Source organism: Hongsoonwoonella zoysiae (genome assembly GCF_013266695.1).
Lineage (GTDB): Bacteria > Pseudomonadota > Alphaproteobacteria > Rhizobiales > Stappiaceae > Hongsoonwoonella > Hongsoonwoonella zoysiae.
This window is the reverse complement of record NZ_JABRXF010000001.1, coordinates 671,108-727,591: the sequence shown is the minus strand read 5'-3', so window position 1 is coordinate 727,591 and position 56,484 is coordinate 671,108. Positions and strand designations below refer to the sequence as shown.

General features: G+C 61.7%; 54 protein-coding genes (1 of these 54 running past the window's edge). 35 read left to right on the top strand and 19 right to left on the bottom strand.

The genetic code is table 11. The annotated features are described in order from the left end of the window. The 7 genes from HPQ64_RS03360 to HPQ64_RS03330 form a co-directional block, all read left to right on the top strand. Positions 1-710, top strand: partial view of a sulfatase-like hydrolase/transferase gene (locus HPQ64_RS03360; protein ID WP_172886959.1) — the final stretch only. Its footprint begins 973 nt before the window's first position; the window shows 710 of its 1,683 coding nt (coding positions 974-1,683); its start codon lies beyond the left edge, outside the window; its stop codon occupies positions 708-710. Positions 711-818: 108 nt separating this feature from the next. Next, positions 819-1,415, top strand: coding sequence for a TetR/AcrR family transcriptional regulator (locus tag HPQ64_RS03355; RefSeq protein ID WP_172886958.1), 597 nt, complete (start codon positions 819-821; stop codon positions 1,413-1,415). A gap of 123 nt (positions 1,416-1,538) precedes the next feature. Then, the gene (locus HPQ64_RS03350) at positions 1,539-1,826 is read left to right on the top strand and encodes a YciI family protein (protein ID WP_172886957.1); all 288 of its coding nucleotides are present in this window, start codon (positions 1,539-1,541) and stop codon (positions 1,824-1,826) included. Between the two features lie 123 nt (positions 1,827-1,949). Then, positions 1,950-2,939, top strand: coding sequence for a cyclase family protein (locus tag HPQ64_RS03345; RefSeq protein WP_246270255.1), 990 nt, complete (start codon positions 1,950-1,952; stop codon positions 2,937-2,939). A gap of 78 nt (positions 2,940-3,017) precedes the next feature. Next, a complete protein-coding gene (locus tag HPQ64_RS03340) occupies positions 3,018-3,629 on the top strand; it encodes a DNA-3-methyladenine glycosylase I (protein ID WP_172886956.1) in 612 nt (203 codons plus the stop codon). A 202-nt stretch (positions 3,630-3,831) separates the two neighbouring features. Then, positions 3,832-4,335: a TRAP transporter small permease gene (locus HPQ64_RS03335; RefSeq protein WP_172886955.1), complete on the top strand. Its 504-nt coding sequence runs from the start codon at positions 3,832-3,834 to the stop codon at positions 4,333-4,335. Positions 4,336-4,338: 3 nt separating this feature from the next. Beyond that, positions 4,339-5,661 (top strand): TRAP transporter large permease subunit, encoded by a 1,323-nt coding sequence (locus HPQ64_RS03330; protein ID WP_172886954.1) that lies wholly within the window; start codon positions 4,339-4,341, stop codon positions 5,659-5,661. Between the two features lie 21 nt (positions 5,662-5,682). Here the strand turns inward: HPQ64_RS03330 and HPQ64_RS03325 are convergent, their stop codons facing one another. Next, positions 5,683-6,489 (bottom strand): polysaccharide pyruvyl transferase family protein, encoded by an 807-nt coding sequence (locus HPQ64_RS03325; protein WP_172886953.1) that lies wholly within the window; start codon positions 6,487-6,489, stop codon positions 5,683-5,685. Between the two features lie 169 nt (positions 6,490-6,658). On the opposite strand from HPQ64_RS03325, the gene HPQ64_RS03320 reads away from it, so the two are divergent. Further along, the gene (locus HPQ64_RS03320) at positions 6,659-7,402 is read left to right on the top strand and encodes a glutamine amidotransferase-related protein (RefSeq protein WP_172886952.1); all 744 of its coding nucleotides are present in this window, start codon (positions 6,659-6,661) and stop codon (positions 7,400-7,402) included. Positions 7,403-7,475: 73 nt separating this feature from the next. Here HPQ64_RS03320 and HPQ64_RS03315 read toward each other — a convergent pair whose 3' ends face one another. Then, a complete protein-coding gene (locus tag HPQ64_RS03315) occupies positions 7,476-8,348 on the bottom strand; it encodes an N-formylglutamate amidohydrolase (protein WP_172886951.1) in 873 nt (290 codons plus the stop codon). Then, the gene (locus tag HPQ64_RS03310) at positions 8,345-9,202 is read right to left on the bottom strand and encodes a MurR/RpiR family transcriptional regulator (RefSeq protein ID WP_172886950.1); all 858 of its coding nucleotides are present in this window, start codon (positions 9,200-9,202) and stop codon (positions 8,345-8,347) included. Before HPQ64_RS03310 ends, HPQ64_RS03315 begins: the two co-directional genes overlap by 4 nt. A 171-nt stretch (positions 9,203-9,373) precedes the next feature. Between HPQ64_RS03310 and HPQ64_RS03305 the strand changes: the two genes are divergently transcribed. The 7 genes from HPQ64_RS03305 to HPQ64_RS03275 all read left to right on the top strand — a co-directional run bounded on the left by HPQ64_RS03305 (position 9,374) and on the right by HPQ64_RS03275 (position 17,530). Then, on the top strand, positions 9,374-10,174 hold the full coding sequence (locus tag HPQ64_RS03305; RefSeq protein ID WP_172886949.1) for an N-formylglutamate amidohydrolase: 801 nt from the start codon (positions 9,374-9,376) through the stop codon (positions 10,172-10,174). A gap of 63 nt (positions 10,175-10,237) precedes the next feature. After that, complete coding sequence (locus HPQ64_RS03300; RefSeq protein ID WP_172886948.1) at positions 10,238-10,747, top strand: TRAP transporter small permease subunit; 510 nt, start codon at positions 10,238-10,240, stop codon at positions 10,745-10,747. After that, on the top strand, positions 10,744-12,069 hold the full coding sequence (locus HPQ64_RS03295; protein WP_172886947.1) for a TRAP transporter large permease: 1,326 nt from the start codon (positions 10,744-10,746) through the stop codon (positions 12,067-12,069). Before HPQ64_RS03300 ends, HPQ64_RS03295 begins: the two co-directional genes overlap by 4 nt. A gap of 145 nt (positions 12,070-12,214) precedes the next feature. Next, a complete protein-coding gene (locus HPQ64_RS03290; protein ID WP_172886946.1) occupies positions 12,215-13,264 on the top strand; it encodes a TRAP transporter substrate-binding protein in 1,050 nt (349 codons plus the stop codon). Between the two features lie 174 nt (positions 13,265-13,438). Beyond that, positions 13,439-14,806, top strand: coding sequence for a glutamine synthetase family protein (locus HPQ64_RS03285; protein WP_172888483.1), 1,368 nt, complete (start codon positions 13,439-13,441; stop codon positions 14,804-14,806). 94 nt (positions 14,807-14,900) lie between these two features. Further along, positions 14,901-16,289 (top strand): aldehyde dehydrogenase family protein, encoded by a 1,389-nt coding sequence (locus HPQ64_RS03280; RefSeq protein ID WP_172886945.1) that lies wholly within the window; start codon positions 14,901-14,903, stop codon positions 16,287-16,289. A 77-nt stretch (positions 16,290-16,366) separates the two neighbouring features. Continuing rightward, positions 16,367-17,530, top strand: coding sequence for an iron-containing alcohol dehydrogenase (locus tag HPQ64_RS03275; protein WP_172886944.1), 1,164 nt, complete (start codon positions 16,367-16,369; stop codon positions 17,528-17,530). A 220-nt stretch (positions 17,531-17,750) separates the two neighbouring features. Here HPQ64_RS03275 and HPQ64_RS03270 read toward each other — a convergent pair whose 3' ends face one another. Beyond that, entirely contained in the window at positions 17,751-19,151 is a 1,401-nt protein-coding gene (locus HPQ64_RS03270; protein ID WP_172886943.1) for a sensor histidine kinase, read from the bottom strand. A gap of 10 nt (positions 19,152-19,161) precedes the next feature. Beyond that, positions 19,162-19,827, bottom strand: a complete 666-nt coding sequence (locus HPQ64_RS03265) for a response regulator transcription factor (RefSeq protein WP_172886942.1) — start codon at positions 19,825-19,827, stop codon at positions 19,162-19,164. 108 nt (positions 19,828-19,935) lie between these two features. Between HPQ64_RS03265 and HPQ64_RS03260 the strand changes: the two genes are divergently transcribed. Then, the gene (locus tag HPQ64_RS03260; protein WP_172888482.1) at positions 19,936-21,036 is read left to right on the top strand and encodes an ABC transporter substrate-binding protein; all 1,101 of its coding nucleotides are present in this window, start codon (positions 19,936-19,938) and stop codon (positions 21,034-21,036) included. A gap of 149 nt (positions 21,037-21,185) precedes the next feature. On the opposite strand, the gene coaA is transcribed toward HPQ64_RS03260, so the two are convergent. From coaA to hisF, 3 genes are read right to left on the bottom strand one after another with little or no spacing between them, the layout of a single operon-like run. Continuing rightward, positions 21,186-22,181 (bottom strand): type I pantothenate kinase, encoded by a 996-nt coding sequence (gene coaA / locus HPQ64_RS03255; protein WP_172886941.1) that lies wholly within the window; start codon positions 22,179-22,181, stop codon positions 21,186-21,188. A gap of 27 nt (positions 22,182-22,208) precedes the next feature. Continuing rightward, positions 22,209-22,532, bottom strand: coding sequence for a phosphoribosyl-ATP diphosphatase (locus HPQ64_RS03250; RefSeq protein ID WP_172886940.1), 324 nt, complete (start codon positions 22,530-22,532; stop codon positions 22,209-22,211). A gap of 21 nt (positions 22,533-22,553) precedes the next feature. Next, positions 22,554-23,333, bottom strand: a complete 780-nt coding sequence (hisF, locus tag HPQ64_RS03245) for an imidazole glycerol phosphate synthase subunit HisF (protein WP_172886939.1) — start codon at positions 23,331-23,333, stop codon at positions 22,554-22,556. Between the two features lie 215 nt (positions 23,334-23,548). Between hisF and HPQ64_RS03240 the strand changes: the two genes are divergently transcribed. From HPQ64_RS03240 to HPQ64_RS03225, 4 genes are all read left to right on the top strand, one after another. Then, the gene (locus tag HPQ64_RS03240) at positions 23,549-23,977 is read left to right on the top strand and encodes a YeeE/YedE family protein (RefSeq protein WP_172886938.1); all 429 of its coding nucleotides are present in this window, start codon (positions 23,549-23,551) and stop codon (positions 23,975-23,977) included. A 17-nt stretch (positions 23,978-23,994) separates the two neighbouring features. Next, a complete protein-coding gene (locus HPQ64_RS03235) occupies positions 23,995-24,429 on the top strand; it encodes a DUF6691 family protein (RefSeq protein ID WP_172886937.1) in 435 nt (144 codons plus the stop codon). Between the two features lie 124 nt (positions 24,430-24,553). Next, positions 24,554-24,982, top strand: a complete 429-nt coding sequence (locus HPQ64_RS03230; RefSeq protein WP_172886936.1) for a protein tyrosine phosphatase family protein — start codon at positions 24,554-24,556, stop codon at positions 24,980-24,982. Positions 24,983-25,305: 323 nt separating this feature from the next. Further along, positions 25,306-26,682 carry a DEAD/DEAH box helicase gene (locus HPQ64_RS03225; RefSeq protein WP_172886935.1) on the top strand — a complete coding sequence of 459 codons (1,377 nt, stop codon included), beginning with the start codon at positions 25,306-25,308 and terminating at the stop codon, positions 26,680-26,682. 72 nt (positions 26,683-26,754) lie between these two features. Here HPQ64_RS03225 and HPQ64_RS20540 read toward each other — a convergent pair whose 3' ends face one another. Together HPQ64_RS20540 and HPQ64_RS03215 are read right to left on the bottom strand one after the other, a co-directional pair. Beyond that, positions 26,755-28,449 (bottom strand): methyl-accepting chemotaxis protein, encoded by a 1,695-nt coding sequence (locus HPQ64_RS20540; RefSeq protein WP_172886934.1) that lies wholly within the window; start codon positions 28,447-28,449, stop codon positions 26,755-26,757. Between the two features lie 465 nt (positions 28,450-28,914). Continuing rightward, entirely contained in the window at positions 28,915-30,825 is a 1,911-nt protein-coding gene (locus HPQ64_RS03215; protein WP_172886933.1) for an MliC family protein, read from the bottom strand. Positions 30,826-31,036: 211 nt separating this feature from the next. On the opposite strand from HPQ64_RS03215, the gene HPQ64_RS03210 reads away from it, so the two are divergent. Then, on the top strand, positions 31,037-31,948 hold the full coding sequence (locus tag HPQ64_RS03210) for a methylated-DNA--[protein]-cysteine S-methyltransferase (RefSeq protein WP_172886932.1): 912 nt from the start codon (positions 31,037-31,039) through the stop codon (positions 31,946-31,948). On the opposite strand, the gene HPQ64_RS03205 is transcribed toward HPQ64_RS03210, so the two are convergent. After that, complete coding sequence (locus HPQ64_RS03205) at positions 31,945-32,550, bottom strand: 2OG-Fe(II) oxygenase (protein WP_172886931.1); 606 nt, start codon at positions 32,548-32,550, stop codon at positions 31,945-31,947. The two genes, HPQ64_RS03210 and HPQ64_RS03205, sit on opposite strands and share 4 nt — an antisense overlap. A gap of 311 nt (positions 32,551-32,861) precedes the next feature. On the opposite strand from HPQ64_RS03205, the gene HPQ64_RS03200 reads away from it, so the two are divergent. Further along, positions 32,862-33,233, top strand: a complete 372-nt coding sequence (locus HPQ64_RS03200; protein WP_172886930.1) for a septal ring lytic transglycosylase RlpA family protein — start codon at positions 32,862-32,864, stop codon at positions 33,231-33,233. 380 nt (positions 33,234-33,613) lie between these two features. Here HPQ64_RS03200 and HPQ64_RS03195 read toward each other — a convergent pair whose 3' ends face one another. Continuing rightward, positions 33,614-34,000, bottom strand: a complete 387-nt coding sequence (locus HPQ64_RS03195) for a hypothetical protein (RefSeq protein ID WP_172886929.1) — start codon at positions 33,998-34,000, stop codon at positions 33,614-33,616. After that, complete coding sequence (locus tag HPQ64_RS03190; RefSeq protein WP_172886928.1) at positions 33,997-34,914, bottom strand: LysR substrate-binding domain-containing protein; 918 nt, start codon at positions 34,912-34,914, stop codon at positions 33,997-33,999. Before HPQ64_RS03190 ends, HPQ64_RS03195 begins: the two co-directional genes overlap by 4 nt. 219 nt (positions 34,915-35,133) lie before the next feature. Here HPQ64_RS03190 and HPQ64_RS03185 point away from each other — a divergent pair, with 219 nt between their 5' ends. Further along, on the top strand, positions 35,134-36,342 hold the full coding sequence (locus HPQ64_RS03185) for an acyl-CoA dehydrogenase (protein ID WP_172886927.1): 1,209 nt from the start codon (positions 35,134-35,136) through the stop codon (positions 36,340-36,342). Positions 36,343-36,567: 225 nt separating this feature from the next. Here HPQ64_RS03185 and HPQ64_RS03180 read toward each other — a convergent pair whose 3' ends face one another. Both HPQ64_RS03180 and argE read right to left on the bottom strand, forming a co-directional pair. Beyond that, complete coding sequence (locus tag HPQ64_RS03180; protein WP_172886926.1) at positions 36,568-38,442, bottom strand: tetratricopeptide repeat protein; 1,875 nt, start codon at positions 38,440-38,442, stop codon at positions 36,568-36,570. A 419-nt stretch (positions 38,443-38,861) separates the two neighbouring features. Next, a complete protein-coding gene (argE, locus tag HPQ64_RS03175; protein WP_172886925.1) occupies positions 38,862-40,034 on the bottom strand; it encodes an acetylornithine deacetylase in 1,173 nt (390 codons plus the stop codon). Positions 40,035-40,302: 268 nt separating this feature from the next. On the opposite strand from argE, the gene HPQ64_RS03170 reads away from it, so the two are divergent. From HPQ64_RS03170 to HPQ64_RS03150, 5 genes are all read left to right on the top strand, one after another. Next, positions 40,303-41,895, top strand: a complete 1,593-nt coding sequence (locus tag HPQ64_RS03170) for an ABC transporter substrate-binding protein (protein WP_172886924.1) — start codon at positions 40,303-40,305, stop codon at positions 41,893-41,895. Positions 41,896-42,158: 263 nt separating this feature from the next. Continuing rightward, on the top strand, positions 42,159-43,136 hold the full coding sequence (locus HPQ64_RS03165) for an ABC transporter permease (protein ID WP_172886923.1): 978 nt from the start codon (positions 42,159-42,161) through the stop codon (positions 43,134-43,136). A gap of 3 nt (positions 43,137-43,139) precedes the next feature. Beyond that, on the top strand, positions 43,140-44,078 hold the full coding sequence (locus HPQ64_RS03160; protein ID WP_172886922.1) for an ABC transporter permease: 939 nt from the start codon (positions 43,140-43,142) through the stop codon (positions 44,076-44,078). Between the two features lie 11 nt (positions 44,079-44,089). Continuing rightward, entirely contained in the window at positions 44,090-45,100 is a 1,011-nt protein-coding gene (locus tag HPQ64_RS03155; RefSeq protein WP_172886921.1) for an ABC transporter ATP-binding protein, read from the top strand. Continuing rightward, positions 45,093-46,094, top strand: coding sequence for an ABC transporter ATP-binding protein (locus HPQ64_RS03150; RefSeq protein ID WP_172886920.1), 1,002 nt, complete (start codon positions 45,093-45,095; stop codon positions 46,092-46,094). Before HPQ64_RS03155 ends, HPQ64_RS03150 begins: the two co-directional genes overlap by 8 nt. 240 nt (positions 46,095-46,334) lie before the next feature. On the opposite strand, the gene pcaQ is transcribed toward HPQ64_RS03150, so the two are convergent. After that, positions 46,335-47,291, bottom strand: a complete 957-nt coding sequence (pcaQ, locus tag HPQ64_RS03145) for a pca operon transcription factor PcaQ (RefSeq protein ID WP_172886919.1) — start codon at positions 47,289-47,291, stop codon at positions 46,335-46,337. Between the two features lie 110 nt (positions 47,292-47,401). On the opposite strand from pcaQ, the gene pcaD reads away from it, so the two are divergent. The 6 genes from pcaD to HPQ64_RS03115 are packed head-to-tail and all read left to right on the top strand — an operon-like array spanning position 47,402 to position 52,095. Then, the gene (gene pcaD / locus HPQ64_RS03140; protein WP_172886918.1) at positions 47,402-48,193 is read left to right on the top strand and encodes a 3-oxoadipate enol-lactonase; all 792 of its coding nucleotides are present in this window, start codon (positions 47,402-47,404) and stop codon (positions 48,191-48,193) included. Next, complete coding sequence (gene pcaC, locus HPQ64_RS03135; protein WP_172886917.1) at positions 48,190-48,579, top strand: 4-carboxymuconolactone decarboxylase; 390 nt, start codon at positions 48,190-48,192, stop codon at positions 48,577-48,579. The genes pcaD and pcaC overlap by 4 nt, the downstream gene beginning before the upstream one ends. A 34-nt stretch (positions 48,580-48,613) precedes the next feature. After that, positions 48,614-49,336 carry a protocatechuate 3,4-dioxygenase subunit beta gene (gene pcaH, locus HPQ64_RS03130; protein WP_172886916.1) on the top strand — a complete coding sequence of 241 codons (723 nt, stop codon included), beginning with the start codon at positions 48,614-48,616 and terminating at the stop codon, positions 49,334-49,336. Beyond that, the gene (gene pcaG / locus HPQ64_RS03125) at positions 49,336-49,911 is read left to right on the top strand and encodes a protocatechuate 3,4-dioxygenase subunit alpha (protein WP_210260068.1); all 576 of its coding nucleotides are present in this window, start codon (positions 49,336-49,338) and stop codon (positions 49,909-49,911) included. The genes pcaH and pcaG overlap by 1 nt, the downstream gene beginning before the upstream one ends. 9 nt (positions 49,912-49,920) lie before the next feature. Next, entirely contained in the window at positions 49,921-50,751 is an 831-nt protein-coding gene (locus tag HPQ64_RS03120; RefSeq protein WP_172886915.1) for a 3-oxoadipate:acetyl-CoA acetyltransferase, read from the top strand. 3 nt (positions 50,752-50,754) lie between these two features. Continuing rightward, positions 50,755-52,095 (top strand): lyase family protein, encoded by a 1,341-nt coding sequence (locus HPQ64_RS03115; protein WP_172886914.1) that lies wholly within the window; start codon positions 50,755-50,757, stop codon positions 52,093-52,095. A gap of 49 nt (positions 52,096-52,144) precedes the next feature. Here the strand turns inward: HPQ64_RS03115 and HPQ64_RS03110 are convergent, their stop codons facing one another. After that, entirely contained in the window at positions 52,145-52,600 is a 456-nt protein-coding gene (locus HPQ64_RS03110) for a nucleotidyltransferase domain-containing protein (protein WP_172886913.1), read from the bottom strand. Between the two features lie 137 nt (positions 52,601-52,737). Next, complete coding sequence (gene pobA / locus HPQ64_RS03105) at positions 52,738-53,910, bottom strand: 4-hydroxybenzoate 3-monooxygenase (RefSeq protein WP_172886912.1); 1,173 nt, start codon at positions 53,908-53,910, stop codon at positions 52,738-52,740. Between the two features lie 100 nt (positions 53,911-54,010). Between pobA and HPQ64_RS03100 the strand changes: the two genes are divergently transcribed. Further along, complete coding sequence (locus HPQ64_RS03100; protein ID WP_172886911.1) at positions 54,011-54,886, top strand: helix-turn-helix domain-containing protein; 876 nt, start codon at positions 54,011-54,013, stop codon at positions 54,884-54,886. Positions 54,887-54,893: 7 nt separating this feature from the next. Here HPQ64_RS03100 and pap read toward each other — a convergent pair whose 3' ends face one another. After that, positions 54,894-56,363 carry a polyphosphate:AMP phosphotransferase gene (gene pap, locus HPQ64_RS03095; protein ID WP_172886910.1) on the bottom strand — a complete coding sequence of 490 codons (1,470 nt, stop codon included), beginning with the start codon at positions 56,361-56,363 and terminating at the stop codon, positions 54,894-54,896. Between the last annotated feature and the right edge of the window lie 121 nt (positions 56,364-56,484).

Below are 56,484 nucleotides of genomic sequence, written 5' to 3'. Positions count from 1 at the left end.
ATACGATGATCGTCGTAACCTCCGACCACGGCGATTATCTCGGCGATCACTGGCTTGGCGAGAAGGATCTCTTCCACGACCCGTCCGTCAAGGTGCCGCTTATCGTCTATGACCCCTCTCGGGAAGCGGATGCGGCACGCGGTACGATCTGCGATGAGCTTGTCGAGACGATCGACCTTGCCGCCACCTTCATCGAGGCGGCGGGGGGAGAAGTGCCCCGGCATATCGTCGAGGGGCGCTCGCTTCTGCCGTTCCTGCGCGGGCGAAAGCCGGAAGACTGGCGGAACTTCGCCGTCAGTGAATACGATTATTCGCCAACGCCAATGGCAAGCGAACTCGGCGTCGAACCGAAGGACGCAAGGCTTTTCATGATCGTCGACAGGCGGTGGAAGTTCGTCCATGCCGAAGGCGGTTTTCCGCCCATGCTTTTCGACCTTGAAAACGACCCGCAGGAGTTTGCCGATCTCGGGCGAAGCGGGGCGCATGCGGACGTCATCGAGCTGATGTACGGGCGTCTGTCGCGCTGGGCCCGTCGGCTTTCGCAGCGCACGACTGTTTCCGACGCCGAAGCCATCGCAAGGCGCAACAACCCCTATGCGACCGGCATCCTCATCGGCGTCTATGACGAAAACGAAATCGAACCGCGCTGGAGTGCGAAATATAGCGGGCCAGCGAAGCAGCGGTTCCTGCTCGAGCCCGAGAGCGATTGAACAGCCGGCTGAAAATTCCCTGTTGACGAATTGGGACGCTTGTCCTAAAAACAAATTAGGACATGCGACCTAATTTGTGGAACCGTGCCGGCGTAAAAGAGGAAGGCCATGAGCAAGAAGGCGACGCGTGACGAGATAATCGCGGCGGCGGACGATCTGTTCTATCGGCGGGGCTTCGAAAAGACGTCCTTCGCCGATATTGCGGGCGTCGTGAAAATTTCGCGCGGCAATTTCTATCACCACTTCAAGACCAAGGACGAGATCCTGGACGCGGTGATCGAAAAACGGCTCGCCGACCGACAGGCCATGCTCGACAAGTGGGAGATCGACGGACAAACGCCGGAAGATCGTATCCGCAGCTTCATCGACATCCTGATCGTCAACGGTGAGAAGATAAAACGCTACGGCTGCCCGATCGGCACGCTAACAAGCGAACTTGCGAAGCTGAACCATGCGGCGCAAGGCGAGGCGAACAAGCTTTTCACCGTGTTCCGCACCTGGTTGAAGCGGCAGTTTGAAGTGTTGGGCCGCAAGGACGACGCGGACGAACTGGCGATGCATCTGCTGGCCCGCAGCCAGGGGGCGGCAACGCTTGCCAATGCCTATCAGGATGACGCCTTCATCGCCCGTGAGCTTGAGAGCATGTACGCCTGGCTGAGGGACTGTGCGGCGGGCGTAAACAAGCGGCAGAGGGCGGAAATGTAACCCTCCGCCCCGACTTCGTCGGAAACACCAAATCGGCATCAGCCGCTTTCGACGTGCCGCCCCTGCGGCGGCGCGAAAGGTGGCGGCATGCCTGCAAACAGCCTGGAGATAAGGAAAAGACGGATGTTCATCGTGTTGCTGAAATTTTCGGAGAACAAGGCCCGAGCGGGCGAGTTCATGGACGACCACAAGGCGTGGATCCAGCGCGGTTTCGAGAACGGAACCTTCGTGTTGATGGGCAGCCTCCAGCCCAACCTTGGCGGTGCGCTTCTCGCTCACGACACGACGCTTTCAGACCTTGAAAGCTTCGTCGGCGAAGACCCTTTCGTCGTCGAGAAAATCGTGACGCCGGAAATCCTTGAGATCACCGCGTCGAGAGCCGATGAGCGGCTGAGCTTCCTGATCGGCTAACCACAAACTTCCCAGAACATTCCCGGCCGCCGCAACGCCGAAGGCACCGCCTTCAGCGAAGGGCGCCGCTTGTCCGGAGCACGGCGCCGGGGTGTGCTTCCACCCAGTAAAGGAAAATCACGCATGAAAGATTTGTTGATGCAGACGGCTAGGTTCGGCGCGGCCGCAGCCCTTGCCGCGCTTGTCGCAGCCGCCCCGGCCTCGGCGGAGGAGGGCAAGGCCGGCAAGAGCCCCTGGGGGCCGAAGGACGAGATCGGCACCCTCAACATGATGACCGACGCCTCAAGGCAGGAAATCCTGCAGCGGATCGATACGGGCAAGGTCTATGACCTCGGTGTCGATCTTTTCGTCGGCATGCCGGATTGCTGCAGCGCCGCTTTCGGCGACCCGACCTATCAGATGTATATGATCCACACACCGGCGCGCGGCGACGGCAGCGGGGAGTTGCTCTCGCATTCCAGCGAGGCGATCTCGATGAACACCCATACGGGCACGCATATCGACACGCTCAGCCACTTCGGCCTGCACGGCAAGCTCTTCAACGGCGCCAGCGCCGATGAGGCGCTCGGCGTGCGTGGCTGGGCAAAATCGGGTGCCGAAAAGTACCCGCCGATCGTCGCGCGCGGCGTCATGATCGACGTGGCCAAGGCCAAGGGCGTGGACGTGTTGCCGGCCTCCTACGCCATCACGGTCGACGACCTGAAGGATGCGCTCGCCAAACAGGGTACGGCGCTTGCCGAAGGCGACGTGGTGCTGGTGCGCACCGGGCAGATGGGCCTTTGGCCGGACAAATCCAAACTCTCGCTCTTTACCCAGTCGGGCCTGAGCCTGGAAGCGGCGAAGTGGCTGGCGGAGGAAAAGAAGTCGATGGTGCTCGGCGCCGACAATCTGGGTCTTGAAAGCTTCCCCTCCACCAACCCGCAAAACTTCGCGCCGGTGCATTCCTATCTTCTGGCGGAAAAGGGCGTTTCCTTCATCGAGCTTCTCTGGCTGGAAGAGCTTTCGAAGGATGAGGTTTACGAGTTCGCCTTCATCACCTCGCCGCTGAAGCTCAGCGGCGCGACCGGCTCGCCGATCCGTCCCGTGGCGATCCCGGTGAAGAACGGCGGTTGATCGGGACGTCCGGTTCAATGACATTGACCCCGCTCCCGGCATGCCCGGGGGCGGACAAACGGGCAGGAGTGATCGCGTATGACGAGGATAATCGAAGGCCCGGACGGAAAGCCGCGTTGCCGCTGGTGCGGAGCGGCGCCGGAGTTTCTGGATTATCACGACAAGGAATGGGGCTTCCCGGTTGCCGACGATCGGCGGCTCTTCGAAAAGCTGTGCCTTGAAAGTTTTCAGTCCGGCCTGAGCTGGAGAACGATCCTCGCCAAGCGTGAAGGTTTCCGGAAGGCCTTTCACGGGTTCGATTTCGACCGGATCGCCCTCTTCACGCAAAGCGATGTGGAGCGCCTGCTGGGCGATGAGGGGATCGTGCGTCACCGCGGCAAGATCGAGGCGGTCGTCAACAATGCGAGGCGGGCGCAGGAACTCGTTAAGCGCGAGGGTTCGCTGGCGGCCTATATCTGGCGTTTCGAGCCTGATGAAAGCGCGCTCGGCGAACCGCAAACGGCGTCGACTTCGCCTGCATCCGTCGCATTGTCGAAGGATCTGAAGAAGCGTGGGTGGAAATTCGTCGGGCCGACGACGGTCTATGCATTCATGCAGGCCATGGGATTGATCAACGACCATGTCGAGGGTTGTTCGATCAGGGAGGATGTTTCGCGGGCAAGGCGGGACTTCATCCGGCCGGGAGGCTGAGCGGCTCTCGCGCGTGCTTAACGAAGGGGCATTCTCAAAAGTTATGAAAATGCCCTTTTTTCTCATTTTACATTACCAAAACGATTGATCATTGTGGCGACCGGTTCCGGCCTGTAACGTTCAGCCGGGTGGCGAATGAAAATTCGCTTCGGGAGGAATCCAGTCACAAGGGGTCGCCGTGTATCAGCGGGTCGATCGATTCATGAACGGTTTGAGCGCATGGCTCGCCCTGGTCGGCGGTGCGGTGCTCGTCGGGCTTACCGTCATGACGGTGGCGAGCATCACCGGGCGAACGTTCAACCGTTTCGGCCTGGGCCCCGTGCCCGGCGATTTCGAAATCATCGAAATGGGCGCGGCCTTCGCCATATTCGCCTTCCTGCCCTGGTGCCAGTACCGTCGCGGCCACGTGACGGTGGACATTTTCATGGCGCGCTTCGGGGAGAAGGTGAATTTTGCCATCGATGTCGTCGCGAACCTCCTGATGACGCTGGCGGCGGCCATCATGCTCTGGCGGTTGACGCTCGGCATGCTCGACAAGCACTCCTATCACGAAACCTCCTTCATCCTGCAGTTCCCGATCTGGTGGGGATATGCGGCGTCGATGGTCGGTGCGGTCGGCTTTCTGCTCGTTTCCGCCTTCACGGTCTGGCGCAGCTTTCGCGAGCTGGCGCGGGCCGGCGGCTCAGTCAACGCACATGAGGGCTAACGCGTGAGTTCGCTTGAAATCGGCCTCTGGTCGATCCCCGTCCTACTCCTGCTCATCTTCGTGCGCATGCCGATCGGCCTTGCGATGTTCCTGACCGGGATTGTCGGAACGCGGCTCGTCACGGGCACGTGGATCCCGATCATGGCGCAGCTCAAGTCGGTGATCTACGACACTTTCTCCAGCTATTCCCTGTCGATCGTGCCTCTCTTCCTGCTCATGGGCCAGTTCGCAACGCGCGGCGGCATGTCACGCGCCCTCTTTCGGGCGGCGGAAACGATGGTGGGTCACCGGCGCGGCGGGGTGGCGATGGCGGCGGTCGCCGCCTGCGGCGGGTTCGGCGCAATCTGCGGGTCGTCCCTGGCGACGGCCGCCACCATGGGCCAGGTCGCCCTGCCGGAGTTGAAACGCTGCGGCTATTCCGGTTCACTTTCCACCGCGTGCCTTGCCGCCGGCGGCACGCTTGGCATCCTCATTCCCCCATCCGTCGTGCTGGTCATCTACGCGATCCTGACGGAACAGAATATCGCCAAGCTCTTCCTCGCCGCCTTCGTTCCGGGCTTTCTCGCCGCACTTGGCTATATGCTCACCGTCTCGCTCTACGTTCGTTTCGACCCTAAGTCGGCGGGCGCGCAGGAAAAGGCGAGCTGGGCGGAAAGGCGCGAGGCGCTTGTCGCCGTCTGGCCCGTCCTCGTCATCTTCCTGCTCGTGATCGGCGGCATATACGCCGGCATCTTCACGCCAACGGAAGGCGCGGCCGTGGGTGCGGCCGGCACCGGGCTCGTGGCGCTCTTCAACGGCGGGCTCGACTGGAAGGGCTTTCGCGAATCGATCCTGTCGACCGCTTCCTCCACGGGCATGATCTTCTTCATCGTGCTGGGCGCCAGCGTGTTCAATTCCTTTCTCGCGTTTTCCCAGCTTCCCCAGCAGTCGGCGCAATATGTCGCCGGGCTCGGGTGGAGCCCGTGGCTTGTCCTCGTCCTCATTCTCGTCTGCTACCTGATCTTCGGCTGCATCATGGATTCGCTTTCCATGATCCTTCTGACGATCCCGATCTTCTTCCCGATCGTTTCCGCGCTCGACTATGGCCTGCCGCTGGAAGAATTCGCGATCTGGTTCGGCATTATCGTGCTGATCGTCGTGGAGGTGGGGCTGATAACGCCGCCGGTCGGCATGAACCTTTTCGTGATCAACTCGATGGCGCGCCAAGTACCGCTCGGGCAGACCTTTCGCGGCGTCGCTCCCTTCATCGCCAGCGACATCGTGCGCGTGGCGATCCTCGTGATGTTTCCTTCGATCACGCTGTTTTTGATCCGCTGGCTTTATTGATTTTTTATTATTTTATATTGCCTAAAATGGCAGTTTCCATTTCGGGAGTTCGTCGACCCATTCAAAGAATTCATCATATGCGGATTTATTTTTTTTTGCCCAATTGGCGACAGTGAGCAATTCTCGAGGATTGTGAGCGACACGAATATTAATTCCGGAAGTCTTAATAAACCCCTCTATTTTGTGTGTGTTGCCAGCGAGAGCTGCAAAGGGAGTTTTTGCTTTACATGCCGCCATTACGCCATGATGCCGCCCTGTAATTAGTAAAGATGATGTTCTAAGTGTTTTGACTAGAGTGGACCATGGAAGCAGCTTCATATCTAAAAATGGAAAATCACTAAATATCCCTTCCGTAATACGTACAAACCCAAACCCTTGAGCCAAGAAATCATTTGTAGTTGGATGGCCTTTGACATCTGCATGCTCAGCTGAATCATCGATTTCTAATTGCAGAGACAGGTCTGGAAACACAGTAGATTCTATTCCATGACGTAGATATAGATTTTGTTGGCTTAAAATTTCCCTGGTAGTTATGCCATCAATGTTTTTAAGTATTTCATCGTATTCTGAATTGTTATCTTGCCATACAGTATTAACAAGAAATACTTTACGATCAAGTTCTATTGCTTCTTTTATTTTATTCATTTTTGCTTTATGGTGAGGTGTATCGTGATGCATACTTCCTTCGCCATTTACAATAAGGATATCATAATTGTTATCTGAGACAATTTTATTATTCTCTGTAATCATATTTTTTATTACTTCAATCACTGCCCAGCTGCCGCAGTGATATTGTGAGTGGTCGCCAAAAAGTTGAACATTTACCATTTATATGGCCTCCATTACATGAACTCGGATATATAAGATTCGCATTTTTTAGTCCAATCTCACCTCACAAACCTTTCGTATCGGCAAAGGTAGAAATCACGTTGGGCTTGACCGGACAGGGTTGGCGCGCCACAACCGTGGCCTGTGAACATCGCAACGGATTTCCTAAATGACCGCATCTTCGAGCCGGCCGATCACCATCGGAATTCTGGAGACCGGACATCTCCCGGAACAATTGGCGGACAGGTATCCGGACTATCCGAATATGTTCGAGGAGCTTCTTTCCGGCAGCGGCGCGAAGTTCAGGACCTACGCTATCCTTGACGACGAGTTCCCGAAGGCCCCCCGGGAATGCGACGCATGGCTGATCACCGGGTCCCGCTTCGGCGTCTACGACGGGTACGACTGGATCGAGAAGCTGAAAAGCTTCGTCAGGCGCGCTTACGAGGCGAAAAGCCCTGTCGTGGGCATCTGCTTCGGCCATCAGCTTATCGCCGAAGCACTCGGTGGCAGGGCGGAGAAATCCGATCGCGGCTGGGGCGTCGGTCTGCACGAATATGACGTTGGCGAACGAGCGGACTGGATGGAGGGCGAGAGGAAAAGTTTCGCGCTTCAGGTATCCCATCAGGACCAGGTGACGAAAGTGCCCGAGGGCGGCAAGGTGCTGGCCAGCTCCGACTTCTGCCCCAACGCGCTGATCGCCTATGACGACTGGGCCATCACCTTCCAGGGCCATCCGGAATTCGGGCCGGATTTCAGCGCGGACCTGATCAGGATGCGGCGTGGAACCGCGCTGCCTGAGGATTTCGCCGACGAGGCGTTGTCTCGCGTCAATTCCGGGCAGGATTCGGAGCTTGTCGCGCGCTGGATCGCGGCTTTCCTGCAAAAGGCGCTCCACCGGGAAGCTGTCTAGCGGAAATTCGGCGCAGCATCCGGATGGGCGGCGATGGGCACGGGCTTCACGCTTTGTCCGGGCTTTCGGGCGATCATGGCTGGCGGGAGACCCAATTTCCGAGCCGCCGGGCAAACTCGGTCAGCTTGGCCTTGGTATCCTCATATTGCGGCAGCCGCTCGTAGGTCTCTTCGTTCATGTAGAGGCCCCGGTTGATCTCAAGCTGCAGCGAATGGCACCCCGCTTCCGGCCTGCCCGAGACGCGTACGATCTCCGCTCCCTTGAACGGGGCGTTGAGCTTCACCATGAAGCCGAGGTCTTCCAGGACTTCCTGCGCGGCCCGGGTGAATTCCCGCCGGCAGGTGGTTCCGTCGCGGTCGGAGACGACCATGTCGGGCCGTCTTGAACCGAGCTTGTCCTGATGCATCGGGTTCGCGACTGTTTGCATGGAATGCAGGTTTACGTGATAAACGCGCCCCGCCTGCAGCCTCACCGCGTCAAGCAGCCTTGCCAGAGCGGCGTGATACGGGTGCCAATAGTTTTCGATCCTGCGACGCACTTCGTGCGCCGCCAGGCGCCTGTCGTAGAGCGGCGCGCCGTCCGGCGGCGTCTTCATCCAGATCGTGCCCTTGCCGAGAGCCGCCTTGTCGGTCGGCGACAGGGCCAGTTCATCGCCACCTTCCACGGTTTCGGGCGCGATATCGTCTAACGCCCGGTTCGCATCGCAGTAGATGCGCGGAAAGAGGCATGCAAGCAGCGGAAAGCCAAGGCAGGGCGCGTCGGCGAACAGATCGTCGACATACATGTCCTCTGCCCGGCGGAAGCGGCGTTCCGGCTGGCAGGGCGTGAAATCCGGCGGATAAAGCGTGCCGGAATGCGGGCTGTCGAAAACGAGCGGCGCCGAAATTCGATCCGGCAGGCGGACGTCGAAAAGGTCCGGGATGCCTTGCGGAAAGCCTGTCGTCACGGCGCGCCCTTTCGCTGCGGGTCTTCCTCGTCGCGAAGGCGCTCCAGCTCGCTCATACGGGTCTGGCTGCGCTCGCTTTCGGCCCGCGTAACGCCTGCGATCAGCGTCTCGGCGATGGTCATGAGTGCGGTCAGCGAATCCCACGGCGAAGGCACTGATACCCGTGCCGGCAGAACGTGGGCGGCAACGCTTGCGACCGGCGACAGCCAGGTGTCGGTGATCAGGACGATCTGCACCCCGCGCGCGGCCGCGGCCTGCGCAAGGCGGATGACATCGCCCTGGTAGCGGCGGATATCGAAGATGACGAGCACGTCCCGCTTGCGCATGTCGATCAGGAAATCGCGCCAGTTCCCTTCCTGCCCGGCCAGATGCACCACCTTGCCTCTCAGGATCCTCAAGTGGGCGGCCATGTGCCGGGCAAGCGCGTCGGAGAAACGGCCGCCAAGCAGATAGACGGAGCGTCGTTCATCCGCGATCAGCTCGATCGCCGCCTTGATTTCGGCGGCGGGCAGGTGCTGGAAGGTTTCGCGGATATTGTCGATCGTCGCCGACCAGACCTCGCCCGAAGCTTCAGGCGAAGCGCCGGGATCCTGTGCGCGGGCGAGGGGAGATTTCAATTGGTCTTCCAGCTCGTCGCGCAGCCGGCGTTGAAACTCGGCATAGGTGGAATAGCCGAGGCGGGCCGCGAACCTGAGGATCGACGGCGAACTCACCCCCGCAACCCGGGCGAATTCCGCCACCGTTCCTAGCCCAAGCATCGGATAATTGCCCAGAAGCGCCAGCGCCGCCCGCCGCTCCGTCACGGTAAAGGTATCGAGCCGATCGCGGATATCTTCCGCCAGTGATTGCTGCATCGGCGCTCGCGGCCTCCCGTGAGGTTCTTTCGGGCGCGGTTGAATTGTCATTTGACTTGGCTTTCGCCATTGTATCAAATCATACAGGCTTTGGCGGTTTCCGCAATTCTGTAATAAATAAAACAAAAAGCGGAGTGCCGATTCGAACCCGCGCAACATCGGGGGAGGGGAATGAACGAAGCAAAGGCCGAAGCGGATGGCGGAGCCGAGCCGGTTGCGATCGTCAATCGTGACGGTGCGGGATGCTTCGTTATCCTGTGCGACCACGCGTCGAACGCGCTTCCGGCGGGTTTTGGCACGCTCGGCCTTTCGCAGGCGGACCTTCAGGCGCATATCGCGTGGGATCCGGGGGCGCTGGGCGTGTCGAGCCGCCTTTCGCAGCTTCTCGATGCGCCGCTGATCCACCCGACGCTGTCCCGCCTGCTGGTCGATTGCAACCGCGCGCCGGATGCGCCGGACCTTGCACCCGCGTTGAGCGAAACGACCGAAATTCCCGGCAACTGGGATCTGTCGGACAAAGACCGCGCGGCGCGGATCGCGCTTGTACACGCGCCTTTTCATAACGCTATCGATGAGCTTCTGGACGAGCGTGCCGCGCGTGGATGGCCGACGCTGCTCGTCTCGGTCCATACGTTCACGCCCGTTTACAAGGGCCGTTCGCGCCCGTGGGAGATCGGGGTGCTTTACGACCGTGACCGCAGGCTTGCCGGGCACCTGATATCCGCATTGAAATCCGATTCAAGCCTGACGGTCGGCGACAATGAGCCTTACGCACCGTCCGATGGCGTCTACTATACGCTCGACCGGCATGGCCAGGCGCAGGGGCTGGCCTGCGTCATGCTGGAGATACGCAACGACGAGGTGGCGAACGCCGCGGCGGAAGACATCTGGGCGCAGCGTCTCGCGCCGCTTCTGGCCGAAGCGGGGAAGGCGGTTTGCGCGAGCGGGGCCGTGGCGAACGAGACGAATTGAGGGGATAGCGGATATGATCTTCTGCGACCACCGCACGGCCGCGCAAGCGGCGGGGAGGCGCCCATGCCGAAGCCAATAAGGCTCTTCGTGCGCTATGTGGATGCGGTCAACCGCGTCGTCGGGCTTATGGCGATGTACATGATCTTCGCGATGGTCGGCGTGCTCTTCTATTCGGCGATCACCAAGGCGTTTTTCATTCCGCCGCTCTGGGCGCTCGAAATGGCCCAATTCATGATGGTGGCCTATTTCCTGCTCGGCGGCGGCTACTCCATCCAGATGCGCGCCCATGTGCGCATGGACCTGCTCTATGACACCTGGAAGCCGCGCACCCGGGCGATGGTCGACGCCGTCACCGTCTGCTTCATGATCTTCTATCTCGCGCTGCTGCTTTACGGCGGCCTTTCCTCCACGTCCTACGCGCTTGAATATGGCGAGCGCAGCTATTCGGCCTGGCGGCCCTATATGGCGCCGATCAAGATCGTCATGTGCGTCGGCATCTTCCTGACATTGCTTCAGGCGATTGCGACCTTCTTCAGAAACATCGCGGAAGCCCGGGGAGAGCCGCTCGCATGAGCTACGAAATGATCGCTCTCGTCATGTTCTCCTCGATGATGATGATGCTCCTCACGGGGCAGCGCGTCTTCGCGGCCATCGGCTTCGTGGCGGTTGTCGCCGCCCTTTGGCTGTGGGGGGATGGCGGTTCGGAAATAGGCTTCAGCGCGGCGATGAAGCTGATGAAGTGGTATCCGCTGCTCACGCTTCCGCTTTTCATCTACATGGGCTACATGCTTTCGGAATCGGGCATCGCCGACGATCTTTACAAGATGTTCCACGTGTGGACGGGGTCACTCAACGGCGGGCTCGCGGTCGGCACCATCGGCTTGATGGTCATCGTCTCGGCCATGAACGGGCTTTCGGTTGCCGGCATGGCCATCGGCGCTTCCATTGCCCTGCCGGAGCTGCTCAGGCGCGGCTATGACAAGATCATGGTCACGGGCGTCATCCAGGCGGGAAGTTCGCTCGGCATTCTGGTTCCGCCGAGCGTCGTTCTCGTGCTTTACGGCATGATCGCGCGCCAGCCCGTAGGCCAGCTCTGGCTTGCCGGCGCTTTCCCGGGCCTTTTGATGGCCGGACTTTTCATTCTCTACATCGTCGTCCGCTGCAAGCTGCAGCCGGAACTCGGGCCGCCGCTCGATAAGGAAGAGCGCGACAGATACACCTTTGCCGACAAGATCAGGCTGCTTCGCGCCGGCGTCATACCGTTCCTCATCTTCTTCACGATGACCGGTCTCTTCGTGATGGGTTACACCAGCCTTGTCGAAAGCTCCGCGGTCGGCGCGGTCGGGGCGACGATGGCCGCCCTCGTCAAGAGAAGGCTGACGTTCCGCGTCCTGCATGAAACCGTGCACAAGACGCTCGGTATCAGCTGCATGTTCATGTGGATCATCCTGGCCGCACTTTGCTTCGGTGCGGTGTTCGACGGGCTGGGTGCGGTTCGCGCCATCGAAGGCTTCTTTGTCGACCGTCTGGGCCTCGGCCCCTGGCAGATCCTCATCATGATGCAGCTTTCCTACATCCTGATGGGCATGTTCCTGGACGATACGGCGATGCTCGTCATCGTGGCTCCACTCTATGTACCGCTCGTCGGCGAACTTGGTTTCGATCTCGTCTGGTACGGCGTGCTTTACACGATCACCTGCCAGATCGCCTATATGACGCCGCCCTTCGGCTACAATCTCTTCCTGATGCGCGCCATGGCCCCGCCGGAAGTGACGCTTGGCGATATCTACCGCTCGATCGTGCCTTTCGTCGCGGTGATGGTCTTCGGACTTGCGATCGTCACCGCATTTCCGCAGATCGCGCTTTGGCTGCCGCAACAGGTCTACGGGCGGTGATGCCGAACCAGGCGATTTCCGAGCAAAGAGGAGAAGGAAAACGGGAGGAAGGAAACAAGGCAGACAGTCGAACGCTCTCGGTGATGATTAATGAAAAAAGGGCAGAGGGCGAAAGTCGGTAATAACCAGCAAGGGGAATAAGCAGATGACCAACAGACGTGATTTTCTGAAGAAAGCCGGCGTGGCGACCGCCGCCGCCGGCGCCTCCTCGCTTGCCGCGCCAGCCGTTCTCGGCCAGTCGCCGATCAAGTGGCGCCTGCAGACCTATGCCGGGCCCGCCCTTGCCGAGCACGTCATCAAGCCGTCGATTGACGCCTTCAACAAGGTCGCCAACGGCGAGATGGAGATCGAGCTTTACTTCGCCGACCAGTTGGTGCCGACGAGCGAGCTGTTCCGCGCCATGCAGAACGGCACGATCGACGCCGTGCAGTCGGATGACGATTCCATCGCCGCCCCGACGGAGGTTTCGGTCTTCGGCGGCTATTTCCCCTTCGCCACGCGCTACAGCCTCGATGTGCCGGTGCTGTTCAACCAGTGGGGCCTTAACGAAATCTGGGAGTCTGAATACTCCAAGATCGGCGGCGTCAAATGGTTGTCCGCCGGTGCGTGGGATCCGTGCCACTTCGCCACGAAGGAGCCGATCAACAGCCTTGAGGATCTCAAGGGCAAGCGCGTCTTCACCTTCCCGACGGCCGGTCGCTTCCTGTCGCGCTTCGGCGTGGTGCCCGTCACCCTGCCGTGGGAGGATATCGAGGTCGCGGTGCAGACCGGCGAGCTTGACGGCATCGCATGGTCCGGCATCACCGAGGACTACACCGTCGGCTGGGCGGATGTGACCAACTACTTCCTCACAAACAACATTTCGGGCGCATGGTGCGGCTCGTATTTCGCCAACGAGGAACGCTGGAACGAACTTCCGCCGCACCTGCAGGAGCTCTTCAAGCTCTGCATGGATTCCTCGCATTATTATCGCCAGCACTGGTACTGGGGCGGCGAGGCGAAGCTGCGCGTCGATGGCACGAAGATGGAACTGACCACCATCCCCGACGCCGAATGGGCCCAGGTCGAGGCGGAAGCCCGCAACTTCTGGGACGAGATCGCGGCGGAAAGCGAGGTCAAGGCCAAGGTCGTCGGCATTCTCCGCGCGTATAACGCGGCGATGGACAAGGCCGGTCGCCCCTATCGCTATACCTGACGACAGCGCCCGCCCCGGAGCTTCGGTTCCGGGGCGGGGACCGACCGGCTGGAGCGCTTGTCCTGAAAGCGGGATCGCTTTCGTGATCGGAATTCGCTTTAAATGCCGGTCGAACACGAAACGAAATTCATACGCGCCGGCAATGCCCGGCACATCCAGGAAACGGCATCTCACATGGCTGGCAAACTGACGTACGAAGAGCTGAAGAAATGCGTGGCGGACGGCGAAATCGACACGGTCGTCGCCGCTCAGGTGGACATGCAGGGCCGGCTCATGGGCAAGCGCTTCCAGGCGGAATTCTTCGTCGACAGCGCCTACAAGGAAACCCATAGCTGCAATTATCTGCAGGCGACCGACATGGAGATGCACACGGTCGAGGGATACCGCGCGACGAGCTGGCAGTCGGGCTATGGCGACTATGTGATGAAGCCCGATCTTTCCACGCTGCGGCGCGTGCCGTGGCTGGAGGGCACGGCGCTCGTGCTTTGCGATGTGCTTGACCATCACACGCATGAAGACGTGCCGCATTCGCCACGTGCCGTTCTCAAGCGTCAGGTGAAGCGGCTTGAGGCCATGGGCATGAAGGCGACCATGGCGAGCGAGCTTGAGTTCTTCCTCTTCCGCGAAAGCTACGAGGAGGCGCAGGCAAAGCGTCATCTCGGCCTCACCCCCATCAGCGCCTATAACGAGGATTATCACATCTTCCAGACCACCAAGGAGGAAGACGTGATGCGTGCGATCCGCAACGGCCTTCAGGGCGCAGACGTGCCGGTGGAAAATTCGAAAGGCGAGGCGGAAGCCGGCCAGGAGGAAATCAACGTTCGCTACGCGGACGCCCTTACGATGGCCGACCGCCATTCGATCATAAAGAACGCCTGCAAGGAGATCGCCTGGGCCAAGGGCCGCGCCGTCAGCTTCATGGCGAAATGGGACTTCGCGCGCGCCGGCAATTCCTCGCACATCCACCAGTCTCTCTGGAGCCTCGACGGCGAGCCGCTTTTCTACGACGAGGCCGGCGAGCACGGCATGTCGAAGCTCATGCGGCATTATCTCGCCGGGCTACTGCATCACGCCAGCGAGATCACCCTTTTTCTCGCGCCCTACATCAATTCCTACAAGCGCTTCCAGGCAGGTACCTTCGCGCCAACCAAGGCGATCTGGAGCATGGACAACCGCACCGCCGGGTACCGGGTTGTCGGCGCGGATACCACGTCGGTTCGCGTGGAATGCCGCGTCGGCGGGGCGGATCTCAACCCCTATCTGGCCATGGCCGCCCTCATTGCCGCCGGTATAGACGGGATGGAGAAGGAGCGCGTGCTCGAGGCCGCTTTCGTGGGCGACGCCTATCAGGGAACGGACGTTCGCGAGATTCCTTCCACCCTGAGAGCCGCTACGGAAGCCGCCGACAAGTCGGAGATGCTGCGCTCAGCCTTCGGGGACGAGGTGATGGATCACTACGTCCACGCCGCGAAATGGGAGCAGTTGGAATACGACCGGCGCGTCACGGACTGGGAGTTGAAGCGCGGATTCGAGCGGAGCTGATTTCGCTTCTCCCGAAGGTGGATTTCATGACAAAACACCCAGCCGGGGGAGCGAGAGAAAAGCCTCCCGGATCTTTTCCCAGCAGGATCGCAAGATGAGCGAAACAGTCAAAATCATATCGCCGGTCGACGGCTCCGTTTACGCCGAACGCCCCATCGCGAGCGAGGTCGAGCTTGACCGCGCGGTCGCCGCCGCCCGTACTGCACAGGGCGACTGGGCGCGGAAATCCGTTGCCGAGCGCAGCCGTTACGTGATCGCCGCGCTTGAGGCGCTTATGGCGATGAATGATGAGATCGTGCCGGAGCTTGCCTGGCAGATGGGCCGGCCCGTTCGCTATGGCGGCGAAATGGGTGGTGTCGAGGAGCGCACCCGTTACATGGTGCAGATCGCCGAAGCCGCGCTCGCGCCCGATCGCTATACGGACAAGCCGGGGTTCACCCGCTACGTGAAACGCGAGCCCGTCGGCGTCGTGCTTGTCGTCGCGCCGTGGAACTACCCCTTCATGACGGCGATCAACACGATCATGCCGGCACTGATCGCGGGCAATTCCGTCATTCTGAAGCATGCCGCCCAGACGCTTCTCGTCGGCGAGCGGCTGGCGAAGGCCTTCGAGGCGGCGGATATCCCGAAGGGTGTCTTCCAGAATGTGGTGCTCTCGCATTCGCAGACGGAAAAGCTGCTCGGTTCCGGTAGGATCGACCACATCAATTTCACGGGCTCGGTCGCCGGCGGGCGCGCGATAGAGCGCGCGGCGGCAGGCACCTTCGCAAGCCTTGGCCTCGAGCTTGGCGGCAAGGACCCGGCCTATGTGCGCGAGGATGCGGATCTCGACTACGCGATCGCCGGTCTCGTCGACGGCGCATTTTATAATTCCGGCCAATGCTGCTGCGGGATAGAGCGGATCTACGTTCACGAAAGCCGCTATGACGATTTCGTGGAAGGCTTCGCCGACATGACGCGTCAATATGTGCTGGGCAACCCGCTCGATGAGGCGACTACGCTTGGGCCGATGGCGCAGCCGCGCTTTGCCGACTGGGTGCGCGAGCAGACGGCGGAGGCCCTGCGCAAGGGCGCGAAACCGCTGATCGATACGTCGAAATTCGCGATGGACAAGCCGGGCACCGCCTATCTTGCCCCGCAGGTGCTGGTCGATGTCGACCACCAGATGTCGGTCATGCGTGAGGAAAGCTTCGGCCCCGTGGTCGGCATCATGAAGGTGCGTTCCGACGAGGATGCGATCCCGCTCATGAACGACAGTCCCTACGGGCTCACGGCTTCCGTCTGGACGAAGGACGAGGAAGCGGCGATCGCCATCGGCGACCGGGTGGAGACGGGTACCGTCTTCATGAACCGCTGCGACTACGTCGATCCGGCACTTGTGTGGACGGGCGTGAAGGACACCGGCAAGGGTTCCGGCCTTTCCACCTTCGGCTATGATGCGCTGACGCGGCCGAAGTCCTATCACCTTCGTCTGGAAACCTGAGCATCCGCACCATCGTCACGCAACGCGGGAGGCCGGGCGCTTCCCGCAACGCCCATCCTGTCAGAAAGCTTGAACACATGACGACCTCCCCGTCAGCAAACTGGTCCTACCCCACTTCGATCCGCTTCGGCGCCGGCCGTATCAAGGAGCTTGGCAAGGTGGCCGAGGCAGCCGGCATGAAGCGGCCGCTTCTCGTCACAGATCCCGGCCTCGCCAAACTTCCCATGGTGGAAGACGCGCTTTCCGTCTGCCGCGAGGCAGGGCTGGACCCCGTCGTCTTTTCCGATGTGAAGCCCAATCCGGTCGGATCGAACATTGAGGCGGGCGTGGCCGCCTTTCAGGCGGGCAATCATGACGGTGTGATCGCGTTTGGCGGCGGTTCGGGCCTCGATGCGGGCAAGGTGATCGCCTTCATGGCCGGGCAAACGCGCCCCATCTGGGATTTCGAGGATATCGGCGACTGGTGGAAACGGGCGGATGAGGCGGGCATCGCGCCGATCGTCGCCGTCCCGACGACGGCGGGCACGGGTTCGGAAGTGGGCCGCGCAGGCGTCGTCACCAATGAGGAAACCCACACCAAGAAGGTGATCTTCCACCCGAAGATGCTTCCCGCGACGGTGATTTGCGATCCGGAACTCACCGTCGGCATGCCGCGTTATTTCACCGTCGGCACGGGCATGGATGCGCTCGCCCACTGTCTTGAGGCTTATTCCTCCACCTTCTATCACCCGATGGGAGACGGCATCGCGGTCGAGGGTATCCGTCTTGTTTTCGAAAGCCTGGAAAGGGCCGCGAACACGCCGGACGATCTCATCGCGCGTGGGAACATGATGTCGGCCGCCGCCATGGGCGCGGTCGCCTTCCAGAAGGGGCTTGGCGCCATTCATGCGCTCTCGCATCCGGTCGGCGCGCTTTACGACACCCACCACGGCATGACGAACGCCGTCTTCATGCCCTATGTGCTTGCCTTCAACCGGCCGGTAATCGAGCAGAAGTTCAACCGGCTTGCGGGCTATCTCGGCATTTCCGGCGGCTTCGACGGGTTGATGCAGGCCATCTTGAAGCTCAGGGCCGACCTTGATGTGCCGCATACGCTGGAAGGGCTCAAGGTCGGCGGCGAAAAGCGAGAGCTCATCGCCGAGATGGCGGTGGTAGACCCCACGGCGGGCGGCAACCCGATTGAGCTCATAAAGGACGGTGCTAAGCAGATCTTCGATGCCGCACTCGAAGGCCGCCTCTGAAATACCGAAAACCTCCCGACGAACCAGTGTGGTGAATTTGAAATACGCCTCAGTTCAGCAGCCATCGCCGCAGCGTATTTCAAATTCGAAAACCACAATGGAAACATAAATTTGGCTGTCACCCTTTTGAATCTGAAGTTCGTTCAGAGTACGTCGGGAATTTAGACGAACTTCGGATTCGGGTGACTAGCGGGCTGTGCCGTCATGCGCAGCCCTTTCTTTATGTAGCGGCGCGCGGGAAGGTTACCTCCACCTTCAGGCCCCCGCCAGGCGCGTCGCCAAGGGCCACATCGCCTGACATGACGCCTGCGATTTCCGTCACGATCGCAAGGCCGAGCCCGGCGCCGCCTGCCGCATCGCCCGAAAGCTGCTCGAAACGCGCCAGAGCCTTTTCCCGGTTTTCGCGGGCAATGCCCGGCCCGTCGTCTTCCACTTCCAGGATGGCCCGGTTGCCGTCGTCTCGAACGCGCACGGTCGCGGATCGTCCGCTGCCCGCGTGGTGGATCGCGTTTTCGACCAGGTTCCTGACGAGTTCGCCAAGAAGCATGTGATTGCCGTGAATATAGGGGCCGCCATCGCCTTCGGCCTCAAAGCCCAGGTCGAGGCCGGCCTTCGCCGCCGCCGGCTCCAGGTCCTCGGTCACGGATCTTGCGGTTTCCTGCAGGTCGATGGCCGCTCCCCCGTCACGGTCGACGGAGGCTTCGTCCACGCGGGCAAGCAGCAGGAGCTGGGAAAGCGTGCGTTCGCTCAGCAGCACCGCCCTGTCGGCCATGTCCAGGGCTTTGCGCACGCCCTCCCGGTCTTCCGCGCGCCGGGCAAGCTCGATCTGCGTGCGGATGACGGCAAGCGGGGTCCTGAGCTGGTGCGAGGCGTTGCCGGTGAAGTGTTTCAAAGCATCGAGCGCTGTCCTCAACCGTCGCATGAAGCCGTTGATCGCACCGACAAGGCGCTCCACCTCCTGCGGCACGCTCTGGCGGATCGGGCTCAGGTCGTCCTCGCTGCGCCGGTCGATGGCTTTTTCAAGCCTCGTCAGGGGGCGGAGTGCGCGACGTACGCCGAACAGGACGGCAGCACCCGCAATCAGGATCAACAGGCCCTGCCTTGCCGCGGATCGCAGCAGGATGTCGCGCGCAAGCGCCTGGCGCGCCGTCGTCGTTTCCGCCACCGCCACGCGGAAGGCGAGCGAACGCTCGCCGGATGAGGCAGCCCCGTTTAACAGGGCAACACGGATAGGCTCTCCGCGAAATTCCTGGTCGGAAAACTCCACGTCGCTGGCGATTTCCCTCTGCGCATGCGGCTCCGGCACAGGAAGCTGACGGTATCCGGTCACGAAGACGCCGGGCGGGCCTTCCACCCGGTAGAAAACGCGGTCCTCTGCCGCGCTCGTCAGCATTTCGAGCGCGACATAGGGCACGTCCACCTCCAGAAGCCCGTCCGTACCGACGGCGACGCGCTCGGCAATCGCAAGGGCCGATCCCGCGAGCACCCGGTCGAACACGTCGTTCGCCGTCTCGCGCGCCTCCCGGTAGGTGTCGATCAGGCCGAGCGCGGCCAGCAGGCTCAGGGGCAAAAGCAGCCAGAGCAGCAGTCGCGAAGTGAGGGAACCCGGGCGGCGCAGCATCGCGTTTCGATCAGCCCGCTTCCAGGCAATAGCCAAGCCCCCGCGCCGTGCGTATGCGCACGCCATGCGGTTCAAGTCGCTTTCTCAGCCGGGAAACATATTGCTCCACGGCGTTGTCGCTGATGTCCTCGTCGAACTCCGAAAGCCGCTCCGCGATCCGCGTCTTGGAGACGACCTTTTCCGCCCGGCTTATCAGGATCTGAAGGACGTTCAGCTCGCGCGCCGGCAGATCGAGCGGCGTGCCGTTCAATGCAGCCTGACGCGCGTTCAGGTCGAAAGTCAGCGGCCCGCATTCGAGCCGCGCATCCCGCGCGCCGGCAAGCCGGCGCAGGAGCGCGCGGATGCGCGCTTCCACCTCCCCCACCTCGAAGGGCTTGGTCATATAGTCGTCCGCACCCTTGTCGAGCCCGCGAATACGCTCATCCAGCGCGCCGCGCGCCGTCAGCACCAGGACGGCGCAATCCGCGCCCCGCGCCCGGATGTCGGACAGAATGTCGAGCCCGTCCATGTCCGGCAGCGAAAGGTCGAGCAGCACGAGGTCGAACGAATGCGCGGCCAAGGCCGCCATAGCGCTTTCCCCGTCACCGACGGCATCGACAACATAGCCGCTTGATCTCAAAACCGAGGTCAGGCCCTCGGCCAGGGTTGCGTTGTCCTCCACGATCAGGATGCGCAAGGGTTTCCTTCCCGTCTTTTCTAGAGCGCTTTCGTGATAAGAAATCGCTCTAGGGTACTTTCTTTTTCTGCCTTGAGATTGGCGCCTGTGGCCGATCATACTCCGCTCATGACGCATTTCACCATACGCCGCCTTGCATTCGCCTTCGCGCTTGCCCTTTCCGTGCCTTCGGTGTTGCACCCGGCTGTCGCCGCCGAGGTGACGAGGGTTTATCCCGCGCTCGATGAAAGCGGGTCGAAGCGAACGCTGAAAATCTATTCATCGCTCGATGCCGACATCGCCGAGCCGCTTTTGCAGGCGTTTCGCGAGGCGCGGCCGGGTATCGCGATAGACTATTGGGAGCTGCAGACCCAGGAAATCTACGCAAGGGTTCTGGAAGAAACGGACAGGGGTGAGGAGACGGCGGATATCGCTTTTTCCTCGGCGATGGACCTGCAGGTGAAGCTTGCCAATGACGGCTATGCCCAGCCCCTGGAACTTGCCTCCGCCGGAGCGATGCCTTCTTGGTCTAAGTGGCGCGACACGGTGTTCGGCGTCACCTTCGAGCCTGCGGTCATCATCTACAACAAGACCGCCTTTGATGGGCGGCAACCGCCGCGCACCCGCGCCGATCTTGCAGAATATCTGAAGGCCAATGAGGCTGAGCTTTACGGGCGGGTCGGCACCTATGACGTGGAGCGGGCCGGGCTCGGCCTCTTCTTCCTCGCTCGCGACAGCGAACATAACCGCAAGATATGGTCGCTATTCAACGCCCTCGGCGCGGCTGGCGTAAAGCTTTACTCCAACTCCTCGGCCATCGTGGAACGTGTCGCCGACGGGCGCTTCGCGCTCGGCTACAACATTCTGGGCTCCTACGCGGCTGGCTGGGCGCGCAATGCGCCGGACCTCGGCATCGTCCTGCCGGAGGATTATACGGTGGTGATGACGCGCACCGGCCTCGTGCCCCGGAACGCGGCCTCGCCGGATCTCGGCGCGGCTTTTCTCGATTTCCTGCTGTCGATCGGCGGTCAGCGGCTGATCGCGGCGCAAACCGGCCTGCCGGCGCTTCATCCGGCGGTCGAGGGCGAAAACACCGCCTCGCATATGCATGGGACTTATGGTGCGCGCCTTCGCCCCGTCCCGGTGGGGCCTGCGCTCGTCGTCTATCTCGACCAGGTCAAGCGCCAGCGCCTGCTCGACCGCTGGAACGATGCCTTGCGGGTTCAGTAGAGGTCATCCGGGATAGGTTGCCATAAGAAAGATATCCGGCTTTACGAAGGACGTCATACCGGACAAGTGAAGCGAAGCTGAACGATGAGCCGGTATCCAGCGCATCGGTCGCGCGCGAGCGCGTCCAATCCAAATGAGCAACTCACACGTCACAATTTCCGCAGCGCCACCTGCTCGATCTCGTGGCTTTCGCCCTTGGTGAGGATCAGGTCGGCGCGCGGGCGCGTCGGCAGGATGTTCTCGGTAAGATTGACGAGGTTGATCTTCGCCCACAGGTCCTCGCCAATGCGTTTCGCCTCGGCATCCTCGATCAGCGAATAGCGGTGGAAGTAGGAGCCCGGGTCGCGGAAGGCGGTTTCGCGCAGGCGCATGAACCGCTCCATGTACCAGCGCCGCAGGATGTCCATCTCCGCGTCGATATAGATCGAGAAGTCGAAGAAGTCGGAAACGAAGGGGATCGCCTTGCCGTCCTTCGGCAGGTTCGAAGTTTGCAGGACGTTGAGCCCCTCCAGAATGAGAATGTCCGGCCGGTCGACGATCACATGTTGGCCGGGCATGATGTCATAATAGAAGTGCGAATAGATCGGCGCCTTGACGTTGCGCTTGCCGGCCTTGATGTCTGAAAGGAACTGGAGGAGGGCTCCCCGGTCGAAGCTTTCGGGAAAGCCCTTGCGGCGCATCAGGCCCTCGGCCTCCAGAACGGCGTTCGGATAAAGGAAACCGTCGGTGGTGACGAGATCGACCTTCGGCGTCGACGGCCAGCGCGCCAGCAGCGCCTGGAGCACGCGGGAAGTGGTCGATTTTCCGACCGCGACAGATCCGGCGATACCGATGATGAAGGGGTTCTTGCCGTCGTTGACGCCGAGAAAATGGTTTGTCGCCCGGTGCAGCGCCTGTGTCGCCTCCACGTAGAACGACAGAAGCCGGGACAGCGGCAGGTAGATCGTCTCCACCTGGTCGAGCGAGACCGGGTCGTTCAGGCCTTCCATGCGCTGCACTTCCGCCGCCGTCAGCGTCATCGGCGTATCGGCGCGCAGGTGGCTCCACTCGGCTTCGGTGAAGACGCGATAGGGCGAAAGGTCGGGCTGCGTCATGTCGGCAATGCCCTCATCCGTCCGCATGGCGTTCACGGTGCTGTCAGGCATCCTGCACCGTCTCCTTTTCAGGCACCGTCACCCGGCCGGGCGCGAAGCCTTTTCCTCAAGCCCGGTCTGGGCGGTGCGGCGGGAAAGTTCCGCCATGACATCTTCAAGGGCGATATCGCTCGCCCGCAGAAGGACCAGAAGATGGTAGAGCAGGTCAGCCGCCTCCCCGGTCAGTTCGCTCCTGTCGCCCTTGACGGCGGCAATCGCGGCTTCAACGGCTTCTTCGCCCACCTTTTGCGCGATCTTGGGCACGCCCTTGTCCATCAGCTTGCGGGTATAGGACATGGCATCGTCGCTCGCCGCGCGCGCGCCGATAATGCGGTCAAGATCGGTAAGTGTGAATTCCGTCATTGGTCTGAGGTCCAGTGCCCTTCAGCCGTCGAGGCGCATGGCGATGCCGGCGGTGGCCATATGCGTCTTTGCCTCGCGGATCGTATGCGTACCGAAGTGAAAGATCGAGGCGGCGAGGACGGCCGTCGCATGGCCGTCGCGTATGCCTTCCACCATGTGTTCCAGGTTGCCCACGCCTCCGGAAGCGATCACGGGAACGTTTACGGCATCGGCGATCGCCCGCGTCAGCGCGATGTTGTAGCCCGCTTTCGTTCCGTCGCGGTCCATGGAGGTGACGAGCAGCTCGCCGGCTCCCAGTTCCACCACCTTCTTGGCGAATTCCACGGCATCGATGCCGGTGGCGTTGCGTCCGCCGTGCGTGAAGATTTCGAAGCGTTCCCGCTCGTCCGGCTTGTTCACCTGTTTGGCGTCAATCGAGACGACGATGCACTGAGAGCCGAACTTTTCCGCCGCCTCGCGCACGAAATCCGGGTTCGTCACCGCCGCCGTGTTAATGGAAACCTTGTCCGCGCCCGCGATCAGCAGTTTGCGGATATCTTCCACCGTGCGCACGCCGCCGCCGACTGTCACCGGCATGAAGCAGGCCTCTGCCGTGCGCCGGACGACGTCGAAGATCGTGTCGCGCCCCTCGTGGCTTGCGGTGATGTCGAGAAAGCAAAGCTCGTCCGCGCCTGCCGCGTCATAGGCCTTCGCAGCCTCCACCGGGTCGCCCGCGTCGACCAGGTCGACAAAGTTCACGCCCTTGACGACGCGCCCGTCCTTGACGTCGAGACACGGGATGATGCGGGCTTTCAGGGTCACGTAACTGGTCCTCTACGGCAAATGCGCAGTCTGTCAAATCCGTTTCATAGCAAAAAACATGGGCTTGTGCAGGGGTTTTGCCTCCCAAGCCGCGTTACCGCGGATTCGGGCGCCGCCGGTCTTGTTAAATTCGATTATTCGAATATATAAAACAAAATTCCTTTCCCCGCGTTTGCGAGAGGCGGCAGGCCGGGCTTTTCACAACGGATCGACCAATGACCGAATTCACACCGTTTCTTTCCGCGCTGGGCGGAGCCCTGATCGGGCTTTCCGCCGTTCTTCTCATGGCGGTTCATGGACGGATCGCCGGGGTCACCGGTATTCTGGGCGGCCTTCTGCCGCCGAAGATCGCCGACGACTGGGCCTGGCGGGCGGCCTTTCTGGCCGGCATGATCTGCGGCCCGCTCGCCTATGCGTTGATTACGGGCGGCATGCCGAAGATCGACGTTCCCGTTTCCGTCCCGATGTTTTTGATAGGCGGGTTCATCGTCGGCATCGGCGTCTCCTATGGCTCGGGCTGCACGTCGGGGCATGGCGTATGCGGCATGGCGCGGGTTTCCCCGCGTTCGATCGCGGCGACCGTGACCTTCATGGCGACGACCACGGTGACGGTCTTCCTCGTTCGCCACGTCTTCGGCCTTTGATACGAGGGTTTGAGACCATGAAAATGATATCGGCTTTCGCATTCGGCCTGATCTTCGGCCTCGGCATCGCCATCTCCGGTATGATCGACCCGGCAAAGGTGCTGAATTTCTTCGATTTCGCCGGCACCTGGGATCCGAGCCTGGCTTTCGTCATGGGCGGCGCGCTTGTCGTCACCGCCATCGGCTACCGGATCGTGCTCAAGGCGCCCCATCCGGCTTTCGCAAACAGCTTTTCCATCCCGACCAGACGGGATATCGATCTGCGCCTCGTTGGCGGTGCCGCCACTTTCGGCATCGGCTGGGGGCTTTCCGGCTTTTGTCCGGGCGGTGTGGTCCCGGCGCTTGGCATCGGGCGCGTCGAGCCCTGGGTTTTCATTGGCGCCGTCATCGCCGGCATGCTCGTTGCCAATTACGTGGAAAGCTGGCGTTTGCGCTCCGCCCATCCGGCCTGACGCGGAAGTTGGCGGCGGTTTGAAATACGGGGCTGAAATTTCCGGCGAACCGGGGCAGTATGCGTCGAAATTCAGATCGGATGCGGCCCTTGCCGGCCAAAGCAAAGCACGTGGACGACGCCATATGGAAATCAGACGTTTGACTCCGGAAGTTGCCGTTTCGCCGCAAATCGGCGTGGAAGACCTTGAGGCCATCAAGGCCGCGGGTTTTCGCACGATCATCAACAATCGGCCGGACGGCGAGGAGGCGGGCCAGCCCGATTCGGCCGATGTCGAGGAGGCGGCGCGTGCGCTCGGCCTCGATTTCCGCTTCATGCCGGTGATTTCGGGCGGCGTGACCGAAGGCGATGGCGACAGTTTCGCCGCTCTTCTGGACGAGGTGGAAAAGCCCGTCCTTGCCTATTGCCGGACGGGCACGCGCTGCACTGCGCTTTGGGCGCTGGCCAGGTCGCTTCGCAAGGATGAGCCGAGCGAGATTCTCTCCACCGCGCTCGATGCGGGCTATCAGTTGGAGGGCCTTCGCCCGGTTCTGGAGAAGCGCTCGGCGGGCTGACTGGCGGGGCGAAAATTCTGGCAGGCGGACCTATATCTTTTTGCGCTGCAAAAAGAATTCCTTTGACACGCCGCGCGAAACCGGTCACATGAAGGCCTGCGCGGCGTTCGATCCATTGCAGCGTGAGCGGCCAAACGTTCGGGCATGTCCCGGCCGGCCGGGCTTTACGAACGCCTTCCTCCCCTGATTTCGTACGGGGCTTCCTTCACGCGAGGCCTGTTTCCAACCGCGACGCCCCAACAACGGGCCGGCGCGCGGATATCGTTCGCATTGCGGCCGGAGCGGACAGAAGCTGCCGACCCGCAAAACCTGAAAGAACTCACTTGACCGATTTTCATTCCCTCGGGCTTGCCCGCCCGATCCTTCTTGCGCTTGATAGCGCCGAATACTCCACGCCGACGCCGATCCAGGCTCAGGCGATTCCTCTCGTGCTTGAGGGTCGAGACCTTCTCGGCATCGCCCAGACCGGCACCGGCAAGACGGCGGCCTTCTCGCTGCCGATGATCGACCGGCTTCTCGCCACGAACATCCGCCCCAGCCCGCGCGGCACTCGCGGCCTTGTGCTCGCTCCGACGCGCGAACTGGCGGATCAGATTGCCACGAATATCCGTAAATACGCCGCCAAGGCCCGCATGAACGTGAATGTCGTCATCGGCGGCGTGCCGATAGGCCGTCAGATCCGCATGATGAGCCGGGGTCTCGACATCCTCGTCGCCACCCCCGGGCGGCTGATCGATCTTTACGACCGGCGGGCGCTCCACTTCGACGACCTGGAATTCTTCGTCCTCGACGAGGCCGACCAGATGATGGACCTCGGCTTCATTCATGCGCTGAAGCGGATCGCGTCTCTCTTGCCGAAGGATCGCCAGTCGCTTTTCTTCTCGGCGACGATGCCGAAGGAAATCGCGGACCTCGCCGCTTCCTTCCTCACCGATCCGGCGCAGGTCGCCGTTACGCCGGCTGCCACCACGGTGGAGCGCGTTTCCCAGGCGGTCGCGCATGTTCCGGCAGGGCGCAAGCCGGCGGTGCTTGGCGATATTCTGTCCACCGACGAGGTGACGCGCGCCATCGTCTTCACCCGCACCAAGCGCGGTGCGGACCGCGTGTCGCGTACGCTGGAGGAAAAGGGCATCGCGGCCGTCGCCATTCACGGCAACAAGAGCCAGGGCCAGCGGCAGAAGGCTCTTGCCGGCTTTTCATCGGGCAGGCTCAAGGTGCTGGTCGCGACCGATATCGCCGCGCGCGGCATCGATATCGGCGGCGTCAGCCACGTCGTGAATTACGAAATGCCTGATGTGCCGGAAACCTATGTGCATCGCATCGGGCGCACGGCGCGTGCGGGCGCATCGGGCCAGGCGATTTCGCTGGTCAGCGCGGATGAGCGCGGCCAGCTTCGCGCGATCGAGCGGCTGACGAAACAGGCGCTCGACGTGATGAGCGGCTTCGAGCCGCAACCAGGTGAGGAGGTCGAACCGCGCCGTGGTAATGGCGGGCGCGGGCGTGGCCAGTCCCGGCCGAACGGCGGCAATGCCCGTGACGGCAAGCCGCAGGGCAATCGTTCGCGCGGCGGCGAAGCGCGCGGCAAGCGGTTTTCCGCAGACAATGAAAGCGGTTTCGGCGGGCGTTCCCGCAAGTCCTCTGAAGTGGGACGGCCCAACCGCCGCCCGCGCCAGGCGGAAGGCGAACGCGCCGGGCGATAACATCTTGTGAAAACATGAAAAAACCCGGCGGAAGCACCCTTCCGCCGGGTTTTTCTTTTTCCTGCGGCCGGTTCAGGCTGCGTTGGAGCGTGCGCGCACGCTGCCGAGGAACTGGCTTACCAGTTCGCGAAGCCGGCCTGAATTTTCCTGCAGCCGGCCTGCGGAAAGATCGACGGTCTCGGACGCGGCATGGGTGTCCTGTGCTGCCGTGGAAACCATGGCGATATTCTCCGTCACGGCTTGTGTGCCTTTGGATGCTTCGCTGACGTTTCGCGCGATCTCGCTTGTCGCCGCACCTTGCTCTTCCACAGCGGCGGCGATAGCCGAGGCGATATCGTTCATCTTCAGGATCGTGTCGGTTACCGATGAGATCGCGCTTGCCGCATCCGTCGTCTGGTTCTGGATTTCGGCGATCTGCGCGCCGATTTCCTCCGTCGCCTTGGAGGTCTGGTTGGCCAGTTCCTTCACTTCCGCCGCGACGACCGCGAAGCCCTTGCCGGATTCTCCGGCACGCGCGGCTTCGATGGTGGCATTGAGCGCAAGAAGGTTGGTCTGTTCGGCGATCGCCTGGATCAGCGTCACGACCTCGCCGATCTTTCCGGCCGTATCGGCCAGCCCCTTCATGCGGTCGTTCGTGCGCCCCGCTTCGGACGCCGCCCGAGCGGCGATTTCGCTGGACGACTGCACCTGGCGGCTGATTTCGGCAACAGATGCCGACAGTTCCTCGGCAGCGGCAGCCACGCTTTTCACGTTGTTTGAGGCCTGCTCGGCGGCGGTGGACCCCGCGACGCTTTGTTCCGTGGTTCGTTCCGCGCCGGCGGTCAGGTTGGCGGCCGCATTCTGCAGCTCGGTCACGGATTTGCCGACCGTATCGACCAGGCCGGTCACCTCCCGGTCGAAGGCCGCGCAAAGCGCCTGTATGTCGTCGGCCCGCCGGGCGGCTTCTTCCTGACGCTCATGATCGCGTGACATCAGATCCTTGCGGGCGGCTTCGTTGGCCACGAACACCTTCATGGCGTCGGCCATCCGCCCGATCTCGTCGTGCCGGTCGAAAGCATCTATCGACACATCCTCCTTGCCGTCGGCCAGTTGACGCATGCCTTCGGTCAGCTTGAGAAGCGGACGGGTGATGTTGCGAATCGAAGCCATGGCGATAAGCGCGGCGATAACGGCGCCTCCAAGGCCTATGAGGAGGACGCGCATGGCTTCGCTCCAGAAGGCGGCGTCGATGTCGTCCACATAGGCGCCGGTGCCGATCATCCAACCCCAGGGTGCGAAGGATTCGCCCCAGCCGTATTTCGCTGCCGGAACGTCGCTGCCGGCGCGCGGCCAGTGAAACAACACTTCACCACCGCCGCTTTTTCCCTGCGCGATCAGTTTGCGGATGAATGGCACGCCGTTCTTGTCTTCGGCGCCCATCATCTTCTTGCCCACGAGGGCGGGATTTACGTGAAAAACGTTCGTGCCATCGTTCTCGGTAAATCCGAAGAGATAGTCGTTGTTGCCGTAGCGCATGGCGCCGATCGATTCCGCCGCCGCCGCCTGGGCCTGCTCTCGCGTCAGCTTCCCGCTCTTTTCCAGCTCGTGAAAATGTTGCGCGATGGCAACCCCGCTTTCGGCCAGCGCCTCGATGCTGCGGAGCCGCTCTTCAAGCATTGCGGTGCGCAGCGAGGTGAGACCTACGACGGCCAGGGCAACGGCCAGCAGCGCGACGATTACGGTCGGAATTGCGATTTTCTTGGAAATGGACAGGCGGGCGAGAAACATTCCGGTGACTCCATGAACTCAAATACCTCCGGGCCGCCAGGCTTCCAAGGCTCCACTGTCGTAGGCATTCGAAACGGCCACGACGTCCCGCGACATCACTCGTCGGCGAATACCGGTAGCTTGAGGGAGTTAAAAATATTACAATATCAGGGACCTAGAGTAACCTCTGGGGGTCGTGATATTTCACAATGTCCGGCCGCAAACGCCAAGGATTTCCTCAGTTGCGGGCCTTGTGCCGACCTGAAAAAACGCTGATGGCTAGGAACTTCCGTTGAACTGACGGAGATGGCATTGGCCTGTTCGACATGGCTTTCACAGTGTCTTCATGTTGCTGCCGCAGCCGAAGGTCCGCATTTGCCGGCGAAGGCGGGAAGGGGAACGGCCGTCCTGTCCCGATATGCTCAAGACATTGATTCTGGAGCGATGTTTTGTCACGAAAACGATTCGGCTTTCGTGGAAAGCGCTCTAGAAAACACGGCAGGCGACCGGCGGCGCGCCGGGCCTGAGCCATGTTGCCCGGTTGCCGCTGCCTCTCAGTTCATAGCCTCTGAGCTTGTAGAAGAAGCCGGAGCCCGAGCGTCGCTGGTAGAGCGTGACGGGTGACAGGCCGAATTCGCGCACCACGGCGACATTGCGGCTATTGTCGAAAATGACGTTGAGTTGCGTGCCGTAATCGCAGGCGTAGTCGGCATCGCTCACCCGTGGCCGCGTCGGATAAGGCGGTTCGTACGGTGCGGCCACAGGCGGGGGAGCCACCGGCGCTTGCGGGCGTCCGGGGCGAATGTCGACGACGCGGGCGCTGCGGGAGGGTAGATAGATACCGAGGCACCGGCCGCGCGGTGAGGAGACGAGCCAGGGGTGGCCCATCACCGTTGGCTGGCGCAAAACGCCACCCGGCGGAATATTCGCCTCCAGCACCCGGTCGCCGCGATAGTCGATCCAGTTCAGGAACACGGGCTGACGGCGGTTGTTGCGGAAGGTGATCGACGCCGGCTCGTCGCTCGCTATCGCGCGGATCACGCCTTCGTTGGCGCAGGTCGGCCCATCTGCGGGAACGGCGGGCGCGCCTTGTCCGTAGCCGGGCGCTGGCCGGGCAGGGTCTGCCTCTACGATCCGTTGTGGCGGCGAGCAGAGCGTGTGGAAGCGGCGCACCTTGGCGGCACTCCCGTCAAGCGAGACGGAATAGCGCCATTCGCCCCCGATCCCGACCTTCAGGTCGTAACCGCGCGCGAGATCCTCCCACAGCGGATCGCCGGTCTCGATCGTGAATGTCGGGTGCGACTGGTCGGTCTCTTCGTTAAGGGGCGCACCGACGGCGCGGTAACGGCGCGCCTCCTCGCGCGCCTGCAGCGCGACATCGACGGGAGAACCTTCTCGCAAGCTATCGGTGGATTCGGCCAGCGTGATCTCCGCCTCGCCGCTTTCGGCGGTGCAGGTCGCGTAAAAGGCGATGTCGTCGGTCTCGGGCGTGCCGTAGATGAGAGCGGCCGTCCGGTCCGTGCCGGATGGGTCCTCGACGATCCACCGCTTGTTTGCATAACGGGTGAGCAGGCCCTCACCGTCGCCCGTATCGGTGCGCAGGCCGTTCGCATCGGCCTCGCCGGAGAGCGTGTCCCGCGGAGTGCTTCTTGCCGTATCGGTTTCGCCTGAGCGGTCCTGTCCGGGCCGCTGCGGCCTGCTGCCCCCGCTGAGCGGCGGTGCGGAAGGTGAAGTTCGCGAAGGCACGGCCTGGCGCACCGTGCGCTGCTGGCGTTCGCCTTGGCGGGCTTCGCCCGCCGTATCCGCGGCGATGAACACCCTGTTGTCACCGCAAAGGTCGTCTTCCTTGTTGAGAATGCGCCCGTCCTGCAAAACGATGCGAAGGTCCTGCCGGCAGGTAATGCGCCCCTGGTTCGCGGGGTCGCCTTCCACTTCGACATAAGCCGTGCCCGGTGCCTTGCGGGTGATTTTCGCAGGCCTTCCCGAAATCCTGACCTCGCGGATTTCCGAGCCGTCGTCCACCTCGATCATCACGACTTCGCGCTCGATTCTGAGCGCCTCGCCGGTTGCGACGCTGACCTGGTAGTTGGTCGCGCAAAGGTCTAGCGTCTTGCGCAGCTCGTGTCCGTTCGACAGGCGGAAACGCAGCGATCTGCGGCAGACGAAGCTTTCGTCGGGCTTGCCGATTTCCACGAAGACGTTGTCTTCGCTGCGCCCGACTTCCCTCAGCCGCTCATTGGCGAAATAGACCGCCTCGACATTCACATCCGCGTCATCCGTGCCGACGGAAAGGATGCGCGTTTCGGCAATCGCCGCTCCGGCGCCAAGGATTAGAAGGATAGCGCCACAAGCGGCGAGCCGGTAAGGCCGGAGAAGTGCGAGGATCTGTGTCGGCATCCGATTACTCGAAAAGACGTCGTTTCTTTGTGGCATGTTCGGTATCTTGCAAATACCCGCTTGCCGATGAACCCAAGCTGAACGTTTCGGACCGAATTCCGGCTTCAATATGAAAATGCGGCATCTTCGGCGCGTCACGCTCGCAAATCGGGTGGAGACTGGCCCTGCCGGCGGAGTATTGTCGCGCTGCAAACGAATTTGAAGGTGGGACATGACGCAAGCCGCAACCATCGACATGGCAATGGCCGGCACGGCACTTCCGGAAGGCACGGAAGACGCTTCGCGCGACTATGAGGTCGTGCGCAGGACGCTGCAGGCGATCACCGAGAACTGGCGTGAGCAGCCGAGCCTGGAAGAGCTCGCGCATGATCTGGATCTCCAGCCAATCCAGCTGCAAAGGGTTTTCTCGCGCTGGGCGGGCATCACGCCGAAGCAGTTCCTGCAGGCGATCACGCTCGATCATGCGCGCGCGCTTCTCAAGGATTCGGCAAGCGTGCTCGACGCGTCGCTGGAAGTGGGCCTTTCCGGCCCCGCCCGCCTGCATGACCTTTTCGTCACCCACGAGGCGATGACGCCGGGCGTCTACCGGGCAAAAGGCGCGGGCCTCACCATCTCCTACGGCTTTCACCCTTCGCCCTTCGGGCAGGTTCTCGTCATGGCGACGGAGATGGGCCTTGCCGGCCTCGCCTTCTCCGATCCCGGCGAAGAGGAGGCGGCGCTTGAAGACATGACATCGCGCTGGCCGAAAGCCGAATATGTGGAAGACCGCGCGGCGACCGCGCCTTACGTGAGGCGCATCTTCAACCGGGAGGAATGGTCGCCGGATCAGCCCTTGAAAGTAGTGCTCATCGGAACGGATTTCGAAATCCGGGTGTGGGAAACGCTGCTGCGCATCCCGCTAGGGCGAGCGACGACCTATTCGGATATCGCCGAGCGTCTGGGCAAACCCACGGCGGCGCGCGCCGTCGGCACGGCGGTCGGCAAGAACCCGATCTCCTTCGTGGTGCCGTGTCATCGGGTGATCGGACGCAGCGGCTCGCTGTGCGGCTATCACTGGGGCTTGACCCGCAAGCGCGCGATCCTCGGCTGGGAGGCCGGCGTTTCCGGCGCGATTACGCCTTAACGAAAGCTCGGCCCGTGCACCCAGGTGACGAGCGAGTGGCGCACGCCATTCGTGACCGGCGTCACCCTGTGCAGCACGTAGCTTGGAAAGACGATAGCCGTGCCACGTTCGCGCGGCATCGCCTCTTCGCGGCCGCTGGCGTTCACCTCCAGCATGCCGCCCTCGTAGCTTTCGGGCACTGAAAGCTGCACGACGATTGTCAGCTTGCGGAACCTTCCGAAGCCCTGCCCGCCCCGGTCGGAGTGCCAGTCGTAGTGGCCGCGCTCCTCCGCCCTGTAGCGGGTAAGCTGCAGCGCCTCGTCGAAGCCGCCGAGCACATAGTCGAAAGCCTCACGGTTGATGTCGGCAACGAAGCCCATCATCCGCCGCATGACCCATTCGTCCGTATCCTCGCCTTTCAGCCAGATCACGTCCGTGCGGCGGATGTCCGGCATGCTCACCTCGCCGACGAGGCCGGCATCTTCCGCGTGTCGGGTCGTGAAGCGCTCTATCAGTCGCTCGCATTCTTCAGCGGTAAAGAGGGCGGGTCTCACGACGTAATTGGGTGCGAAGCGGTTGCCGTAGCCAATCTCGCCAAGCGGCGCGCCATAAACGGGGATCATCGGTCGTTTCCTCCGAAAAAGCGCTGAATCCGGCGCCATCGAAGCCGTTCGGGGCGGGTGTCTCCAACCGGCAGAGCGATATGCGGCCAGTCTCGGCGATTTGCAAGCGGATTCGCCTTTATCGCGCGTAAAGGTAGCGCTGCGGCTTGTGGCCGATCCGCATCACCGACAGGTCGGTATCGAAAAATATTACGCGGCGTTCACAATTTGGCCGAAGTTGGCGGCCAGTTGGCCCATTGCAGGTGGAGAAAGGCTCGCGTTTACAAGCGACCCCCGCCGAACCTTATCGACAACTGTGCAGGGTGCGCTCCATGTTGAACCGTACGGCCGTCGCCGGCATCATAGCGCTTGGCGCCATGTCCTTTCCCTTCGAAGCCCAGGCCCAATGCGGCAAGGCGTCCTGGTATCAGCTCACCAGCCGCACCGCGAGCGGCGTGATGGCTAACCCGGAAGCGATGACGGCGGCGCACCGCTCGCTTCCCTTCGGAACGCAAGTGAAGGTCGAAAACCTCTCCAACGGCAAGTCGGTCGTCCTGAAGATCGTCGATCGCGGCCCCTTCGTGCGCGGCCGTGTCATAGATGTATCCCGGCGCGCGGCGCGCGAGCTTGGCTTTCTTCGCAAGGGCGTTGCGCGTGTGAAGGTCATGGACGCCGAAAGCGGCAAGAGCATCAACGCCTGTTGACGGACCGCAGCCTAGTGCATATCCCGCGAAATCCGGATCGGATTTCTCGAAAAGGATATGCTCCAGCATGTATTACTGGAGCGAATTCTCGTCACGAAAGCGATCCCGCTTTCGTGGAAAGCGCTCTAGAAAGAAAATCGGTCCTGACCAGGGGGAGGGAGGGGGGTTCCGCCCGGTCAGGACCGCCGCATCTCCTGAACAAGAGACAGCCTCAAGACAGCAGGATTCGTTTGCTTAGCAAAGCGTAAACTGTTTTCATTTTGAAAAGCCGCTTCGGTTTCAATGACTTGCATTGGGGATGCGGGCCGCATGCGCCCGTGGCACCTTCGGGAATCAGTCTCGGCTGCTGCGGGATTCGCATTCGCCGGTCTTCTGTTTGCCTATGGGTAGAGCCGTTCAGTCCGTTTTCTGCTGCTGCTGCTGTGCTGCTTCATCTCGTCCAGCTTTTCCTTGACGCGGTCGCGCTCCGGCCTTCGCGGGTTGAAGGTCGTGTCCGGCAACTGTGGATCGGGGAAACTCCGTCTTTCGCCGGCGTTCGGGCCGTAGCGTGTCGGCGGCAGCGGGCGGGAAAGCGGGTCCGGGCGGCGTGGCGCCGGCGCTGGCGTCAGCGCGCTTTTCGGCGGTGTCGGCGGGGTGATGTTGCTAAGCGGCGGTGTCGAAGGGGTGCTGTGCAGGAGTGGCGGGGTCGAGCTTTGCGCGCCTGCTTGCGTTGCATGTCCCGCCAGCAAAAGCGTCGCGCACAGCCCCGTTATCATCGCGGACTTCATGACGTGCCTGTCCTTTCCGGTGCGGGTTCCCGCGCTTCCGCCAGGAGCCAGTCCCTGAAGACGGTTACGACCGGGCGCAGCGTCCGGTTTTCCGGATAAACGAAATGATAGGCCGTATCGAGCTTCAGGGAAGAGCCGAAAAGCTGCGTAAGCCGCCCGGACGCCAGTTCCTCTCCGATGAAGAAACGCGGCAGAAGGGCCGCGCCCAGGTCATGTGCCGCGGCTTGCGTGATCATTCCGAATTGTTCGAAACGCGGCCCCTGGAAGGCGGCGTCGGTCTCGATGCCCGCCGCCTCGAACCATTGCCGCCAGGCAAGCGGGCGGGTCGACTGGTGAAGCCGCGTCACACGCGTCAGGTCGGCGGGTTGCCGGATCGCATGCCGCTCCTTGAAGGCTGGCGAGGCGACGGCCACCACTTCTTCCTCGAAAAGCGGCTCCACGACGCCGCCCGCCCACACCGCCTCGCCGTGGTGGATGGCGGCGTCGAAAGGCTCCTTGTCGAAGTCGAAGGGGCGAAGGCGGACCGCCAGATTGAAGCTCGCCTGAGGGTAGATTTCGTGGAACCGCGCAAGGCGCGGGGCAAGCCAGCGGGTGCCGAAGGTTGGTAGCGTCGCGAGGTTCAGCACATCCGCACTTCCCGCAAACGACATCACCTGCCGGGTCGCGCCCGTCAGGTGGTCCAGCGCCTCGCGCACGTCGTGCAGGTAAAGCCTGCCGGCATCCGTCAGCAGAATGCGCTGGCGCACGCGCTTGAAAAGCTCCACCCCCAGCCGGTCTTCCAGTTGGCGCACCTGCTTGGAAACGGCACCTTGCGTCAGGTGCAGTTCTTCCGCCGCCCTCGTGAAGCTGCCGTGGCGCGCGGCGCATTCGAAGGCGATCAGGCTGTCGGCGTGGGGCAGGAAACCGCGTCGCAATGTTCATTCCATCTTTTCATGAAGTCGGGAGAACATATCACTTTTCGCAAAGCGCGCGAGAGGCAAGAGTCCGGCACCCGAAATCCGCCGTAAATTCGCCCGCCACTTGCCGTTTGGCGGCGTTGCGGCTTGGCGCGGCACGGCGATCTGCCATATTTATCTTGGAAAAGCCGCCGCTCGGCAGGCGGAGCCATGCAAGAAGGCGACGAGGAAACCACCATGAGCAAACATCATTCCGACCCGACAGGCGGCGGCAGCTTCGCCTGGGACGACCCGTTCCTGCTGCGCGATCAGTTGAACGAGGACGAGGTCCTCATCATGGAAACCGCGCGTGCCTACGCACAGGACAAGCTCCAGCCCCGCGTGCTTGAAGCTTATGCGAACGAAAAGGCCGACCGCGACATCTTCTACGAGATGGGCGAGCTTGGCCTTCTCGGCATCACCCTGCCGGAGGAATACGGCTGCGCCGGTGCGTCCTACGTGTCTTACGGTCTGGTCGCGCGCGAGATCGAGCGTGTGGATTCAGGCTATAGGTCGATGAACTCCGTGCAGTCCTCGCTCGTCATGTACCCGATCTTCGCCTACGGGTCGGAGGAGCAGCGCAAGAAATACCTGCCGAAGCTGGCTTCCGGCGAATTCGTCGGCTGCTTCGGCCTGACGGAGCCTGACGCAGGTTCCGATCCCGCCGGCATGCGCACGCGCGCTGAAAAGATCGACGGCGGTTACCGCATCAAGGGCTCCAAGATGTGGATCTCCAATTCGCCGATCGCCGATGTCTTCGTCGTCTGGGCGAAGTCGGATGCCCATGACGGCGCGATCCGCGGTTTCGTGTTGGAAAAGGACATGCGCGGCCTTTCGGCGCCGAAGATCGGCGGAAAGCTCTCGCTTCGCGCCTCCATCACGGGTGAGATCGTCATGGATGGTGTCGAGGTGGGTGAGGATGCGCTGCTGCCCAACGTTTCAGGCCTGAAAGGCCCCTTCGGCTGCCTCAACCGTGCGCGCTACGGCATTTCCTGGGGTGCGCTGGGCGCTGCGGAAGACTGCTGGCACCGCGCGCGCAACTACGGGCTGGAGCGCAAGCAGTTCAACAAGCCGCTCGCCCAGACGCAGCTTTTCCAGAAGAAGCTTGCCGACATGCAGACGGAAATCACCCTCGGCCTGCAAGGCTCGCTTCGCGTCGGCCGCCTGCTGGACGAAAGCCGCGCCGCACCGGAGATGATCTCCATCGTCAAGCGCAACAACTGCGGCAAGGCGCTGGACATCGCCCGCATGGCGCGGGACATGCACGGCGGCAACGGCATCCAGGAGGAATATCACGTCATGCGCCACGCGCAGAACCTGGAAACCGTCAACACTTACGAGGGCACGCATGACATCCACGCGCTGATCCTCGGCCGCGCCCAGACGGGCCTTCAGGCGTTTTTCTGATCGCGAGCTCAGCGGTTGAATTGAACAGGGCGGCGGTGGTGACACCGCCGCCCTTTTGGCGCGTGATTTGAATCAGTTCAGCCTTGTCCACCGGGCGATAACCTGGCGATGCGGCCGTTTGCCGAAAGGCGGTATCGGATCCGTTTTAGACTTTCAGGACATGTGCAATGGAGGCGCGGTCATCCGGTCGCGAAGTGTAAGTCTGTACCGAAGCGGAAACTGGTTCTAATCCGGCAGACCCGCTTTGCGCAGGCCATCCAGATAATGCTGCCTGTCTTCCTGTCTGCGGTACTCGATTCTTGGCGTGATCCGAGCAATGGAAAAACCGGGATTGATCTCAAGGACCTCGCTTGCATGCTGCCGGGCCTTCTCGATCTCGCTCAACTGAGCGTGGCTCGCAGCCAGGATCAGGTGATCCCAGATGGCAAGCGACTTTGCCCTGTTCAGGACCGATATGGCCTCTTCGTAGTCCTTTTCCAGGTAATGAATCGCCGACAATACCGAGCCGTACCAGTCCGGATGATGGGGATTGCGGCGTATCGCATCCTCAATCCACTTATGTGCCTCCTCGAACTGGCCATCGTCCCTCAGAAGCATAGCCCGGGTAGCCAGCAAGTCCCCGTCGTTGGGGTTCAGTTCTACGGCTCGAGCAATATGTTGAAGGGCCTTCTCATGGTCCCCGCGCGCCGCACTGATTTGTCCGAAGAGGCGATGAACTTCGTAACCGGGGGCCCCTTCCTCATTGGCCATCTGCGCTAAGCGGTAGGCCTGATCGAGGGCCTCGGTTCCCGTATCGGTCCATTGCGCGTCGTAGTCGAGATAGTAGGTCCAGGCGAGGCCCAGGTGAGCGTCCGGCAATTTGGGATCAAGTTCCAGAGCTTTCTTGTAAAGGCGGCGCGCTTCCTGGTTTGAATCTTTCGTAAGTTTGTGGAGTGCTTTGGAACCTCGAAGGCTGAAGTCGTAGGCTTCGAAACTCTCGAGTGGTTTGCTCCGCAGGCTTTCCGCTGCCTCAAGCCAAATCTTTTCACCAAGGGCCGTCACCACCGAACGAACGATATCGTCCTGCACGACCAGGATGTCGGTTACCTCTCGATCGTATTTTTCGGCCCAAACGTGGTTTTGTTCGCGCGTATCGACAAGCTGGACCGTCACACGTATATGGCTGCCACCAAGCTGCACGCTGCCTTCAAGGAGATAGCGAACGCCGAGTTCCTGCCCGATTTCCTTGGCGGTTTTCGTCTGCTCCCTGTATGAGAAGGCAGATTCACGAGAGATCACGAACAGATTGCCAAAGCGGGATAGCTCGGTGGTGATGTCTTCGGCAATTGCATCAGACAGGTAGGTCTGATCGGCATCACCGGACAAGTTCTTGAACGCCAGCACCGCGATTGAGGTTGCTTCGGTTCGCAAGTCGTGCACCGGTCCATTGGCGGTATCTGAGCTGGAGCGGGGCGCAAGTTGCCACCAGGCTACACCGCCGAGCAGCGCCGCCAGCAAACCAAGAGCCATGAAGATTTTGGGCTTCCGGTTGCGTGGCTGCAGTGAAGGAACTGCCACGACAGGCGTCGATAGCGCCGATGCCTTCTCATCCAGTAGTACGCGAAAGGCACGGATTGGCCGGGCAATATTCTTGACCTTGATCTCGCCAAGTTCCTCGAGGTTGAGATCAACCTTGTCGCGAATCTGGTCACGCACATTACGTCCGATGCAGATACCGCCAGGCTCAGCCAAACCTTCAAGCCTTGCCGCAATGTTGACCCCATCACCGAAAATATCATCGTCCTCGACAATAACATCGCCGATGTTTATGCCGACGCGATAATGTATCCGCTGATCCTCGGTGAGGTCAGCGTTGCGCCGGCGCATTTCCAACTGCATTTCCGTGGCGAAGGTCACGGCATCTACGACGCTGGGAAACTCCATCAGCGCGCCGTCGCCCATAAGCTTGATGATACGCCCGTTATACTGCGCAACTTTCGGATCGATCAGTTCGGCGCGCCGGGCTTTGAGCGCTGCCAGGGTGCCGCTCTCGTCCACGCCCATGAGACGCGAATAGCCAACTACGTCAGTCGCCAGAATTGCAGCAAGACGTCGTTCCACAAGCGAACTCCTCGCTCATTACGCTAATCCTATATCGGCGAGGAATCTATGCTGACGAACTAGTGCGCCGTATCCGCGTATGGTCATTGTCAAAGGACGCCAGTTGCCGTCATCAATGTTCCCTGTCGATCGCTGGCGGGCAGTGCTGATGCAGCCCTGCCAACACCCGCATCTGGCAAGGCGATCAACCTTGCCGCCCGCCCGAGCGACGAGGCCGAGGACGGCGATATTCTTCCCGGTCCGCGGGCCGGTGTCGCGGTGGAGGATGCCTATCGGCTTGAATCGAGGGGCGAGATAAGCCTGAAGGGTATCAGGGAGCCGCTGGAGGTATTCAGGCTGAGCGGTGCAGCCGCGACATGATCCGATTTCGGGCCTTCGCAGGAAAGCGGTGAACCGGTCAGGTTCCGAAGCGCCGCTTCTTACCTCCCCGCCTCCTCAATCAATCGATCAATAAACGCCTCGCATTTGTCGAGCTCCGAGACCGCTACGAACTCATCTGCCCGGTGCGCCTGGGCGATGGAGCCGGGGCCGATGACGACGGTCGGGATCGCCGCCAGTTCCTGAAAGCGTCCGCCCTCCGTGCCATAGGCGACCTTGGAGTGGTCGTTCTTGCCGGCAAGGCGCTTGGTCAGTGCCGTCACCGGCGCTTCCGGGCTGGTGTCGAGGCCGGGAAAGGATGAGATCCACTCGAAGGCAATGCCCGTTTCCGGCGCTTTCGCCTTCATCTCCGGCTCCAGTACGTCCGCCGCAAAGCGCTTCACCTCGTCCACCAGCGCGTCGGCATCCTCGCTCGGCAGCACGCGGAACTCGAACTGGAATTCGCAAGTCTCCGGCACGATATTGAGCGCGGTTCCGCCCGAAATCGTGCCGGTATGCCCGGTCGAAAAAGGCACGTCATAGAGGTGATCCCGTGGCCCGCCTTCCAGCCGTTCCGAAATCTCGCGGATTTTCAGGATCAGCCTCGCCGCATAATCGATTGCGTTCACCCCTTCGGGTGCTAGCGAGGAATGGCACGGCCTGCCCGTGACGATTGCCTTGAGCGACCGTTTCGACTTGTGCCCCAGCACCACCTGCATTTCCGTCGGCTCGCCGACGAAGCAAGCTTCGGGTTTCGGCAGCGTTTCCATCATTTTTTCAATGAGGGACGGCACGCCCTTGCAGCCCACTTCCTCGTCATAGGAAAAGGCAAGGTGAAACGGCTTCTTCAGGTCGGCGGCACGCACCGCGTCGACGCGGGCGAGGCAGCAGGCCAGAAACCCCTTCATGTCGCAGGAGCCCCGCCCGTAAAGCTTGCCGTCACGCTCGATCAGGTCAAACGGGTCGTGGGACCAGTCCTGCCCGTCCACCGGCACAACGTCCGTATGGCCGGATAGCACGTAGCCCGGCACCTCCGCCGGGCCGATGGTCGCGATAAGGTTCGCCTTCTCGCCCGTCTCGTCGTAGATGCGGGTGGAGGAAATACCGCGTTCCTTGAGAAAACTCTCCACCCAGTCGATCAGCGCAAGGTTGGAATTGCGGCTCGTCGTGTCGAATGAGACGAGAGCCTTGAGGATATCCCTGGCGGAAGGGGAAGCTCTTTCGGTGGCGGTCAATTCGGGGGCTCGCTGTTCGGGCGGGGGCTGCGCGCAGCTTTCATCTTCTTGAGAAAAGTGGGGAATTTCACCCGGCGGTCAAGTTTCACACATTCGTAGTCGATTTTCGTTTGGCCTGAATAAAATAGCATAATAGCCTTTCCGACAAGCTGATGCGCCGACATGCCGAGAACCCGTCAAAACAAGAAATCGGGCGGCGAATGTGAGGGTGTTGTCGGCTGGAAGTCTGCTCCTCCCGGGGCGGACTGCCATCAGAGGGGAGTTAAAAATGAAGCATTTCAACCTGCTGCTGCGCTCCGCCGCGGCGGTGGCGGTCGTTGGCGCCACCGGTTTCGCAGCACCCGCGCTCGCCGAGGATCTCACCATTGCCGTTGGGGCGGAAGCCACCTCCATCGATCCGCATTTTCACAATCTCGGGCCGAACAACCAATTGGGTTTTCAGATTTTCGACCGTCTCGCCAATCCGGACGAGCGGCAGAATTTCGAGCCCGGCCTTGCCGTATCGTGGCAGCCCATTGACGACACCACCTGGGAATTCAAGCTGCGCCAGGGAGTGAAATTCCACGACGGGTCGGATTTCACCGCCGATGACGTGCTTTGTACCTTCGAGCGCGCGCCCAACGTGCCCAATTCGCCGGCGGGCTTCGGCACCTATACGAAGGGCAAGACCTTCGTGAAGGTGGACGACTATACCGTCCACGTGAAGACGGATGCGCCCTATCCGCTGATGGTCAACGACCTTGGCAACGTGGCGATCGTCTCGAATGAAACCGGCTGTGACGCCTCAACGGAAGACTTCAACTCCGGCAAGGCAGCCGCCGGCACCGGGCCGTTCAAGTTCGTGGAATACGTTCCGGGCGACCGGATCGTGCTTGCGGCCAATCACGATTACTGGGGCGAAAAGCCGACCTGGGAAAAGGTGACGATCAAGCCGATCAAGTCCGGCCCCTCGCGCGTTGCCGCCCTTCTTGCGGGTGACGTCGACGTGATCGCCTCCGTTCCGACGACGGATATCGAAACGCTGAAAGCGCGCGACGACGTCACGCTTTCGCAGGGCGTGTCGAACCGCGTGATCTATCTCCATATCGACCAGTTCCGCGAGAATTCTCCCTTCGTGAAGGCGAATGGCGGCGGTGACATCAAGAACCCGCTGATGGACGTTCGCGTGCGTGAGGCGATCTCCAAGGCGATCAGCCGCGAGCTTATTCGCGATCGGGTGATGGAAGGTCTGTCGATCCCCGCCGGCCAGCTTCTGCCCGAGGGTTTCTTCGGCGTGTCGCCAAATCTGACGCCCGATGCCTATGACGCGGACGCCGCAAAGGCCCTGCTCGCGGAAGCGGGCGTGCCGGACGGCTTCGAGCTCACGATCCACGGTCCGAACGACCGGTACGTGAACGACGCCAAGATCGTCGAGGCCATCGCGCAGATGCTGACGCGCGTCGGCATCAAGACTGAGGTCGAGACGCTGCCGCGCTCGGTCTATTTCTCGCGTGCTTCGACGGGGGCGGACGGTCTGCCGGAGTTCTCGCTCATTCTCGTCGGCTGGGGTGCCGGCTCGGGCGAGGCGTCTTCGCCGCTTCGCGCGCTCATCGCCACCCACGACAAGGACAAGGGCATGGGCACGGCCAACCGCGGCCGCTATTCCAACCCGGAAGTGGACAAGGTGATCGAGGAAGCCCTTGCCGAGGTCGATGACGAGAAGCGCGCGGAGCTTCTCGCCAAGGCGACCGAGATGGCCATCGGCGATTACGCGATCATCCCGATCCACTACCAGGTCAACACCTGGGCAAGCCGCAAGGGGCTGAAGTACATCCCGCGCACGGATGAATACACGGTCGCCTACGGTGTGGTGAAGGAATAGGGGCGAGGACCGTCACCCTCACCCGGTGCTGCGCACCGACCTCTCCCTTCAAGGGAGAGGTGAAGGCGCGTGAGGCAGGCAATCCGCTATCGAGGCACCCTCAATCCGTAAACTGACTCTGGCGAGGCGGCGCTTCTTGCGCCCCCTCTCCCGGCGAAGTCGGATGTTTCCGACTTCGCCATTTCCGGTCCAAACTCGGGAACACCCGAGTTTGGTGGGAGAGGGCCGGGGTGAGGGTGGTTTTTAACCGAAGAGACTGAACAATGAGCGTCTTCATATTGCGGCGCCTTATGCAGAGCGCGCTCGTCATGGTCGCCATGGCGGTGATTGTCTTCTTCGGCATCCACCTTGTCGGCGATCCGGTGTGGATGTTCGTCTCGCCGGACATGGACCAGCACGACATCGAGGAGGTCACGCGTGCGCTCGGCCTCGACCGGCCGATCTGGGAGCAGTTCGGCTATTTCGTCCTGAGCGCGTTGCAGGGCGATCTGGGCACGTCCTTCGTCTTCGGCGAGCCCGCGCTCGGCCTCATTATCGAGCGTATGCCGGCGACGCTCGAGCTTGCCTTCACCGCGCTCTTGATGGCCGTCGTCTTCGGCATTCCGCTCGGGCTCTATGCCGGGCTTTATCCCGACAGCGCCGTTTCCAAATCGATCATGGCGGGCTCCATCCTGGGCTTTTCGCTGCCCACCTTCTGGGTCGGGATCATGCTGATCATGGTCTTCGCCGTCATTCTTGGCTGGCTGCCGTCGACGGGGCGGGGAGATACGGTCGATCTTTTCGGCGTGCCGGTGTCGTTTCTCACGCTTGACGGGCTGGAGCATTTGTTGCTTCCAGCCTTCAACCTCGCGCTTTTGAAGATCTCGCTCGTCATTCGCCTCACCCGCGCCGGCACGCGCGAGGCGATCCATATGGACTATATAAAGTTCGCCCGCGCCAAGGGGCTTTCCACCCGGCGCATCATCGGCGTCCATCTCCTGAAGAACATCCTCATTCCGGTCGTCACCGTGCTGGGGCTGGAGTTCGGCTCGCTGATCGCCTTTTCGGTGGTTACCGAAACGGTCTTCGCATGGCCCGGCATGGGCAAGCTCCTGATCGAGGCGATCCAGCAGCTCGACCGGCCGATCATCGTCGCTTATCTCATGATGATCGTCTTCCTCTTCGTGGTCATAAACCTGATCGTCGACATCCTTTATTCCATTCTCGATCCGCGCGTGCGGCTCGGCGACAGGGGAGCCTGAGCCATGGCCGTGACGGATGCCGGAAAACAGCCCGCCGCAAGGGAAATCGCCCCGCTTCCCGCCCCGCCGGCGGAAGCGCCGTTGAAGCGCTTCCTGTCCGACTTCGCCGCCAGCCGGCTTGCCACGGGGGCGGCCCTGCTGCTCGCCGCGATCATAGTCGTCGCCTTCCTCTCGCCCGTTATCTCGCCGCAGGATCCTTACGATCTCGCCACCGTCTCCGTGCTTGACGCGCGCCTGCCGCCGGGGAGCGAAAACTTCGCCGGCTACACCCATTGGCTCGGCACGGATGGCGCGGGCCGGGACCTCCTGTCGGCGATTCTTTACGGGCTTCGGATCTCTATCTCCGTTGGCCTTGCTTCCGGGGTGATTGCGCTTTTCGTCGGCATGGCCATCGGCCTGGTCGCGGCTTATGTCGGCGGGCGCACGGAAACGCTCATCATGCGCGTGGTGGACCTTCAATTGTCGCTGCCGGCGGTTCTCGTCGCGCTCATCCTCCTTGCCATCCTGGGAAAGGGGATCGACAAGATCATCATCGCGCTCGTCGTCGCCCAATGGGCCTATTACGCGCGCACGGTGCGCGCCTCGGCTCTTGTCGAGCGGCGGTGCGAATATGTGGAAGCCGCGCAAAGCCTCGGCCTGTCGCATGCGCGCATCATGTTCCGCCATATCCTGCCGAACTGCCTTGCGCCCCTCATCGTCGTCGGCACGGTGCAGACGGCGCACGCCATCGCGCTTGAAGCCACGCTTTCCTTCCTCGGCGTCGGCCTGCCGCAGACGGAGCCTTCGCTGGGCCTGCTGATCGCCAACGGGTTCGAATACATGATCTCCGGCAAATACTGGATTTCCGTCTTTCCGGGCCTGGCGCTTCTTCTCACCATCGTTTCCATAAACATGGTGGGCGACCAGCTGCGCGATGTTCTCAATCCGCGCTTGCAGAAGTGAGCCGGAAAATCATGAGTAATGCTCCCACCTTACAGGTCACGGACCTCAAGACGCATTTCTTCACCAGGGCGGGCGTAGCCAAGGCGGTTGACGGCGTCACGCTTTCGGTCGACCGGGGCGAGGTTCTGGGCCTCGTTGGCGAATCCGGGTCGGGCAAGACGGTGACGGGCTTTTCCATTCTCGGCCTCGTCGATCACCCGGGCAGGATCGTCTCAGGCTCGATCAGGCTGAATGGCGAGGAGCTTGTCGGCAAGCCCGAAGCCGAGCTTCGCCGGATACGCGGGCGTAAGGTCGCGATGATCTTCCAGGACCCGATGATGACGCTCAATCCGGTCCTGCGCGTCGATACGCAGATGATCGAGGCGATCCGTGCGCATGAGGATGTCTCGGAAGATGCCGCGCGCCAGCGTTCGCGCGAAGCGCTTGTACGCGTCGGCATCCCCTCGCCGGACGAGCGGCTGCAGTCCTATCCGCATCAGTTTTCGGGCGGCATGCGCCAGCGCGTGGCGATCGCCATCGCGCTTTTGAACGAGCCGGACCTGATCGTCGCCGACGAGCCGACGACGGCGCTCGACGTCACCATTCAGGCGCAGATCCTTTACGAGGTGCAGAAGCTTTGCGCGGAAACCGGCCTGGCGATGATCTGGATCACGCATGACCTTGCCGTCGTCGGCGGGCTGGCGGACCGTCTGGCGGTCATGTACGCGGGCCGCGTGGTGGAGGAAGGCCCGGTCGACCGGGTGCTGGACGCGCCCCTTCACCCTTACACGCATGGGCTCATCGGCTCGGTGCCGAGCCACAATCGCCGCGGCGCGCGCCTGTCGCAGATCCCGGGCATGACGCCGTCGCTCCTTCACCTGCCGGAGGGCTGCTCCTTCGCCGCGCGCTGTCCGCGCGCGGATGATGCCTGCCGCGTCATGCCGCAGCTTGAAAGGTTCGCTCCCTCGCGCGCCGCCCGCTGCCATCATCCCTTCATCGCCGAAAACGACGGCCAGGAAATCGATCTGACCTTCAATGAGTGAAACTCCGATTCTCGCGCTCGAAAATGTCTCAAAGCGCTTCGTCCGGCGGCTCGATGCGGCGGAAAAGCTCGTCAACCTTTTCGGCGCGGATCGTCGGGAGCAGGTCGTTCATGCGGTCGACGATGTCTCGATTTCCGTAAAGCAGGGCGAGGTCGTCGGTCTCGTCGGCGAATCGGGCTGCGGAAAGTCGACGCTCGGCCGCGTCGTCGCCGGCATTCACGCGCCAAGCGAAGGAAAGCTCTTCTGGCGGGGTGAGGATGTCGAAACGGCCTCGGCGCAAGTGCAGCGCGATGCGCGCCTCAAGGTGCAGATGATCTTTCAGGACCCGATGTCCTCGCTCAACCCGCGCATGCGGGTGCGAGATATCGTCGGCGAAGCGCCGCGTGTGCACGGCCTCGTCTCAGGCGCGGGCGTGAAGGATTACGTTGACGACATGCTCTTGCGTGTCGGCCTCGATCCGAGCTTTCGAGACCGTTACCCGCATCAGTTTTCGGGCGGTCAGCGTCAGCGTGTCGGCATCGCCCGTGCGCTCGCCGTAAAGCCGGAGTTTCTGGTCTGCGATGAAAGCGTTGCAGCACTTGACGTTTCAATCCAGGCGCAGGTCCTGAATCTTTTCATGGACCTTCGCGCCGATCTCGGCCTCACCTATCTCTTCATTTCGCATGACCTTGGCGTGGTCGAGCATCTGTCGGACCGCGTGGTGATCATGTACTTGGGCCGCGTGGTGGAAACCGCGCCGACGGATGAGCTATTCCGCGAAGCGAACCATCCCTATACCAAGGCCCTGCTGGCGGAAGTTCCGCGCATCGATACGCGCAAGCGCCAGTTCCAGCCGATCAAGGGGGAGATCCCTTCTCCGCTTGACCCGCCGCCGGGCTGTCACTTCCACCCGCGCTGCCCGTTTGCGTTCGAGCGCTGCAAGCGCGAGGCGCCCGCCCTGAAGGAAATCGCGCCCGGCCGCCATTCGGCCTGTCATTTGAATGATGGGGGATGAGAGGCCTTCGCCCTGCCTTTTTTGGCGTATCGCCATTGTGTTCCGCTTGATTATTCGGCAAGAAAGCGCGGCCTGCGTCCCCTCTCTCCGCGAAGTCGGATGTTTCCGACTTCGCCGTTTATCTTCCAAACGCGGGAACACCCGAGTTTGGCGGGAGAGGGACGGGGTGAGGGTGACCACTTGCACAGCTTCGCCGGCGCGGACGATGACGTGACGAAAGTCTACGCCCCCAGTCCTCCGTCATCTGCGAAATCTTGTTGCGTCGAGAATTTCTCCTGCGATTACGCCACGTTCCTCCGCCGCCTCGCGCAGACTTGCGGTGAAAAGCATCAGGTCCGGCGTCTGTGGCTCGTCCGTCCGCAAGGACACGCCCACGGGGCCAAGCGTGATTGCAGTGTCGAGCGGCAGTTCCACCAGTGTTCCCTCCTTCAGGTCGGTCGCCACCACCCCTTGCGAGATGATCCAGACGGCGTCGCTCGACCGCGTGAAGGTGCGTCCGAAGGCGTTCGACACGGTCTCTACGCGGCGCGGCAGATTGCCGATGCCGTTCGCCACCATCAGCCGCTCCACCAGCGGGCGGATCGCGGCGGAACGGTTGGGGTAGAGCACGGTGAATTCGGGAAGCCGCGCGATATTCGGTTCCCTCGTCAGCGGGTGGCCGGGGCGCACCACCAGGCTCACGTGTTCGGTGTAAAGCTGCTGGAAGCTCAGCCCCTGCATCGCTTCGGGCTGGCCAAGCCTGCCGACGACGACATCCAGTGCGCCGACGCGAAGCTGGTCGAGCAGGTGCCCGTTCGGCCCGGTGACGATGGAAAGCGGCGTCCCGATGCCTTTTTGCATATAGTTCGAAACCGCTTGCGGGATCATGCTTGCGGCCACGCTCGGCAGCGCACCGACGTTCAAGAGCCTGTCCGAGCCGAAGCGCGCCTGCTCGATGCCGTCGAGCCCCTGTTGAAGCGCTGCGACGGACATGCTGGCATAATGGTGGAAGATATCGCCTTCGGCCGTCAGGAACACGCCGGCGCGGCTGCGTTCCATAAGGGTCGCACCGAGGATGTCCTCAAGCTCCTTGATCGTCTTGGAAACGGCCGGCTGGGTGATGTTGAGCGTGCTTGCCGCCGCTGTCAGGCTCTGGCGGCGGGCCACTTCAAGAAAGGCTTGCAGATGGCGCAGCTTTATACGGGGGTCGAAGAGCATTTACATTCCTGTATGTTATGAAATAGCCTAAAAATGTCATTTTACATTACCTATCGTACAGGTCAAAGTTTGTGAAAGGCAAGAACCTTAAGGTTCGGGAGGAAATCAGAGTGCAGTCCTTATGGGTGAATGGGCGCGTGCTTAACGTTCGGGTCGAAGGGCGTTCGGACGGTGAAACCGTGGTGGCCTTTTCCAATTCGCTCGGCACGGATTTCCGCATCTGGGACGAGCTTGTCGCGTTGCTGCCCCGAAACTGGAAGATCGTGCGTTACGACACCGCCGGCCATGGGTTGTCCGAAACGGGCCGCGAAATGTCGATCGAGGATCATGCGCATGACCTGCTTGCCGTGCTCGATCACGCGGGCGCCGAAAAGGCTTATGTCGTCGGGCTTTCCGTCGGCGGCATGATCGCCCAGGCGCTCGCCGCCGATCATCCGGACCGTGTGGCCGCCCTTTGCCTTTCCAACACCGCACCGAAGATCGGCACGCGGGACATGTGGCAGGCGCGGATCGACGCGGTCCTGGGCGACGGGCTGGAAAGCATTGGCGATAGCGTCATGGAGCGCTGGTTTTCGCTCGATTTCCGCTCCAGGCGGAGCGAGGAAGTAAAACTCTGGCGCAACATGCTCACACGCACGCCGGCTCGCGGGTATGCCGATGCATGTGCTGCGATCCGCGATGCGGACTTGACGGCGAAGGCACGCACGATCCATGCGCCCGCCCTTTGCATCGGCGGCTCGGAGGATGGCTCCACCCCGCCCGACCTCGTGCAGGCGTGCGCGGCCACGATTCCGAACGGGCGCTATGTCGAGATCGAGGGCGTGGGTCATCTTCCATGTGTCGAGGCGGCTGAAAAGGTCGCCGGGGTGATCGTTCCGTTTTTCAGGGAGTTCGGCGCGTGAGCGAGACAAGGTTCGAGACGGGCATGCGCACGCGCCGCAGCGTGCTGGGCGATGCGCATGTCGACCGCGCAGAAGCACGCAAGACACCCTTCGACGAGCCGTTCCAGACGCTGATTACCGAGGGTGCCTGGGGCACGGTATGGGCGAGCGAGGCGCTGACGAAGCGCGAGCGTTCGCTGATCACCATCGCGTTGCTTGCCGCTCTCGGTCATGATGAGGAGGTCGCCATGCACTGCCGGGCGACGGCGAACACGGGCGCAACGCCGGAGGATGTGCGCGAGGCGCTCATGCATGTCGCGGTCTACGCCGGCGTGCCTGCGGCCAACCGCGCGCTCAGGATCGCGAAATCCGTCTTCGAACCCGAAGCGGGCGAAGCGCCGGAATGACGTACCAGAAAAATTTCAAAGGGAGGTGACGCCGATGTCCGGCCTACCGTTCTACCGCAGGGAGCGGAATCAGCATCCACCGGCCTATTCGCCCGGTTACAAAAGCTCGGTCTTGCGCGCGCCGTTCCGCCCGCTTGTCTCGCCGGAGCAAACGGAGCTTGATACGAGCGGGCCGACCTTCGGCCACGACATGCTTGGCCCGCTCGACAACGATCTCATCCGCAACGCCTCCCAGGGCGGCGAGGCGCTCGGCGAGCGCATCATCGTCCACGGCCGGGTGCTGGATGAAAACGCGAGGCCGATCCCCAATGCGCTGATCGAGGTCTGGCAGGCGAATGCGGGCGGGCGCTACGCGCATACCAACGACGGGTATCTCGCCCCGCTCGACCCGAATTTCTCCGGCTGCGGGCGCACGATCAGCGATGCGGAAGGCTACTATCGCTTTCGCACCATTCGCCCGGGCCCCTATCCCTGGCCCAATAACGGGTCGGACTGGCGTCCTGCGCATATTCACATGTCGATCTTCGGCGAGGCGTTTTCCCAGCGGCTCATCACCCAGCTTTATTTCGAAGGCGATCCGCTGATCCCGCTCTGCCCGATCGTCAATACGATTCCGGATCCTGACGTGGTCCAGCGGCTGGTCGCCCGGCTCGACTTCAAGAATCAGATGCCGTTCGACAGTCTGGCCTATCGGTTCGACATCGTGCTGCGCGGACGCCGGCAGACCTACTTCGAAAACAGGGAGGAGGGAGCGTGATGATGCGGGAACCTTCGAAAGACGGCCGCCTCAAGGAAACGCCTTCGCAGACGGCGGGTCCTTACGTCCACATCGGTACCGCACCCCAGTCGATCGGCCGGGAACCGCTGGCGAACCAGCCCGGCCCGGTCGCCTATGACGGGCCGGATGCGATCACCATCGAAGGCGTCATCTACGATGGCGCGGGCGAGCCGGTGCGTGACGCCATGGTCGAGTTCTGGGGTGCGGACGCTCAGGGCCGCGTCGGTGAGCACGGGCTTTTCGGCCGCGCGACCACCGATTTCAAGACCGGCGAATTCAGCTTCCGGACGGTGAAACCGGGTCAAATGAGGGAGGGGCTTGCCCCGCGCATCGATTTTCTGATCTTCGCGCGCGGCATCAACCTTCATCTTCATACGCGCATCTATTTTCCGGAGGACCGCGACCTCATTCATGACGATCCCGAGTTGAAGCGCGTTGCCCCGAAGGCGCGCGCCACCCTGATTGCCGACAGGATTGACGGCGGCGCGAAGGGGGCCTACCGCTTCGATGTCAATCTCCAGGGCGATAACGAGACCGTCTTCTTCGACGTTTGAGGGAGCTTCATGAGCAAGCCTTGCATCATCACCGTCGCGATCACCGGATCGCTGCCGAAGAAGAAGGACAACCCGGCGGTGCCGATCACCGTGGAGGAGCAGATCGCCTCCACGCGTGAAGCCTATGAGGCGGGCGCCTCGCTCGTTCATGTGCATGTGCGCAATGAGGACGAGAGCCCGACGTCCGATCCCGCGCGGTTCAAGGCGTTCCTGGATGGCGTGCGCGAGGCTTGCCCCGGCATGATCGTCCAGTTCTCGACCGGCGGGCGCTCGGGCGTTGGCTCCGAGCGCGGCGGCATGCTTTACCTGAAGCCCGACATGGCCTCTCTGTCGACAGGGTCCTGCAACTTCCCGACGCGGGTTTACGAGAACCCGCCGCAACTCGTCGACGAACTGGCGGCGAAGATGCTGGAACATGACGTGAAGCCGGAGATCGAGGCTTTCGACCTGTCGATGCTCTATCAGGCCATTACGATGAGCGAGGACGGGCGGCTGAAGAAGCCGCTGCACGTCCAGTTCGTCTTCGGTGTGAAAAACGCCATGCCGCTGGAGCGCAGGGCGCTGGAGTTCATGGTTTCGGAACTCGACCGCCTTCAGCCGGAAGCGACGTGGACGGCCGCCGGCATTGGCCGCGGCCAGTTGGAGGTCAACCGCTGGGCACTCGAGCTTGGCGGTCACTGCCGTACCGGGCTTGAGGATAACGTCCGCCTCGACCGGGAGACGCTGGCGCCGTCGAACGCGGCTCTGGTGGAGCGTGTCGTCGCCCTTTGCCCGGAGTACGGCCGCCGCCCCGCGACCGTTCGCGAAGCGCGCGAGATGCTCTCGCTCCCGCAGGTGTGATCGATGGCGATATCCCCGCTCGACTCCACCCTCTATTCCGGCCTCTTCGGTGATTCGGAAACGGCATCGCACTTGTCCGACGAGGCGGAACTCAAGGCGATGGTCGAGGTGGAAATCGGGCTCGCCCGTGTCCAGGCGCGCCACGGGCTGATTGCCACGGAAGCGGCGAAAGTCGTCGAAAATACCCTTTCCGGAATTGAATTGGACCCAAAAGACTTTCTCCTCGCCACCACATCCGCCGGCGTGCCGGTTCCCGGGCTTGTCGCGAAATTACGAGAGATTTCAGGCGGTTCAGCTGCCGATAGCCTGCATTTCGGCGCAACCTCGCAGGATATCGCCGACACCGGCCTGATGCTCCGCCTGAAGCGGATAATTGGATTATTCGAGCATAGGCTGAATTCGCTGGTCGGGGATATCTCGGCTCTCGCCCGCGAACATCGCGCAACGCCCATGGCCGCGCGTACGCGGGGACAAATGGCAACGCCCGTCAGCTTCGGTCTTCGCGCCGCCACTTGGGTGCGGGACCTTGCGCGCGAGCTTCGAGCTTTGCGGAAACTTGCGGAAAATGGCCTTTTTCTGCAGCTTGGCGGGGCTTCGGGAGACCTTGCCGCCATGTCGAAGGACCGCGATCTTTTGCGCAAGATCGAGGCGGACCTCGCCGGGGATTTGGGGCTTCGATCTTCCGCTCCCTGGATGACGGGCCGAGCCCCCCTTCTCGATATCGCCACCCGATTTGCCGCCATCACCAACACGACGGGCAAGATCGGTGCTGACGTATTGATCGGCACGCGCAGTGAAATCGGTGAATTTGACCTAGCGGAATCGGGCGGTTCGTCGACCATGCCGCAAAAGAAGAACCCGGTGAAGGCCGAGGTTCTGGTGGCCCTCGCCCGCCTTAACGCCAGCCACCTCGGCGCACTTGCGGCAACCGGAATCCATGCGGAAGAGCGGGATGGCGCAAGCTGGATGGGGGAATGGCTCACCTTGCCGCAGGTCGCGGCGGCAACGGGGGCAAGTCTTTTGCGAGCGCAGGAGCTCATATCCGGGCTCAGGCCAGAGGCGGCGCGCATGAAAGCGGCAATAGATGCCTCCAACGGGCTCATGCTGGCGGAAGCGGCAAGCTTCGCGCTGATGGAACACATGCCCCGCTCGGAGGCTCAGGCGCTCGTCAAAAAGGCAGCAAATTCAGTACGTTCCAGCGGAAAGCACTTGCTGGACGAAATCCGCTCCCTCACGGATGCCAAGGTCGATTGGGACGCGCTGCGCAAAAGCGTGGAGTCCGCCGACGCCGCCGCCGACATGACGGACCGGTTGCTGGAAGAAGTGGCGGAGTTGATCGCTTGAGGTTTGTTTCGGCAAGGCTTGAAACGAGCAAGCAACCCAAAAATTATTTTTAGAAAACCCGGATTTCATCAGCGAGGGTGGATTCTCGAACCTGCCCGAATAGGTCCTTGCGGGAGGCGAAATCGATCTTGTTCGCAGAACCGAGAATACTTTCGATTTCCTGCTCCAGACGCCCGATATCGAAAAGTGAGAATTTCCGAGCGGGATCAAGCTCATAGGCAAGGTCAATGTCACTGTCCGGTCTTGCTTGGCCGCGCGCTACCGATCCGAACAAGAACAGGTGTCGCACGCCTATGCGGCCAAGCTCATCGCGATGCATCCTCAGCTTCCGAATGATGTCAGTCGCGACCGGAGCGCCCTTATCTTCGCGCTCCACGTAATCTTCGACAATCTGGTTGAGCAGATCCTGCACCTTTTGGCCGCGCCGGGCCGCAATGGATTTGAACCGGTTCCGAAGCGAAGCCGGAACTCGAGCCGATAGATAGGCGGTATCGGGAGCAGGCATTTTCGCCTCTTGTGTATTTGTGCACAAGTGTACAAATAATGCCCTGCAAACGCATTGTCCAGAAAAAAGCCCTGTTTTGGGAAGGGATTCGCGCTGACAACAAAGGGTGGATTATGGGTTGAGTGTACCGAGAACCCTCAATACTCCAACCCAACATAGTTCTCGGCAAGTGACGTCATCGCCGCCTTCGAGGAAAACAGGTATTCAAGCTCCGCGCGCTGCATTTTCGCACCGAATTCGCCGTCTTCCGGGAAGGTGTGAAGCAGTTTCGTCATCGTCCAGGAGAAGCGTTCCGCTTTCCAGACGCGAGATAGCGCGCGCTCAGAATAGGCTTCCAACCCTGCCTCGTCGCTCTTCTTGTAAAAATCGATCAGCGCATTCGAGAGATAGTAGATATCTGAGGCCGCGAGGTTGAGGCCCTTGGCGCCCGTGGGCGGCACGATATGCGCCGCGTCACCTGCCAGGAACAGCCTGCCGTAGCGCATGGGTTCAGCGATGAAACTGCGCAAGGGTGCGATGCTTTTTTCGATGGAGGGGCCCGTCGTCAGGTCCGGCAGGGCCTCTTCCGGCAGGCGTTTTGAAAGCTCTTCCCAGAAGCGGTCGTCAGGCCAGTCTTCCACATGTTCGGCGAGCGTGCATTGCACGTAATAGCGGCTGCGCGTCATCGAGCGCATGGAGCAGAGCGCGAAGCCGCGCTCATGATTGGCGTAAATCAACTCGTCGGAAATCGGCGGAACATCCGCCAGAAGACCCATCCAGCCGAAGGGGTAGACGAGTTCGTATTCCTTCAGGACATCCGCGGGGATGGACTTGCGCGATACACCGTGGAAGCCGTCGCAACCGGCCACGAAATCGCAGTCGATACGGTGCGTTTCGCCGTCCTTCTCATAGGTAACGTACGGTTTGTCGCCGGTAAGCTCATGCAGCGCGACATTCTCCGCCTCGTGCACGACCTTGCCGCCCATGGCGTCGCGCGCGTCGTAAAGATCGTGGGTCACCTCCGTCTGGCCGTAGACCATAACGGTCTTTCCGCCGGTCAGCCCCTCAAGGTCGACATGATGAAGCTTGCCGCCATAGGCGATGTCGAAGCCCGCGTGTACCAGCCCTTCGCGGTCCATTCTGGCGGAAACCTGCGCCTCGCGCAGCAGGTCCACCATGCCCTGCTCTAGCACGCCCGCGCGGATGCGGCCGAGAACGTAGTCGCGACTTTTCCGCTCAAGGACGATCGTCTCGATGCCCTTCAGGTGCAAAAGCTGGGAAAGCAGCAGGCCCGAGGGGCCGCCCCCGACGATCACGACATCCGCGTGCATGGTACTCCTCCCGCCGGAAACCGGCGTTTATGGTTTTGTTGTTCGCGAAAATGCGCCTTTGGGCTTTACTTTGGAATGGAAGTATCGAACCAATAATGGGATGAATCGTGCATTTTCGAAGATTCCCGAATATGGCCTCTACGGCGAGCCTGCGGGGCTTGGCCTGCCGGACGTCTTGCATGTGGAATCGATTTCCGCACGCAGCGGCCCGCGAAGATGGCGGATTTCCACGCATCGCCACGCGGCACTCCACCAGATATTCTGGATCGAGTCGGGCGGTGGGGTGATAAGTTTCTCCGATATGGAGAAATCGCTTACCTCGCGTACGGTGATAAACATTCCGGCGGGTATCGTGCACGGCTTCCGGTTCACGCCGCAAACCGAAGGTGCGGTCATCACCGTGCCGCTTGAGGTTTTCGAGCCGATCCGCGCCGAACTCGACCCCGGAGGCTTGCTTTCCTGCCCCGCATTGCGAAGCGGTATCGAAGAAAATCCGCCTGCCTTGGCCGAAATGTTCGCCGAACATGGCGCGGTTCGCCCGTTCCGCGCGGGCGCGCTCAAGGCGCACGCCGGGCTGATCGCCGCCTGGGCGGCCCGCCAGATCGCGCCGCAAGCGCTTTCGCTTGAGACCGGGGACAATGCCGGGGCGCGGCTTCTCGGGCGGTTTCAGGCACTTGTCGAACATCGCTTCACCGAAAAGCACAGCCCCTCGGACTACGCCGACGCACTTGGCGTGACGACGGCGCATCTGACCCGCATCTGCCGGGAGGGGATCGGCAAGCCGGCCTCTCAAGTATTGCGCGACCGGCAGATGCTGGAGGCGCGGCGGCTTCTCGCCTACACGCAAATGACGGTCGCGGAAGTGGCGGAACGCCTGGGCTTTTCCGATCCGGGCTATTTCTCGCGGCTTTTTTCCGGCGAGATGGGCCTTTCGCCGCGCGCTTTTCGCCGGGGCTTTACCGACCGAGCGCCTTGAAACGCGCTCACAGCGCCTTTTTCAGTTGCTTGCAGAGCGTTTTCAGGACGGTGATCCTTGCGTGGCGCTTGTCTTCCGCGGCAACCAGCGTCCAGGGGGCGGCGGAAGTGGATGTGCGGTCGATCATTTCTCCCGCCGCAACCTCGTAAGCGCCCCATTTCAGGCGGTTGCGCCAGTCCTCGTCGGTGATCTTGAACTGCTTGTAGGCGGTTTCCTCGCGCGCCTTGAAGCGGGCGAGCTGCTCTTCCTCGCTGATCGCCAGCCAGAATTTCGCGACGACGATGTCGTCTTCCACAAGTTGTTGTTCGAATTCGTTGATTTCATTGTAGGCGCGCATCCAGTCGGCCTCGGTGCAAAAGCCCTCGACCCGTTCCACCAGCACGCGCCCGTACCAGGAACGGTCGAAGATCGCGATGCGACCCTTTCGCGGAATCCGCCGCCAGAATCGCCAGAGGTAGGGCCGCGCCTTTTCCTCGTCGCTGGGCGCGGCGATCGGATGCACCTTGTAGATGCGCGGGTCGAGCGGGCGGGTCACGCGGCGGATGGCGCCGCCCTTGCCGGCCGCGTCGTTGCCCTCGAAAGCGGCGACGAGCGCGATATCGCGGAATTTCTTCTTGTCGGTGAGCGTGGCAAGCTCTTCTTGCCAGTGCTCCAGTTCCTTTTCGTAGTCGTCCTTGTCGAGCTTTGCGGAAAGATCGACCGCATCGAGTGCGCTCCTGCGCTTCATTCCGGCGACGATCGCCGGTGCAGCGATCGAGTCCGGTTCCGGGCGTTCGAGCCGATATCTCAGGGCGGAACTGACGATCTGGCCAAGCGCTATATCGCGATATTCCTCATCGAGCGCGGGTATGACGTACCAGGGCGCTTGCGCCGTGGAAGTCCGCAACGCCATTTCCTCGACCGTCTCCCGCGCCGTGCCGTCATCCATGAATTGCGTCCATTCCTCAAGGATATGGCGGACGCGGCGGCGGCGTTTCGCCAATTCTTTCATGCGTTTCTTCTGCTCGTCTACCGGCAGGTCGAACCAGAACTTGAGGATCAGGACGTTTTCATTGAAGAGCATCTCCTCGAATGCGTTGATCGTGATGAGATCCAGTTCGAATTCGCGTCTGGAGCATTTACTGGTTGCGTGCCGTCGCATCGGCAGTTGATACCAGGAACCGACGACGATGGAGATTTCGCCCTTTTCCGGCAGATCGCGCCAGAAACGCCAGAAGGGCGGGCGCAGGCGCTCTTCCTCCGTCGGCTCGCCGTATGCGTTGCAGGCGAGATGGCGCGGGTCCATCCATTCGTGCAGCCGTGAAATCGCCTCGTTCTTGCCCGCGCCATCGAGGCCGGCGATGACGAGGATCACCGAAAACTTCCTTTCCTCGACAAGCTGAAGCTGCGCCTGGAGAAGGCCGATGCGCAGATCCGGCTCCATTTCCCTGAATTCCTGCTTTGACAGGGTTTGCGGCAGTTCGGCGGATTTGAACATCGGGTCGGATTCCCTCACGCCTTGAGGCGATTCTCTGATATTCCTCGGCGTCAGGATATTCGAAATTTCCCGGAAATGCGTATTCGGGATTGGCGGAACGCTCCGCAGTTCGTACATGTCT

Coding starts and splice junctions, on each gene's coding strand:
- HPQ64_RS03115 (WP_172886914.1), top strand. CDS start 50,755: ATGGCGATATCCCCGCTCGACTCCACCCTCTATTCCGGCCTCTTCGGT.
- HPQ64_RS03200 (WP_172886930.1), top strand. CDS start 32,862: ATGTTGAACCGTACGGCCGTCGCCGGCATCATAGCGCTTGGCGCCATG.
- HPQ64_RS03290 (WP_172886946.1), top strand. CDS start 12,215: ATGACCAACAGACGTGATTTTCTGAAGAAAGCCGGCGTGGCGACCGCC.
- HPQ64_RS03195 (WP_172886929.1), bottom strand. CDS start 34,000: ATGAAGTCCGCGATGATAACGGGGCTGTGCGCGACGCTTTTGCTGGCG.
- HPQ64_RS03250 (WP_172886940.1), bottom strand. CDS start 22,532: ATGACGGAATTCACACTTACCGATCTTGACCGCATTATCGGCGCGCGC.
- HPQ64_RS03160 (WP_172886922.1), top strand. CDS start 43,140: ATGGCCGTGACGGATGCCGGAAAACAGCCCGCCGCAAGGGAAATCGCC.
- pobA (WP_172886912.1), bottom strand. CDS start 53,910: ATGCACGCGGATGTCGTGATCGTCGGGGGCGGCCCCTCGGGCCTGCTG.
- HPQ64_RS20540 (WP_172886934.1), bottom strand. CDS start 28,449: ATGTTTCTCGCCCGCCTGTCCATTTCCAAGAAAATCGCAATTCCGACC.
- HPQ64_RS03325 (WP_172886953.1), bottom strand. CDS start 6,489: ATGGTAAATGTTCAACTTTTTGGCGACCACTCACAATATCACTGCGGC.
- HPQ64_RS03270 (WP_172886943.1), bottom strand. CDS start 19,151: ATGCTGCGCCGCCCGGGTTCCCTCACTTCGCGACTGCTGCTCTGGCTG.
- HPQ64_RS03235 (WP_172886937.1), top strand. CDS start 23,995: ATGAAAATGATATCGGCTTTCGCATTCGGCCTGATCTTCGGCCTCGGC.
- HPQ64_RS03335 (WP_172886955.1), top strand. CDS start 3,832: ATGAACGGTTTGAGCGCATGGCTCGCCCTGGTCGGCGGTGCGGTGCTC.
- HPQ64_RS03310 (WP_172886950.1), bottom strand. CDS start 9,202: ATGCAGCAATCACTGGCGGAAGATATCCGCGATCGGCTCGATACCTTT.
- HPQ64_RS03275 (WP_172886944.1), top strand. CDS start 16,367: ATGACGACCTCCCCGTCAGCAAACTGGTCCTACCCCACTTCGATCCGC.
- HPQ64_RS03230 (WP_172886936.1), top strand. CDS start 24,554: ATGGAAATCAGACGTTTGACTCCGGAAGTTGCCGTTTCGCCGCAAATC.
- HPQ64_RS03285 (WP_172888483.1), top strand. CDS start 13,439: ATGGCTGGCAAACTGACGTACGAAGAGCTGAAGAAATGCGTGGCGGAC.
- HPQ64_RS03120 (WP_172886915.1), top strand. CDS start 49,921: ATGAGCAAGCCTTGCATCATCACCGTCGCGATCACCGGATCGCTGCCG.
- HPQ64_RS03280 (WP_172886945.1), top strand. CDS start 14,901: ATGAGCGAAACAGTCAAAATCATATCGCCGGTCGACGGCTCCGTTTAC.
- pcaQ (WP_172886919.1), bottom strand. CDS start 47,291: ATGCTCTTCGACCCCCGTATAAAGCTGCGCCATCTGCAAGCCTTTCTT.
- HPQ64_RS03260 (WP_172888482.1), top strand. CDS start 19,936: ATGACGCATTTCACCATACGCCGCCTTGCATTCGCCTTCGCGCTTGCC.
- pap (WP_172886910.1), bottom strand. CDS start 56,363: ATGTTCAAATCCGCCGAACTGCCGCAAACCCTGTCAAAGCAGGAATTC.
- HPQ64_RS03340 (WP_172886956.1), top strand. CDS start 3,018: ATGACGAGGATAATCGAAGGCCCGGACGGAAAGCCGCGTTGCCGCTGG.
- HPQ64_RS03350 (WP_172886957.1), top strand. CDS start 1,539: ATGTTCATCGTGTTGCTGAAATTTTCGGAGAACAAGGCCCGAGCGGGC.
- HPQ64_RS03355 (WP_172886958.1), top strand. CDS start 819: ATGAGCAAGAAGGCGACGCGTGACGAGATAATCGCGGCGGCGGACGAT.
- HPQ64_RS03165 (WP_172886923.1), top strand. CDS start 42,159: ATGAGCGTCTTCATATTGCGGCGCCTTATGCAGAGCGCGCTCGTCATG.
- HPQ64_RS03320 (WP_172886952.1), top strand. CDS start 6,659: ATGACCGCATCTTCGAGCCGGCCGATCACCATCGGAATTCTGGAGACC.
- HPQ64_RS03205 (WP_172886931.1), bottom strand. CDS start 32,550: ATGATCCCCGTTTATGGCGCGCCGCTTGGCGAGATTGGCTACGGCAAC.
- pcaH (WP_172886916.1), top strand. CDS start 48,614: ATGTCCGGCCTACCGTTCTACCGCAGGGAGCGGAATCAGCATCCACCG.
- HPQ64_RS03215 (WP_172886933.1), bottom strand. CDS start 30,825: ATGCCGACACAGATCCTCGCACTTCTCCGGCCTTACCGGCTCGCCGCT.
- coaA (WP_172886941.1), bottom strand. CDS start 22,181: ATGCCTGACAGCACCGTGAACGCCATGCGGACGGATGAGGGCATTGCC.
- HPQ64_RS03155 (WP_172886921.1), top strand. CDS start 44,090: ATGAGTAATGCTCCCACCTTACAGGTCACGGACCTCAAGACGCATTTC.
- HPQ64_RS03170 (WP_172886924.1), top strand. CDS start 40,303: ATGAAGCATTTCAACCTGCTGCTGCGCTCCGCCGCGGCGGTGGCGGTC.
- HPQ64_RS03295 (WP_172886947.1), top strand. CDS start 10,744: ATGAGCTACGAAATGATCGCTCTCGTCATGTTCTCCTCGATGATGATG.
- HPQ64_RS03210 (WP_172886932.1), top strand. CDS start 31,037: ATGACGCAAGCCGCAACCATCGACATGGCAATGGCCGGCACGGCACTT.
- HPQ64_RS03345 (WP_246270255.1), top strand. CDS start 1,950: ATGAAAGATTTGTTGATGCAGACGGCTAGGTTCGGCGCGGCCGCAGCC.
- HPQ64_RS03150 (WP_172886920.1), top strand. CDS start 45,093: ATGAGTGAAACTCCGATTCTCGCGCTCGAAAATGTCTCAAAGCGCTTC.
- HPQ64_RS03240 (WP_172886938.1), top strand. CDS start 23,549: ATGACCGAATTCACACCGTTTCTTTCCGCGCTGGGCGGAGCCCTGATC.
- HPQ64_RS03100 (WP_172886911.1), top strand. CDS start 54,011: ATGAATCGTGCATTTTCGAAGATTCCCGAATATGGCCTCTACGGCGAG.
- HPQ64_RS03110 (WP_172886913.1), bottom strand. CDS start 52,600: ATGCCTGCTCCCGATACCGCCTATCTATCGGCTCGAGTTCCGGCTTCG.
- HPQ64_RS03305 (WP_172886949.1), top strand. CDS start 9,374: ATGAACGAAGCAAAGGCCGAAGCGGATGGCGGAGCCGAGCCGGTTGCG.
- HPQ64_RS03185 (WP_172886927.1), top strand. CDS start 35,134: ATGAGCAAACATCATTCCGACCCGACAGGCGGCGGCAGCTTCGCCTGG.
- pcaG (WP_210260068.1), top strand. CDS start 49,336: ATGATGCGGGAACCTTCGAAAGACGGCCGCCTCAAGGAAACGCCTTCG.
- HPQ64_RS03300 (WP_172886948.1), top strand. CDS start 10,238: ATGCCGAAGCCAATAAGGCTCTTCGTGCGCTATGTGGATGCGGTCAAC.